Source organism: Qipengyuania sp. (assembly GCF_042095715.1).
Taxonomy (GTDB): Bacteria; Pseudomonadota; Alphaproteobacteria; order Sphingomonadales; family Sphingomonadaceae; genus Qipengyuania.
On sequence record NZ_JBELMO010000004.1, the window covers coordinates 56,882 to 103,619 of the forward strand.

Here is a 46,738-nt window from a genome sequence, read left to right on the forward strand (position 1 = left end):
TTGCCCCATCAGGCATTCGGCATCCCGGGCAACGATGAACCTCACCAACCCCTTCTGCGACGCAGACGGCGACAAGCTGCGCGAAGAGTGCGGCGTCTTCGGCGCCATCAACGCCACCGACGCGGCGGCCGCAACTGCGCTTGGGCTTCACGCCCTGCAACACCGCGGACAGGAAGCGGTGGGTATCGTCAGTTTCGACGGTCAGGAATTCTACAACCGCCGCGGTCTCGGTCATGTTGCGGAGAACTTCTCCGCTGCGGAGGCGATCGCGGAATTGCCCGGTTTCATGGCCGCAGGCCATGTCCGCTATTCCACCACCGGCGGAAGCGGGCTGCGCAATGTGCAGCCGCTTTATGCCGACCTTGCCGGCGGCGGCTTCGCGGTCGCGCACAATGGCAATATTTCCAACGCCCAGACGCTGAAACAGGATCTTGTCGGGCGCGGTGCGATCTTCCAGTCCACCAGCGACACCGAAGTCATCATCCATCTCGTCGCGACAAGTCGCTATCCGACGATAACCGATCGTCTGATCGATGCTCTGCGTCTCCTCGAAGGGGCGTATGCGCTTATCGTGATGACCAAGGAAGGCATGATCGCCTGCCGCGATCCGCTCGGCATTCGCCCCCTGGTGATGGGCCGCATTGGGGAAGCGACCGTTTTCGCCAGCGAAACGGTTGCCTTCGATGTCGTCGGCGCCGAGTTCATTCGCGAGGTCGAGCCCGGCGAACTGCTGCGTATCGACTTCGATGGCAACATCGATTCGCTTCATCCCTTCGGCACCCACCGCGCGCGCCCCTGCATCTTCGAACATGTCTATTTTAGCCGTCCGGACAGCGTCTTTGCCGGGCGCAGCGTGTACGAAGCGCGCAAGGCCATCGGTGAAGAACTGGCGCGCGAAAAGCCTGTCGAGGCCGATCTCGTGGTACCTGTCCCCGACAGCGGCGTGCCCGCGGCGATCGGCTATGCCCATGCCTCGGGTATTCCGTTCGAGCTCGGGATCATTCGCTCCCACTATGTCGGAAGAACCTTCATTCAACCCAGCGACGGCGCCCGCCACGCCGGCGTCAAGCGCAAGCACAATGCGAACCGAAGCCTGGTGGAAGGCAAGCGAATTGTCCTGATCGATGATTCGATCGTGCGCGGTACTACCAGCATGCAGATCGTGGAGATGATGCGCGATGCGGGCGCGACCGAGGTTCATTTTCGCGTCGCCAGCCCGCCCACGGCGCACAGTTGCTTCTACGGGGTGGATACGCCCGAGCGGTCGAAACTTCTGGCGGCGCGGATGGAGCTGGAACCCATGCGCGAATTCATTCGCGCCGATAGCCTCGCCTTCGTAAGCATCGACGGCTTGTACCGTGCGGTCAGCGGCACCGACCGCAATGCGGGTGTTCCGCAATTTTGCGACGCGTGTTTCAGCGGACAGTATCCCACGCCGCTCACCGATCTCAATCGGCGCGAGGCGCAAATCGCACAATTGACCCTTCCGGTCGAAAAGGTCGCCTGAACGCATGAGCGAAGACATGCCGCTTGCGGGGAAGACCGCGCTCGTCACCGGTTCCAGCAAAGGCATCGGCGCAGCCACCGCCGAGGCGCTGGCAAGGGCTGGCGCCCATGTGGTGATCACGGGGCGCGACGTGCGGTCTCTGGAACGCGTGGAGGACGCTATCCATGCCTTCGGCGGTTCGGCAACGATCGCACCGGTCGATCTCACGGAGACCGATGCCGTTCCACGCCTGGCCGTCGCCATCGCCGGGCGGTGGGATACGCTGGACATCCTGGTCATCAACGCGGCCTTCCTTCCGCCCTTGGGCCCGGTCGTTCACATCGACGGCAAGCAGTTCAACCAAGCAATCACGGTCAACCTGCTTGCTACCCAGGCCTTGCTAGCCAGTTTCGATCCCCTCCTGAAGCGCGCCCCCGCCGCCCGGGTGATCGGCCTGACCAGCAGCGTCGGTGCGGAACCGCGTGCCTATTGGGGCGCCTATGGGGCAACCAAGGCGGCCTTCGAAACCCTGCTCGACAGCTATGCGCAGGAAGTCGGGGGCATTTCAAAAGTGCGGACCGCCATCATCGATCCCGGCGCGACGCGCACGCAGATGCGAGCCCGCGCTTATCCAGGCGAAGACCCCAATACGGTCAAGGAACCTTCGGTCGTGGCGGATCGCATAGTGTCCCTGGTGGTAAACGACTTCGAAAACCGCCATCGCGAAAGAGTGTAAGCGGCGCGTTAACCACCAATCTTGGTGCGGTTGTAAGGGTCATCGTGTGAGTTTGCTGCTCGCGGGCGCACGAACCAGCGGCCTGCCAGACCTGGATTTAGGGCCATGACGCAAACCACCAGCGACCATTACTCGTTCGCCGCGCAGGAAGACCGGTGTTCCCCGCGGACCAAACTGACCATTCCGGGTCAGTTGCGCGCCTCGGGCGGAAGGGCTTTCCAGACCGTCGTGCACGATCTGTCTATTTCCGGCTATTCCGCCGCCGCCATCAACCGCATGCATGAGGGGCAGATCTGCTGGCTGACCCTCCCAGGCCTGGAGTCCTTGCAGGGGCAGGTCGTATGGTGGGAAAACTGCCAGGTCGGCTGCGCCTTTACCGAACTCCTGAGCCCGATCGTCCACGACAACATCCTTGCGCGCTACTCGGGCGAAGGGGCCTACCGCAGGAATTACTGAATGGTGCGTTTCGCCGCCGCGCGAACCGCGTTCCATAATCCGCGGCGTGCCTTGGTCAGCGCATCTCCCGTCGCAGTGTCGTTGCTGGAGACGACAGCTACCACGACTCGCTCTTGCGGCATGATCGTTATGTACTGACCGAAAATTCCCTGCGCGCCGAATTCGCCCCCGGGGAAGGTCCACCACTGGTAGCCATAGCCGTAACCGCAACCAAGATCGACCTGGGGAGCGCCCGCGCGGGCGAACCAGCCTTCTGGCACAGACGGCTGACCGCCCTCCATTACCCACTGGCCCATGCGCGCATAATCGGAAAGACGCAGCGATACGCAGCATCCCGCGATCGGCTGGTTCGACAGATCCGTCATCCAGAAAATGCTGCCGGCAAAACCCGCCGGATTCACGATGCGCGATTTCGCGCAACTGGCCAGGTCTTTTCCGACCGCCGCCGAAACGATGTCTCCCAGCAGGTTCGTCTCTAGCGTCTTGTAGACCCACTTCTCCCCGGCCGGTGCCTCCCGCTTCAGCGTTTTGGCATAGGCTACCGATTGCAGTTCGCCTTGTGCCGGCTCAAGAGCCAGCATCTGCGCGACATCACTTTGGGGATCGGTATAATCCTCGTTCCATGCCACGCCGGAGGTCATGGTAGCCACCTGCTCGACGGTAACGCCATCGTACGCGGTGCCGACAAGGCCGGGAAGATATTTCGTCACCGGATCGGAAAGCGTGAGGGAACCGTCATTCACCGCTGCGCCGAGCAGCGTGGAGGTGAAGCTTTTGGCGACCGAAAAGCTGGTCCAGCGCTGGTCCGGCTCAAAGCCAAGGCGATAGCTTTCATATCGGACCTTGCCGTCCTGAAGCACCATCATGCCGGCAGCGTTCATCGTATTCAGGAAGGGTTGGAAGCTCGCGATATCGGCGGTAGAAAACGGAGACCCCTTTGGCAGAGCCCGAACCTTCGCGGCGCTGCCCGTTTCCAGTCCTGCAAAATGCTTCTCCATTGAACGGAAGCGGTCGGTGCGCAGTTGCTGGCTCCAGAACAATGGGCCTGCATCGGTCGGCAACCACTCTGATGGCGTCGAACGAGTCGCCAATTGCGCGTCCATCGCCGCAGTCGAGCAGCCAGCTAACGCCAGCGCCGCAACCATCCCCAGTATCCCTTTCATTCTCATTCTCCCTTCACCAGCGTTACCTGGTGGACGTCGATCCCGCCGCCGCGGAACCCACCCTCGCAATACATCAAGTAATAGCGCCACAGATCTACGAACGTCGCATCGAATCCCAGCGGCAATCGCCCTTCTTCCACTGCGGCATCGAAGTTCACACGCCAGGCCTTCAGCGTGTCGGCATAATCCATCCCGAAATCGACCTGATCGGACCAGGTCAGCCCCCGCTCCTCGGCAAGACGGCGAAATTCGCTGGTCCGGATCAGCAGGCCGCCGGGGAAGACATAGGCCTGGATGAAATCCGCACTTGCGGCATAAGCATCGAAGAGATCATCCCGCATTGAAATGAACTGGATCGCTGCCCTGCCACCTGCTTCCAGGCTACGCGCGATGCAATCCATGAATAGCGGCCAGTTCTCCCGTCCCAGGGCTTCCACCATCTCGACACTCGCAATACCATCGAATTGCCCCGAAACCTGGCGGTAGTCCTGCTTGCGAAAGTCGATGCCGGAGTGGTGCTTTCGCGCCCACGCAAGCTGTTCCTCCGAAAGGCTGATCGCCGTGACCTGCGCGCCGCGCTGGGCAAGGCGTCCCGCAAGGCTGCCCCAGCCGCAGCCGATTTCAAGAACACGCTTGGCTCCCCCGAGCCGGTCTGCAATGCGATCCTGCTTGATTTGCTGCGCAGCAAAAAGCGCAGCATCCGTGATACTCAGCGCGGATGAGTAGCTCATCGTTTCGTCGAGCCAAGCGGCATAGAAATCATTGCCGAGGTCGTAGTGCGCGGCAATGTTCTTCTGCGCACCGGCAGGCGTATTGCGATTGACCCGGTGTGCCAGCCAGAGCGCCGCACGGAAAAGACCCTTGGCTCGAGCGGTGTCACCCAATCGGGAGGCGTGCTGCATGAACAGCGCAAACAAGGGCACCGGGTCGGGGCTCCACCATTCACCGGCCGCCCACGCCTGATACCATCCGACCGAGCCATTGCTCGCGAGCCGGACCAGCGCATTCCAGCTTCTGAGATCCACATGGCATTCGAACCCTGGCGCGCGCGCGCCGAGCACGCGACGCGTCCCGTCCGGCAACGACGCGTGAATAGCGCCGCTTTCGAGGGATGCGTCGATGCGGTCGATGATTTTCGAAAGGCCTGGCGCTACGAAGCGAGCGGCGAGCCCGGGTTTCCTCGCGAAGCGGCGCCCGCCTTCTACCAGCTGTTGCCCGCGCCGTGTGGTAATCGCATCCATGCCCCGCCCTTGCACCTTCAGACGTCGCGGCTCAATCCTTCGCGTCCTTGTACGCTGCCAGGGCCCGTTCGCGCGCTTCCTTGTGGCCGATCATCTTGACCGGATAGTCCCCGCGCTTCTCGTCGGGCGGATTGTGTATCTCGGCGTCAGAAAGCGCAGCCAGTTCCGGCACAAAGGTCCGGATATAATCTGCTGCATCGAACTTTTCGCTTTGTGTCAGCGGGGCCATGATCCTGACGAACATGTTGCTGTCGACGCCCGTGCCGCTGATCCACTGCCAGTTGACGCCGTTATTGCCGTAATCCGCATCGACCAGGCAATCCCAGAACCACTTCTCACCGTGGGTCCACTCTATCAGCAGATGCTTCACCAGGAAGCTCGCTGCGATCATCCGCACCCGATTGTGCATCCACCCGATCTGCCACAGCTGGCGCATCCCTGCGTCGACGATCGGATAACCGGTCATGCCCTTCTGCCAGCGCTCCAGATCCTCCTTGATCAGGTGCCCGCGATTGGGATTGCGCCACAAGTCCGAATAGCCATCGCGATAGGATTGTGTCGGATAGTCCGGAAACTGCGCGATCACGGTTTGCGCATAGTCGCGCCAGATCAGTTCCTTCTCGAAAGTGGCCCAGCCCTCGCCCCTTCGACCGGAAAGGCGGTGCCACACTTGAACCGGCGTGATCTCGCCCCAGTGGAGATGCGGCGACAGGCGGCTCGATCCGTCCTGCGAAGGAAGGTTTCGATTCTCTTCGTAATCCGCGACCGAATTCGAAAAATCATCAAGCCTTCCATGAGCGGCCGCTTCGCCAACTTCCCAGGATTTTGCGATAGCGCCGGCCCAGTCTGGCTTGGTTGGCAGAAGGCCCCAGTCCTTCAGATCGTCGCTTTCGGGCCAGCTCTCGGGAGAATGGATCGTCTCCGGCTCCGGCAGCGCATCGCGCGGAGGAAACTTTTCCAGCATCGCTTTCGAGAACGGCGTGTAGATCTTGTAACAATCTCCAGAGCCGGTGGTCACGGTGCCCGGGGGCATGAGGTAGTTGCCATCGTGCAGAACCAGCTCGCAATCGTCCGGCAATGCCTCCTTCAACGCCTCTTCCGCTTCGCGCCACCAAGGCTCGTAATGGCGATTGGCGTGGACCGCGCTGGCCCCGCTTTGCTGCGCAATGCCAGCGAGCACGGAAATCGCGTCGCCTTGGCGCAATACGATCCGCGAGTGGCGGGATCCAAGCGACTTGCCAAGGCTTTCGAGCGAGTGATGAAGCCACCAGCGGCTGCCCCCCCCATAGGCGTGATCGCCTGCCGCCTCGTCATCGAGGACATAGACGGGGATGACCGGCCCTGCCTGGGCGGCGGCGTAGAGGGCAGGTTGATCGGCAAGGCGCAGATCGCGCCGGAACCATACGATCTGTGGGGAACTCATGGCCATTCAAGCGCCCCGGCCCGCACGCGGTTCCCCGCAGTCGCGTGGCAAAGTCACCGAAAAGCTGCTGCTCACGCGCGGATCGGCAAAGCGCTGATCGATGAGCCGGTCTGGTTCGCCGGCTTGCTCCTCGACGACAGGCATGCGCGACCAGAACAAAAATGGCGCGACGTTAGGATCGGTCCGCAGCCAGCATGTCAGTTCGTCGTTCCTGACCAGGAATGATCGCGCCCGAACGTAACTCCGTGCCCGCGCGGGATCATCGAGTGTTATGCTACGCGTGGTTCCGGCGTCGGGCGGATCCAAAAGCTCGGCGCCGCCCGAAATCGAGAAGCTACCGTCTCCATAAGCGATCGCAGTCCCGCTGCGCGATGGCACCTCCACGCGCCACAGCAGTTCGCGAGACCACCACGCCAATGGGACCGGAGTGGCCACCACGAGATCGGGTTGGACGTCGTATCCATGGCGCACCAGAGCGTCCGCGCGATCTTCCGCATGCGCGGTGATAGCAGCGTTTACGCCGATATAGGCCAGACCCAGAGCCAATGCGCCGCGTGCCGGCCTGCGCCATTTTCCTCCGCGTTTTTCCCGCCGAAGCGAAAGAAACACCGCCCCGCCAAGCAGGAGCCACAACCAGATATCGATGATGAACAGGATATTCCCATAGAACCAGCGGCTGCTGAAAGGCTCCAGCAATCGGATGCCGTAACTGTTGAGCCAGTCCAGAGCGGGATGGGTAAGGCAGGCAAGGAGGGTGAGCGCATAGAGCCAACCAAAATGGACCGGCAGCCGTGCCTGTGGCCGCGTTCCGCGCCGTGTCTGCCAGCGATCCCAGGCCCACAGCAGCCCTGCGACGAGTATCGGCAAGACGATCCAGGCGATGGGCCCATGGGTTATGCCGCGGCGAAAGGCCAACGGCTCCGCCCCGCTGAGCCAAAGATAGCAACTCGCATCCACATCGGGGACGTTTGCGCCGATTATCAACGCTGGCATCGCAAGGCCGGATTTTCGCTTCAACCCGGCTTGCCCGATGGCCGCGCCGACCAGGCTGTGGGTCAGATTATCCATGAATCATCGTCGCCCAACCGAGACATGGACCACTTGGACCACGGTCCAAGGGAACGAAATGCCCGCATGGTCCACCCGCTTTAGGGCAGTCGTCCAAACGGCAAACCAATCCCGATCCATGCCCCGTCCGTAACCACGAATTAAAGAATAGGACAGCGTATTGTCGCGGCTCCGAAGAGTCGGGGACCCTAGCCCATATCGGGGCGTTCAGGCGGTCATGGCATTCAAGCAATCCGATATCGTCACACCGCAGGAACCACCCCTTCCAGCGGAGGACGTCCATCTTCCGGAACGCGGCTTTACGATCAACCGGCGCAAGGCAGCGGCGGTGGCTCTGGTCTGCTGGCTCGGTTGGGGCATCATGGTCTGGTTAGTCCTCAAGAACGGTACAATCGGCATAGACCGGGCGGGTCTCCTGTGGTTCCGTACCGGAGCCGATCTGCAAGCGCGCGGCGGAATTTGGGTTGTCGAAGCAGTGCGCGACATCACGGCGCTGGGTGGCGTTCTTCTCAGCACATTGGTCACGGTAGCGGCAGTGGTCGCCCTGATGTTCCTCAAGCTGCGGCGCGAAGCCGTGCTTTTTGCCCTCACGGTCATCCTTGGCTGGGGCCTCAATACCCTGATGAAGACTGTGATCGGCCGTGATCGCCCCAATCTGGTGCCCCACCTCTCGGATGCGGCCGGCCTGAGCTTCCCCAGTGGACACAGCTTCGCCAGCGCCATGATCTATATCGGCATGGCTCTTGCGTTTGCCTCGCTCAGCCAGCGCCACTCGGTTCGCTACCTCCTCATCGCCAGCGCGATGGTTCTATCCGCGTTTATCGCCTGGAGCAGGGTGTTGCTGGGCGTGCATTATCCCAGCGATGCCATAGCTGGGTGGCTTGGCGGTGCGGCGTGGGCCTTCACTGCCGCGGCCTTGCTATATAAGCCGGCGCGGGCCGCCGCCGAAACAGATACGGTTGCCCATCTCGATCCACGCACGGGATGACGGCGGCGTTCTTGCCCGCTAAGGGCGAGAAAAGAGGGAATTCGAATGACGCTCCGCATCGTCGCCATCGGCGGCACGGTCAATCAAGGCAGCACCACCGAACACGCTTTGCGGCTCGCCACCCGCCCGGCCGAGCAAGCGGGCGCGCAGGTGCAGGTTTTCGGAGGCGATTATCTGGCTGGGCTCGCCCACTATAGAGGTGCCGGTCATGAAGTCGGCAGCGGCGGCGAACTCGTGGAAGCCGTAAGGGGCGCCGATGGCATCCTCATCGCCGCACCCGGATATCACGGTACGATTTCGGGCCTGGTGAAGAACGCGCTTGATTACCTCGAGGATCTGTCTGGAGACAGCAGGCCCTATCTTCATGGCCGCGCGGTCGGCCTCATCGCCACGGCGGCGGGCGTGCAGGCGAGCATGAGTACGCTGGGAACCCTGCGGGCAATCGCGCATGCCTTGCGCGGTTGGCCCACGCCGATGGGGGCCACGATCCGCGCTTACGAAGGTCTGTTCGATGCCGAGGGGCAATGCAGTGACGAACGTGCCTGCGCGCAACTCGCTCTCGTTGGCCAGCAGGTGCTGGAGGGCGCGCGCGCGCTATCCCGGCTGGGCCAGGTCTAGCCCGCCAAAGCCAGAGTGAAATCCTCCGTCCAGCGCTGAACGTTCTCGTCCCTCACATTGGCATGCATGCGTTCCCAGCGTGCCTTTCGCTGATCCAGAGGCATGTCGAGCGCCTGGCGAATACAATCCGCTATTTCGTCGGCACTATGCGGGTTGACGAGCAGCGCACCCTCCCCTTCGAAACCGAGCTGCTGCGCTGCGCCTGCGAACCTACTGAGAATGAGAACGCCCGGATCTTCCGGATCCTGCGCGGCAACATACTCTTTCGCCACCAGGTTCATCCCGTCGCGAAGGGGCGTCACCAGCCCCACCTTGCTAGCGCGATAGATGCCGAACAGTTCCTCTGCGCTGTGGCCCTGGTTTACATAGCGGATCGGAACGAGATCGATACGGCTGCGCGCGCCGTTGATCTGGCCGGTCTTCTGCTCCAGCTCGGCACGAATACGCTTGTAGCTTTCCACATCCTCGCGGCTCACCGGCGCGATTTGAATGAAGACCAGATCCTGAACCGCCTCCGGCCAGCGGTCGAAGAAGCGACCCACCCCATCCATTCGCTCTGGTAGACCCTTCGAATAATCGAGGCGGTCGACCCCGATCATGGTGATGCGCCGGCGCGTGCTGGACATCACGCGTTGCTGGGCCTGCTTCGCTTCTCCGGTGTCACCGAGGCCGGTAAAATGCTCGTAGTCTATCCCGATCGGGTAGGCGCGCGCGATCGTGGTCCGCCCGTTGGAGACGATCCGTCCGCTATCTTCATCGACCTCCGCCTTCAATTCAAAGCGACAATAGTGAAGAAAGCTGCTCAACCATTCGTCGTTCTGGAAACCGACCAGATCATAGGCCAGCATCGTTTCAACCAACCTTTCGTGGTAGGGCAGAGAAACGAACAGCCTGCTGGCCGGCCATGGGGTATGGAGAAAAAAGCCCATGCGGTTCTCGAACCCGCGCCGACGCAGGGCATCCCCCAGCGGAATCAGGTGATAATCGTGGATCCAGATGACATCGTCGGGCTTCAGCAGAGGCGCCAAGGCATCGGCAAAACGCTCGTTCACCCGCTCGTAACCGCGCCCGGTCTCCCTTTCGAAACGGGCCAGATCCACACGGTAATGGAACAGCGGCCAAAGCGTCTGGTTGGCGTAGCCGTTGTAATATTCTTCGACTTCCTGATGCGAAAGATCGATGGTCGCCATGGTCACGCCATCGTATTCACCGACGCTCGGTTCGCCCGGCTCTTCCGCCTCTTCGCCCGACCAGCCGAACCAGAGACCGCCTGTCTTTTTGAGCGCCGCATTTAGCGCCCCGGCCATCCCGCCCTGTGCGCCACTCACACCGCGCGCCTTGGGGACGGCCACACGGTTGGAAACGATGACGAGCCGGCTCACCGCAGCGTCAACGTATCGTGTTCCAGCTCTTGGAAAGCAGACTTGCGCAATTGATCACTCCTACCAGCGAATAGGTTTGCGGGAAGTTGCCCCACAATTCGCCCGTCTCGAAGTCCATGTCCTCCGAAAGCAGGCCTGATGGCGTGGTATGCCCAAGCATGATGTCGAACAAGCCCCTGGCTTCGTCTCCGCGGCCGCACCGCGCGAGCGCCTCGATCAGCCAGAAGGTACAGATATTGAACGCAGTTTCGGGGGCACCAAAGTCGTCTTCCGTGGCGTAACGCAACATATGTTCGCCACGTCGCAGAGCTTTTTCTACCTGCTCGAACGTAGATTTGAAGCGCGGGTCCCCTGGCTCCAGATAGCGTAGCTCAACCATCTGAAGCAGGCTGGCATCGAGATAATCGCTCTCGAAGCTCGCACCATAGTGCCCGCCCTCACCGTCTTCGACCCAGGCCTCGCTGTCGATCTTCGCGCGGATGGCGGCCGCACGCTGTTCCCAGAAATCGGCGCGGTCCTCGCGCCCCAGATGCCGCGCTGCATTGGCCAGCCTGTCGCAGGCGGCCCAACACATGACGGCGGAATAGGTATGGACTTCCTGCCGCGTGCGGAATTCCCACAGGCCCGCGTCCGGCTTGTCATGCTTGGCCCAGGCCGCTTCGCCAACTTCCTCCAGGCTCTCGAAATCTCGCCCGTCCGCCATGCGCAGCAGTCGCTTGTCGAAGAAGCCCTGCACGGTCGGCATTACGATCTGCCCGTAGCAATCGTATTGAACCTGGCGGTAGGCAGCATTGCCCATGCGCACCGGCCCCATCCCGCGATACCCGGCGAGATCCGGAGCGACGCTTTCGACCAGCGCATCTTCGCCCATGACGGAATAGAGGGGCTGGATCTGACCGCCCCGCGCATTGTCCACGATGTTGCGCAGATAGGCGAGATACTTCTCCAGAACGTCGAGCGCGCCCAGACGGTTAAGCGCCTGCACCGTGTAATAGCTGTCGCGAATCCAGCAATATCGGTAGTCCCAGTTGCGCTCACTGTGCGGCGCTTCAGGAATCGACGTGGTCAGGGCCGCAACGATGGCGCCCGTTTCCTCGTGTTGACAAAGTTTCAAGGTGATGGCGCAGCGGATGACTTCGTTTTGCCAATCGAGCGGCGTCGCAAGCCCGCGCACCCACAATTGCCAGTACTTGCGGGTATTCGCTTCCATCCGCCGAGTCTCGGACCGGACATTGCCGCTGAAGGGCTCGTCAGGGCCCAGGAAGAAGTGCTGATCGCTTTCGACCCGGTACCAACGCTGTTCCAAAACGTAGCCGACCGGAGCATCCGTGCTCAGCCGCAGGGCCTGGTCCCCGACCAGATAGCGGATGTGATTGGTCCCGTTCGTGGTCTTGACCTGTTCGCTGCCATAGCCACACATCGGTGACAGGGTGACGCGTATCCGTGGCGATCCCGCCACCGGGCGAACGATGCGCAGGAATGCCACCGGGCGGTACATCCGCCCGACGCGTTCGAAGCGCGGGCACATATCGACGACGTCCACCGCGCTGCCGTCTTCCGCCTCCAACCGCGTAATAAGGATCGGCGTATTACGTTCATATCGGGGAGTAGCGGAAACCTGGCCTTCCAGTTCAATCCGCCAGACACCCTGATCCTGGCGGTCTCCGTTGAGCAACGAACAGAAGACCGGATCGCCATCGACGCGCGGAATGCAGCCCCACACGAGGCCGGCGGCATCGTCGATCAGGCCGGAAACCTGGCAATTGCCGATTGGCCAAAGGTTCAGGGAGGATTGGCGGGCAGGCGATGCTTCCTGGTTCGCTGTCATAGGCCAAGCCAATGGTGCACTGCGGCAACATCTGCAAGACCATAGTCCGCCCCCGCCGAATCGCGCTCGCCCACCGTGATGGCAAGTCCCCCAGCCTCGCGGACTGCGGCGAAGCCATCTTCGTCCGTCACATCGTCCCCTATGAAGATGGGCCGCGCGCCGGCAAAGGGCGCGCTTCGCATGAAGACCTTGACCGCGGTCCCCTTGTCCGTTCCTGCGTGCAGGATTTCCGCCACGAACTTGCCGTGGGAGACGGTCAATTCCGTGCCCTCCGCCAGATCGTCGAGAAAGTCAGCGGCCATTTCTTCCTGATCGGGCCGGCCACGGGAGTGGAGCGCGGCACCATGCGATTTCTCTTCATAACGAAGATGATTGGCATGAGCGAAATCCTCCACCTGTCGGGCTATGCCATCGGGAAGCGATTTGGCCGCATCGCCCAATCTTTTGCCCCCTGCCGCGCGCACGTCCGCGCCGTGAGAGCCCGCGCAGCACAACGCGACCGGCCCCAGGTGCTTTTCGATGTCGACAATCGCGCGACCGCTTATCAGCGCGAGCCGGCCATCCATGCGTTTTGCGAGCGCCTCGATCCGATTCAAAAGGTCCGCGGGTACGACGATCTCATCCGGCGATTCGGCCAGTTCCACCAGCGTCCCGTCGAAATCGAGAAATAGCGCAACATCGCCTTCTGCGGCGAGGGTTGCGAGTGGGGGCGGTTCCGGCAAGGCGTCGGCAGTCGGCATCCCCGCGCCTTAAGCCACACGGCGTGGCGTGCAAGGTGCGGTTTGCGTTGCAACTGCGGACCGAATTCTTCAGGCAAGCGGAAACAGTCCGCAATTTGGGAGAGGCAGATGTCGAAATACGAAACGATCCTTTTGGATCAGGATGGCCCTGTCGCCACCATTACACTCAATCGGCCCGACCGGATGAATGCGGCAACGCCTGCGATGTTCGGCGAGATCCGGATCGCGCTCGATGCCATCGTCAACGAAGGCGCCCGGGCACTCCTGATAACCGGAGCTGGTCGCGGTTTCTGTGCTGGTGCCGACCTGGGGGGGCGCTCTTTCGAGGGCGGTTCGCCCGGTGATGCCTCGCGTCGCGCCTTGCAAGCGCATTACAACCCCACCATCGCGGCGCTCGCCGCGCTCGACATACCGATCGTGACCGCGATCAACGGTGCCGCAGCGGGCATCGGCTGTTCGCTCGCACTGTCCGGGGACATCATCCTCGCGGCCGAGTCCGCCTATCTGCTTCAGGCTTTCGTCAATATCGGGCTGGTACCCGACGGCGGGTCGACATGGCTCCTGAGCAAGTCGGCCGGCGTGCCCCGGGCGATGGAGGCCATGTTGCTGGGCGAACGCATTCCCGCCCAAAAAGCTGCGGAGCTCGGCTTCATTACCCGCAGTGTCGCCGACGAGGAATTGGCCGACGAGGCCAAGGCAATGGCCAAACGCCTTGCCGACGGACCGACCAAGGCGATGGGCCTGATCCGCAAGCTGGTCCGCGGCGCGCAGAATACCACCTTGGGCGAAGCAATGGCGCTGGAAGCCGAAGCGCAGCGCGTGGCTGGGAATACCGAAGATTTTGGGGAAGGCGTCCGCAGTTTTCTGGAAAAGCGCAAGCCCGAATTCAAGGGCCGCTGAACGCGGTTTAGCGGGGCGAAGGCTGCCAATTGGTCGAGCCCCGGATACGATCGAAGAGTTGATCGAGAGCGCAACACCTTACGGCGTTCCCACGATGCGGGAAGGGAACCACGCGTGTGCTGGCGCTTTGAGTTCTCGTGATATCCTCTGCACCTAGTATCTGCCAAACATCCAAACTGACCTACCGGAACCGCCAGGACGAGCACTTGACGTGGCAATGCCGCTCATCCGGCTGTCGACGATGACGCATCGTCAATCGACCGTTTGTCCTTTCGATCTCGGCGGCTCGAGCCCGGTCGCGTCACCTCGCGCATTAGAGGATGCGTCGCTTTGGACCTGTGAGCGGCGCCACATCTAGAGATTTTTGCCAGCGAGCCGGTGAGCCGGCTCTTTCTTCAGCCAAATATAAACTCGGAGACACACTCCCATGACCGATCAAAAAATCGTCACCATCAATCCGCTCACCCAAGAAACGATCGCATCGCGCGACTACATGTCGGATGCCGAAGCGGAAGATGTGGTGAAGGCGAGCCACGAGGCATTTCTGGATTGGCGCCTGCGCAGTCTCGAGGATCGCGCCGAGGTGATCCGCGCGATCGGCAAAGCCCTGCGTGACAGCAAGGATGAGTTCGCCGAACTCATGACCCGTGAAGTCGGCAAGCTACTCAAGGACAGCCGGGACGAAGTGGAACTGTGCGCGGCCATTTGCGATTACACCGCCGACAATGGCCCCACGGTTCTGGCGGATGAGGAACGCGAAGTGGACGAGGGCAGCGCCTTGGTCGTTCACGCCCCGATCGGCGTGGTCTACGGGATCCAACCTTGGAATTTCCCGTGCTATCAGGCCGTGCGCTATTCGATTTCCAGTCTCATGGCGGGAAATGGGGTGCTGCTGAAACATGCCGCCAATTGCACTGGAAGCGGGCTTTTCCTGCGCGATCTGTACGAACGTGCGGGGCTGCCGAAGGGCTTGTTCGGCGTACTCCTCATTTCGCACGACCAATCGGACAAAATTATCGAGCACGACCTCGTAAGGGGCGTTACATTGACCGGCAGCGACAAGGCCGGCCGGGCGGTAGCGGCCAAGGCCGGCGAGCATGTCAAGAAGACGGTCCTCGAACTGGGATCCAACGATGCCTACATCGTCCTTGACGACGCCGACCTCGATCTGGCGGTTAGAACCTGTGTCGCCGGGCGACTCTACAACAATGGCGAAACATGTGTGAACGCCAAGCGTTTCATCGTCACCGCAAAGAACTACGACAAGTTTCTCGATGCGTTTGCTGAAAAGTTCGGCGCGATCACCATGGGTGATCCCAGCGAGAAGGGCACGAAGCTAGGTCCGCTGGTTTCCAAGGATCAGCGCGACAAGCTCCACGAGCAGGTCGAAGAAAGCGTGTCGAAGGGCGCGCGGCTTGTGGTCGGAGGTGAAGTTCCCGACCGCAAGGGATGGTTCTATCCTGCAACCGTGCTCGCCGATGTCGCTCCCGGACAACCCGCCTATGATGATGAGCTTTTCGGGCCCGTGGCCTCCATCATCAAGGCCGAGAACGACGATGACGCGATGCGTATTGCAAACGACAGCCGGTATGGGCTTGGCGGAGGCATCTTCAGCAAGGACGTGGAGAAGGCGAAACGCCTTGCCGCAGACCTCTTCGATACCGGGATGATCTTCATCAATTGCTACGACATTGCGACGCCCAACCTGCCGTTCGGCGGAGTCAAGAATTCCGGATACGGACGCGAGCACGGGCCGGAGGGTTTGAAGGAATTCGTCAACGTGAAGTCGATCAAGATCGCTTGAACCGCGCCCGCTGTTTCGGACATCAAGGCTCGCTGTCGTTTTCGGCAGTGAGCTGGTCCGCGCCCGCAAGCTGTTCTTCGATGCGCGTGAAGGCGGAACGGCTGCCGGCATCGTCGTCCAGAACATCGGTGGCGTAATAGGCTATGCCCGTCCCGGACTGACGATCGATCCACAGGCCGGACTTGAGTCCATAAGCGCTTCCGGCATGGCCAACGCGTTCGCGGCCATCACCGAAGGGATCGTCGTGGCAGCCATCCGCGCTTGTTGCCAGAGTCTGGGTGGCAAGACCGTAGCGGCACAGAAAGCCGGACTGGCTGTCGCCATTCCCTGCACCTTCTTGCGTGTCGCCATTTCGCCCGTCGAAGGTCCACAGGGGTGCGAGCATCGTCTCGACGGATTGGGGGCTGAGCAACTGCGTTCCGTCGACGCTACCCCGGCCGAGCAGAAGCTGACCAATCTTCGCGAGCCCGATCATCGAAATCCGCAAACCGCCCTGTGGCGAGAAGATCGCGCCATTTCTGCCCGGCGCCCAGGTCGCGGCTATATCGCACGAGCCATCGCGGGCCGGAGTTACGGGACAATCGGGCGTGAAGCCGTGGTTATCGTCCTTGACCGGCTCTCTTTCACGATAGAGGACTACTGTCTGTCCCGCGAATGCCGCGTCACAGTCGAGCCAGTTGAAGCAGCCCTCGATTTCGAGCGGATCCAGCACCAAGCGCCTGACCAGGCGATCGAACCGCTCCCCGGTCGCCTTCTCCATCACCGCAGCGACGACCGGGAAATTGAAATTGGTATAGCGGAAATAGCCACCCGGGGCGTGGTCGGCATCCCACGCCTCCGGCTCGGCGAGCACTTGCGCCATATCCGCGTCGAGCGGGAGGACGTAGTCGATCGTATCAGTCAGGCTGGACCGATGCGACAGCAACAGGCGAAGGGTGATCGGGGTATCCGGGAAGGAGGGGTTTCGGAGCTTCCAGCCGAGATCAGCCGACACATCGCGATCCAGATCCAGCTTGCCCGCTTCGACCAGGCGCATCACCGCGATCGCGGTCACCAGCTTGGAGATGGAAGCCACCCGAACCGGGTCTTCTGCCGTCACGGCTCGTCCGCTGCGTAAGTCGGCAAGTCCGGCGACATCGGTTTCTAGGACGCCTGTCTTGTCGAAAGTCACCCGCACCTCGGCCACCGGGTCCTGCGTCTTTATATCGACGTCCTCCTGAGCCGCTGCGCTACCAATCGGCATAGCCACGGAAAGGGTGAGCAGAGCAATGAATCGCCAGCATCGTCGCGACAATTCCATTGCGCTGACACCAGCGGAAGTCGAGCGATCCCGTAAATCTCGACCGAGCCCATTTTGAAGCTGCCAGCCCATCGTTTTCGAGTGCCTCACAATCACCGAAACTCCCCGGAGGTTTTTATCCCGAAGGATAATCGTTCGGTGTGACCCTAAGAACACTGTTTGCGCCAGTGCAAATTACGCCTCTTTGCAAACCAGTTCTAAAAATGCCCTACTTTTCAATCCCTTATAACGGCGCAATACCTGCTGGTTATAGGTGCTTGAAATAGAATTATATCGGCTTGCAACAATGCGGTTTTTAGGTGCAAGCTGCAATTATAGGACACTAAGGGGGCCCACATGCGTACGATTGCTTCATTTCGCACCAAACTTGCAACCACATGCGCTTTCGCGACCATGGCACTGGTCGCGCCAACGGCGGCTCAGGCACAATCTGCCGAGAATGCAGAGGCGCAGGATGGGACACTTATTACCAGTGGTGATGAAGACAGGGATGTTTCACCCAGTCAGTCGATCATCGTGACCGGATCGCGCATCCGACAGGATCCCACCAGAAGCGCCCTGCCTCTTCAGGTCATCACCACCGAAGACCTGACGCGCGAGGGCATCAACAGCCCCGAACAGCTGATTTCCTACCTGTCGACCAATGGCAACGGTGCGGACAATCTTGCCTCCAATTCCGACGTGACCAGCGGCGCCCAACGCGGAACCAACGGACTGTCGTCCGCCAACCTGCGTGGACAAGGTTCGGCCGCCACACTCGTACTGCTGAACGGGCGCCGCGTTGCCGCGCATGGTCTAACCGGCTCGGCAGTGGACGTTAACCAGGTACCGTTTGCGGCCATCGAGCGGGTTGAAGTGCTCAAGGATGGCGCTTCTGCCATCTACGGCACCGACGCGATCGGCGGCGTGATCAACTTCATCACCAAAAAAGATTTCACAGGGTTCGCGCTCACTGGCTATACCGACATTACCGAGCGCGGAGACAGCCCGACCTATCGCATAACCGGCACGGCCGGATATGGCGATCTGGCCGAACAGGGCTTTAACGTCATGGCGTCCGTCAGCAAGAACTGGAGCGGCATACTCCGCGGCGACTCCCGAGATTTCGTCAACGGAAATCAGCCCGAGCGCGGCCTTTCGATCGACACACGCGGCACGCCGATTGCCACCTTGTTTCCAAATGGAGCAAACCCAATCTTCGCACCGAATGGTAGCCTGCTGAGCGGCGTCGCGCTCCCGATACCGGGGCAGACCTTCCAAGCAACCGGCGGCATCAACACGCTCGACCTGCCGGGCGGCGCCGGGTGCGAAAGTTTCGATGGCGGCATGGCATATGATCATGAGCTGTGGGCTAACAACCCGGCGTTTTATGCCTGCGCCTGGGACACAGGGCGTGCGGCGCTTATCCAGCAACCGTTGGAGACCCTCACCTATTACGGACGTGCCACGGTTGCGCTAGGCGAACACCAGATCTCGGCTGAAATCACCGGATCCGATGCTGATTCCTCGAAGCAGTTCTCGTCTAATCAGTACGCCGGCAACACCAGCACCACGCCCTTGTATTATCCGCTCAATTCGAACACTTCGGCGGTCTATAACAGTGTGTATGATCAGCTGGCCGCCGTATTCCCCACGATCGGTGCCGTCGGCGATCGCACAGCAGACGGGGTCGGAAATTATGGCAAGCCGATCGCCTATCGCTGGCGCTGTACCGCTTGCGGACCACGTGAATATGTCACCAACACAAAAACCTTCCGCGCCGGCTTGTTCTTTGAAGGCCCGCTCGGGGGAAGCTGGGATTATCGAGCAGGCGGATCCTACGCCAAGAGCGAGGCGAACTCTCTGCTCGGCACCGGTTATTCGTACCGCGGCATTTTCTCTTCGACCGCACGCGCTCTCGCCTCCGGTACCGGGGCAACCGCTGCGGGCCAGATCGATCCGCGTGCGCCCACGGCCCCTGGCGCGTCAGCACCAGGTATTGTCGGCCTGCTCAATAGCGGCCTGATCAACATCTTCTCGGAAACGAAGACCCCTCAGGAACTGGCCTTGCTCCAGTCGGTATCGGCCGACGGCACGGTTCTCTACGGCGGTGAATACGATGTCCTTCAGTTCGACGCCTCGGTTTCCGGATCGTTGTTCGAACTGCCGGGCGGAATGGTGCAGGTGGCAGTCGGCGTCGATTACCGTCGCGAGGGATATAGCTTTAACGGCTCGCCCGACGCCGAACTCACCCAGCCAGAAATTTTCAACGTCGCTTTCGACAACGCCAACGCGCTCCGGGACAAATCTCGCACGGTCAAGGCCGCCTACGCCGAGGTATTGATCCCGGTGTTTGATGCGCTGGAATTTACCGCCGCTGCCCGGGTGGACGAGTACACCGGTTTCGGCAGCACCTTCAATCCCAAGTTCACGGCCAAGTTCCAGCCGCTCGACTGGGTGATGTTCCGGGCTTCCTATAACACGGGGTTCCGTGTCCCGACATTCAACCAGATTTTCAATGCCGTCAGCCAAAGCCCTAATCCGGGCAACACCCTGGTTGACCCGACGACTTGCCCCAGTGGTGTTGTCAGCAGCGCGCCTGGTTGCCAAGCGATCACGCCTGACACACTCTTCGGTGGAAACCCCAATCTCGGGCCCGAAACATCGGAGCAGTATTCGGTTGGCGTCGTGATCCGTCCCGCTCCTCGCTGGAGTGCCTCGGTCGATTATTGGTCCATCGATGTGGACGACGTGATCGGGTCTCTGACGCTGCGTCAGGCCCTGGAAAATATCCAGTTCCTCGATCAAAGCCGCTTCACTCGCACCAACGGCGTACTGACCCTCGTCGACCTGACAGCGGACAACATCGGTTCGCGTCGTACCAAGGGCCTCGAGGTGTCTTTGGCCGGCAACTTCGATGCGTTTGGCGGTTTCGTCGATGTCGGGCTCAACGGGACCTGGCTGCTCGAAAAGAAGGAAAAGCTGGTTCCGACCGCACCGTTCGACGACCTGATCGGCAAGTTCACCTTTGCCGGCGATCTCGGCCTCGAATGGAAGCACAACGCCTGGGTCAGCTACTCGCGTGACGGTTTCACCGCCACGTTCTCACAGATCTTCCGCAACGGGTATGAAAACCAGGCTCTGCCTGGCATCGCGAACGGGACGGTGAATCGCCCAGGGTACAACGAGCGCGTTGATAACTACATCATCTACAACAGGACCGTTTCCCAGCGGATCGGCGACGCGTTCAAGCTGACCGCGGGTATCAAGAACGTGTTCGATACCGATCCGCCGTTTGCGATCACTTATGACAGCAACACCGGTGCGGGCAGCTCGTGGGAACCGCGCGTAGCCGACCCGCGCGGGCGGTCATTCACGATCCTTGCCGAAGTGAAGTTCTAAGCAATCTGCTGAAGAGGAAATGGCGTCGGGGCTTCGGCTCCGGCGCCTTTCTTATGGCCCCGGTGCGTCGCTCGGATCTTCGCGTTGCAGGCGCGCCACGCTGGCCGTCACGGTCAGGTTGGCGCTGGCACTCGCAACCGTCCGGGTCATGTCCAGAAGACGATCGAAGGGCAGGACGAAGCCGATCACCAGCGCGGTTTGCGCAGGCGAAATGCCAACCGATGCCAGCACCGCTGCAAGCATGAAAAGGGAGGCGGTCGAGAACGCCACGACGAGGGCATCGAGCGCAGCGCGAAAGAAACGGCCCACCGAACGCTTCGCCAACAAAACCAGCATCGGAACGTGGATGAGGACAATCTGCGCGAGCACCCCGAGCACGACACAAAGCGCCAACCAGCCGACATTCGCGAAGACCGCGACTCCATTCTGCGCAACCGCATTGGCGATCAAGGCGAATACGCCATAGGGCGTCAACTCCATAATCAGGCCGACGAGGCGGAACAGGACATTCGCCGTCGACTGGAGAAACCGAGCGACCGGCTCGCCTTCCTCTCCAGCCAGCACCACGCTGAAGCCAAAAGCCATGGCAAAGAAAATGATCGCCAGCATGTCGCCCTGGAGCAGAACCTCGACGATGTTCACCGGGACAATGCTGATGAACTGATCGTACAATGGCTTTGGCTCGCCGAGGATGTGCGGCTGTGCGCTACCGATGTCGGCCCCCGCCCCGGGTTCCAATACGAGACCCAGCGTCATCCCGATCGCGACCGCGCAGGCGGTGGTGAAGGCAAAGATCAGCAGGGTGCGCCCCCCGACCGCACCAAGCTTGCGCGGGTCAGCCAGCGCGGCGACCCCGGCTGCAATGCTCACAAACACCACGGGGACCACCAGCATCCTGATCAGGCGAACGAACAGGTCACCCGCGAATGCAAACCAGGGCGTCGCGTTCGGCCAGAAGATACCTAGCGCTATTCCGCCCGCCAGACCCACCAGCACTCGCCGCCAAAGCGGCCAGCCGCGCCATATCCCGATCAAACCCCTCATGCCCCTCCGGTCGCGTGATTGGCCGCGCTTGGCAAGCGCCGCCGGTTGCTGGCTAGCCCCAGAACTGCGGTGCTGGACCCGTGAGATAGCCTTCAGAACCCGAGATGCCGCCCTCCCGGTCCCTCGACAACCACAGCGGGCCATCCAGATCGACGAAGCTGCATCGCGGCGCCAGCGTCATAGCGGGAGCGATCGACAGAGACGACGAGATCATGCACCCCATCATCAATTGCATGCCCCGCGCCTGCGCCACCTCGGCGAGAGCCAGCGCCGCGGTGAGCCCCCCCGCCTTGTCGAGCTTGATATTCGCGACATTGTAGCCGTCGGGAAGACCAGCAAGATCAGACAGCGTGTGCAGCGCTTCGTCGGCGGCGATCGGTACGCGCGAGACATAGCCGCGCAGCGCACCATCATTGTCCGCAGGCAAGGGCTGTTCGAGCAGATCGACCCTGAGCTCGAGCAACAGGCCCTGCAGATCATCGACCTGCGATATGGACCAGCTTTCGTTGGGATCGACGATCAATCTCGGCAATGGCGCGGCCTCTCGTACTGCGCGCAGTTGTGCGGCCGAATCGGTTGCGTCGACCTTCACCTTGATCAGCGGCGAAGTGGCGAGTTCTCGCGCCGCTTTGGCCATGACCTCGGGCGTATCCAGCCCCACGGTCATCGCCGTCTCTACGCGAACCGGGCGATCGGTCCCGACCAATTCGAAAACGCTTTGTCCGGTTAGCTTCGCCTCCAGATCCCAGAGCGCGCAATCAAGTGCGTTGCGGGCCGCGCCGGGCGACATCGTTTCAAGCAAATCGCGCCGCCCTGCCCCGGCTTCAATGGACGCACGTTGATTTTCGATTGTCGCCACCGTCTCTTCGATTGTTTCCCCGTATCGGGGATAGGGGACGCATTCCCCCCTCCCTTCCACGCCATCTTGGCTGATCGTCGCGACCACGACGTCCGCAACGGTTTTCATCCCGCGGGATATGCGAAAGGGACGCGCCAGTGGCAGGGATTCGCTGGTAACGGTGAGGGAGAGGCGCATACGAGCAGTCTACGCAGCGGCGTCGACAGGGGTACGGTCCCCCGTGAGCAGATAGTCGAGGATGGGTTCGACGCCCATGCGATAGGGGTCTGTGCACGGCAGCCCGACTGAAACTCCGATCGTCTCGCACGCGCGCTGCGCCATATCCTCATTCATCGCGGAGGTGTTGAGGGCCACACCGACCGCTCGAATTGTCGGACTGGTGAGGCGCGCGGCCTCCAGATTGGCGGCGAGGCAGTCGGCGATCGCAGGCAGCCCACGCCCGGGGATTCCACGCAAATGCTCGCGCGAAGGGTCGTGGCACATGACAAGCGCCGAAGGCTGCGCACCATGCAGCAGACCTAGCGAAACGCCGGCGAACGAAGGATGGAAAAGAGACCCCTGCCCCTCGATCACATCCCAGCCATCGTCGGCTCGCGCAGGCGCCAGCTGTTCGATCGCACCGGAGATGAAATCCGCAACCACCGCGTCGAGCGGCACGCCGCTTCCCCCAACCAGGATACCGGTCTGCCCCGTCGCGCGGAAATCAGCTGCGATGTTGCGTGCTTTGAAAGCCGACACCAGGCACAGCGAGGTATACATCTTGCCGACCGAACAATCGGTACCGACCGTCAGCAGGCGATTGCCCGCTCTTACGTTCCCCGTTCCGACCGGAATGTTCGCCGGGGGGACGCGGACATCGTGCAACGCTCGTCCAAGTCGGCGAGCGGTTTCGCGAAGGCGCGGCTCATCGCACAGCCGGTGGTGCAGCCCGGCCGCGAGATCCAGTCCGGCCTCGAGCGCGGCAACTCCGTCTTCGACAAGCGCATCGTTCAAAGTACCGCCCGCATTCGCGATGCCGAGTACCAAAGTTCGCGCCCCTGCCGCGACCGCCTGATCGAAACTCATGCGGGGCAAGCCCAGCGAAAGCGGGCAGGCATCCTGGCGAAATTCGCCCACGCAAAGGTCCGGGCGAAAGGCGGCTATCCCGCGCGAGGTTTTCACATCGGCAGGATCGACCGAGCGGCCCAGATAAAGCAGGTACGGTGTGGCTATCGTCATGGCATGTCATCCCCAGGAGCCCGGTGGCTATCCCGATAGGACGGCAGCGCCCATAGAATGCGCAAGGGCAACCCTATAGCTTGACCTTATGGCACCCGCCTAGAGCTCCTCCATCACCTCCGCCAGCAGCGCAAGGAAGTCCGACGCTGCCCGTGGCGGAGGGCGGTTTTCCAGATGAACCGCGTTGACGTTGAAGGTCAGTGCGGGTTGCAACGGCCTGTTGACCAGTCCCTTCGCGAGCGAAGCTTCGGCGGTGAAATTGTCGACGATCGCCATCCCCATGCCAGCGTGGACCAGGGCCGCGGCGATGTAATAGGTGCGGGCCGAGATCGTCTCTGTCAGCCGGACGTCGAGCCGCTCCAGTTCGGCCGCGAGCAGGTCCCCGATCGGACCGCTCTGGGCTGGGCTGATGACGTTGCGACCGGCCAGATCCTGAAGGTGAAGACGCGGGGGGGCATCGGGATAATCCTCTTCGCGAAAGAGCACGACCAGTTCTCCCTCGCCGATCACCTGATGCATGACTGGCGCCGACGCGGGCACGGCGAAGCTGATCGTTATATCGGTTTCGCGTTCGTACAGGCGGCGCAGGATCTCGTCGTGATGCGATGTCTGCAGGTCGAACATGATATGTTCGTGGCCGGCCATGTACCGCGCCACCGCTTCGGGAATTGCGCCCAATCCCAGCGACGGCAGCGCCGAAATCCGTAAGACGCTGCCCTTCCCCTGCCTGAGGTTGTGGCACGCGCGGCGAAAGCTGCGCACCCGCTCCTGAATATCGGACACTTCCCCAAACAGCGTGCGGGCGTCCTCGGTCGGAACGAGGCGGCCCTTGGCCCGCTCGAACAGCGGCAAACCAATGGAGGCCTCCGCATGCCGCAGGACCTTCGTCACCGACGGCTGCGACACGTTGAGTGCGCGCGCCGCCGCACTGACAGTGCCATGCAGATAGACGGCGTGAAAAATCTCGATTTGCCGTAAATTCATCGACTACGGACCTTGTTACCTCAGTTTCGACCACGATACCGCAATCATTCGGACAGGCTATGGCCGCGCTCGAGCCGTGGTATGGACAAGCGCCTGTGTTTGCCGGAGCCTTGTGATGCGGGATCATAGGGTTCTGCGCCGCGCTGCCAAGCTGGAGTTTACGACTTGCCCCCCATCACCCCCTCTAAGCGCAAAACCAGGTCCAAATTGCTAGCGGCGGGGCTGGTCGCCCTGCTTTCTGGCTGCGCCACTCAACCGCTGGCCCAAACCCGCTCCGCAGCTTCGGTCGCACCGGCCGCCGTCCTGATCGAGGGCGGCACAATCTACGACGGAGGAGAGGGCCCGCCCTTCGTGGGCGATGTCGCCCTGCGCGGCGACCGCATCGTCTATGTCGGCCCGCCACGCAGCATCGAGGCGAGGCAGACGGTCAATGCGCGCGGAATGATCGTCACCCCCGGCTTTATCGATCCGCACACTCACGCCGACGTGTTTCTTCGCTCCGCGTCCCGGTCGCAGCGCGTCAATGCCGCCTGGCTCAACCAGGGTGTGAGCACCGTCGTCATCGGAGTTGACGGGGGCGGCACACCCGAGGTGGCGGATGACGCCGCGAAGCTGACGGAGGCTGGCGTCGGCACGAATGTCATCCCTTTCGTCGGGTTCGGCGCAATCCGTGGGCGCGTGCTGGGGTCTCAGTCCCGCGCGCCCGACAGGCAGGAGCTGGCCGAGATGAAGCGCCTCGTCGCCAAGGCCATGTGCGAAGGCGCGAGAGGGCTCTCGACCGGGCTGTTCTACACCCCGCAAAGCTTTGCGACGACCGAGGAGGTCATAGCGGTCGCAAAAGAAGCGGCCCGGCGGGGCGGCATCTACGATACGCACCAGCGCGACGAATCCAGCTATTCCATAGGCTTGCTGGGTTCGGTCGAAGAGGCGCTCCGCATCGGCCGGGAAGCCGGAATGCCGGTCCATTTCGCCCATATCAAAGCTCTGGGCGTGGATGTTCAGGGCTATGCGCCTCAGCTCATTGCGATGATCGAAGCGGCTCGCCGCAACGGAAGCGAGGTTACCGCCGACCAATATCCCTGGCTCGCGTCCGGTACCAGCGTGGAAGCTTCGCTCCTGCCCGGATGGGCGCTTGCGGGTGGCAGGGAGGCCCTTGCGAAGCGGCTTGCAGATCCCGCGCAACGCCGCCGGATAGAGGAGGCGATGACGGAAAGCCTGAGACGGCGCGGCGGGGCATCATCCATGTTGCTGACCGCGCTGAACCAGCCATGGACGGGAAAAACGCTCGCGCAGATGGCGGACGTCTGGGAAGTTTCCCCGATCGACGCCGCCGTCCGGATCATTCAAGCCGGCCTTGATAAGGGCGGGAGCGGAGGAGACGTCGCATCCTTCAACATGGCGGAAAGGGATGTCGAACTTCTGATGCAGCAACCCTGGGTCATCACCTCTTCGGACGGCTCCAACGGGCACCCGCGGATGTTCGCGACCTATCCGGAGAAATATCGCAAATATGTGCGGGAGAAGCACACCATCGACCTTGGCCGTTTCGTGCGCCAGTCGACCGGGCAGGTCGCCGACATCTACAAGATCGACGGTCGGGGATACCTGAAGCCGGGTAACTACGCCGACGTGCTCGTCTTCGATCCGGATGAATTCGCCCCGAGGGCCGACTATCTCAAGCCGCGCGAACTGAGCGTCGGGGTGAAGGCGCTGTTCGTGAACGGCACGATGGCGGTGAAGGACAGTTCCGCGACTGGCGCAGCGGCGGGAAAAGTCCTTTTGCGCACGACCGTCCCTGATTGTCGCTGACGTGCGATTGGCGCTTGTGCAAGCGAAATAACCCCCGGCTATGGAGCACCCCTGCCTATCTATTCGCCTGCATTGCAGTGCAGACCCTAGCATTCGGGAAATCGGCTGATTTCGGGCCATCATGAAGAGTACGGTGATGGCGGCGAGCACGGCGTTGGTGGCAGGGGAACGCATGGCCAGCAATAAACCGCGCTTGCCGGGCAAGCTCACTCTCGATGGCCTAGATGGAACTGTCCGCGTTTCATACGACAGATTGGGCATCCCGCATGTCCGGGCTCAGTCGAAGCGGGATGCGTTTTTCGCGCAGGGCTATCTCGTGGCGCGCGACCGGTTGTTCCAGATCGACCTCGATCACCGGCAGCAGCTTGGCCGCATGGCGGAAGTTTTTGGGCCCAGCTTCAAGGCCGGGGATCGGGCGGCGCGCCTGTTCCATTTCCGTGGCGACATAGACGCTGAGCTTGATGCCATCCCCGAAGAGGTGCGGGCCTGCGTTGCCGCCTATGCCGCGGGCGTAAATGCGCGCATCGAGGAGACGCAGGCCGACCCGGGCTTGCTTACGCCGGAATACCGCATCCTCGGCATCGCTCCGCTGCCATGGGATCTGCGCGAGCTCGTGGCCATGCGCGGCCTCGCCAGCAGCAATGTGGACGACGAGATCCGCCGCGCCATGCTGGCGGCGCGTGGTCTTCTTGAATACGATCGCTACCGCGAGCCATTGCGGCCCCATCATGTGGCGAAGGTCCCGGATGGACTGGACGTCGGCGCGGTCAGCCTCGATGATCTCGGCATTCTCGGCGATCTTCAAACGCCCTTTTCGGAGCGACCGACGCAAGGCGGGCTGGACCGGGCGGACATGCTCTCCGACCATGCCAACCAGGGCAGCAACGCGTGGACGGTCTCCGGATCACGCACCGCCACCGGCCGGCCGATCCTGGCCAACGATCCCCATCTTGCCATCGGTGGTTTCGGTCCCCGCCATATCGTCCATCTGACCGCACCCGGTCTGGATGTTTTCGGTGCCGGATACCCCGGACTCCCAGGCATCATGCAGGGCCACACCGATCGATACGCCTTCGGTCGCACCAATTTCCATATCGACCAGACCGACCTCTTCATTCTCGAAACCGATCCCGAGAATGGCGATCTCTATCGCCGCGAACATGGATGGTCGGAACTGGACATGTACGAGGAAGTCATCGAGGTCAAAGGCGCGCAGCCCGAAACCGTTGCCTTTCGCTATGCTGACGGACGGCCGGTGATCTCCTGCGATAGCGACCGGAGTCGTGCGGTTGCCGCCGCCACGGTCAGCATGCTGCCGGGCTCGAACATGCGCTTCGCCCTTGTCGCCATCAACCTTGCACGCGATTGGGATGGCTTGCGCGAAGCGTTCAAGCTGCATGTTTCGCCGACCAATTTTCACTACGCCGATATCGAAGGAAACATCGGCTGGCACGCCATCGGCTATGCACCGCGCCGCAGCGGCCACGAGGGTCTGTTTCCGGTGCCGGGGGACGGGCGCTACGACTGGCAAGGCATGCTTGGCGTCGATGAGATGCCGAGCCTGTACAATCCCGAGCAGGGCTGGATCGCTTCGGCCAACGCCTACAACATTCCCGGCGATTACGCTTTCGCCGAAAAGCCGCTGAGCTTTACCTGGAACGACCCCTATCGGCACGACCGCATTGCGGAGGTGCTGAGCGAGCAGCCACAGCACTCGATAGCCGACAGCATCGCGCTGATGCACGATGTTCAGTCCCTACCCGCGCGCGCTCTCAAGACGTTACTGCCGCAGCAACCGACGCCCGGGGCCGAAGACGCGGCGGCGATGCTGGGGGCGTGGGATTGCGAGATCGGCAGGGAAAGTGCGGCAGCGCTGCTGTATGAAATGGTCCTGCCCGAACTGCGCTCGCTGGTCCATTACGCCATCGTGCCGGATGAGGCGCGCGACCTGGTTTCCAGTATCAATCTTTCCGTTTTGTTGGACGAACTCACAACCCTCGATCCGTGTCTCGGCACCGATCCGGCGCTCGAGCGCGACCGGCTGATGAATGAGGCCTTGGAAGCCGGTTGGAACCACGCGATCAAGCTGGCCGGCGATGATCCGGCGAAATGGCGCTGGGGCGATCTGCACCGCGTCACCATCGCGCATCCGCTGGCGCATATGCCGGCGATCGCGCGGGCATTTCCCACGATCGAAGGTGGCCGGTCGGGCGGCGATGCCACCACTGTCATGGCGCGCGGCGTCCCGTCTTCAGGGGGGTGGGACGTGCGGCATGGCGCAAGCTTCCTGTTCGCTGTCGATGTCGGAGAATGGGAGGAGAGCCGCTGGCTTTTGTTGCCCGGTCAATCGATCGATCCGTCCTCACCCCACTATCAGGATTTCTATAAGCTGTGGCTGGATGCCGACATGCAAAACCTTAGCTTCGGCAGCGAACACGACTGAGGGGATCGTTCCCCCGGCGTTTAGTTCGCGGCGGCAATCGCCAGCAAGGCCGTATCCATCGCCGCCACCGCAGCCGCCTCCCCGCCCGGCGGGATATCATTGGCAAACACCGATAATACGAGCATCTGTCCGCTCGCCCCCGGCATATACCCGGACAAGGCGCGCGACGCGTTGATTGACCCCGTCTTCGCGGTAATCGTACCCTCCAGCGCCGTTCCCTTGAAACGCCGCCCCAGAGTGCCGTCTTTTCCGCCAATCGGCAGGCTTTCGCGCCATTCGGCACCCCATGGCTGCCCGGCGACCCAGCGCAGGAGAGTGACCGTGGCGCGCGGGGTGACGCGATTATAGGTCGACATGCCCGAACCGTCGGCAAAGTAATGGGCGCCTTCGGGAACGCCCGCGTCGGTGAGGACGGCGGTCAGCACCGCTTCGCCATCCGCGATCGAGCCGCCCCCCGACAGCCTGCCGAGCCGCCGCATCAACAGCTCGGCATGCAAATTCTGGCTAACCTTATTGGTGCGATGGACATCCTTGGCCAGAGCTGGCGGCGGGAGCTGGGCGAGGAAGGGAAGTTCGGCAGTGGCAGGCGCGGGCGCATCGCCGCGCGTCTCTGGATCGTCGAGCGGCGAAAGCGGGCGATGCCTCGCCTCGACCTCACCCGTCACTTTCACGCCGCGTTCGGCCAGCATCTGTTTGAGCCGAAACGCGGCGTAATGCGCCGGATCGTCTATGCCCAGGGTAATCTTGTCCGCCTCTGTGTTCACGCCAACCGTCCCGAACACGCGCAATTCCCGGCTGCCGGGCATCCGCCACAGGCCGAGGTCCGACTTATCGCCGGCGATCGTCAGCGCATCGTTGCGAAGGCTGAAATAGCCGTTCCCCGACAGCCGGGGCGGTTTGCCGACTTCGGCAGGCTCGACCGTCAAGGTGAACTCATTGTCGTCCACGCTGAGCGCGGAAATGCCGGTCCCCCATGTGAAGGGGATGTTGTTCCAGCTCATGCCGGGGCTCCAACGATCGTCGGGATAGAAACGATCGTCGCCGATCACGTCGCGCACGTGCCGGGTGCGCGCGGCGATTGCATCGGCCAGCGTTGCCAGACAGTCCGCCACGCAATCCGGCGCGGATGACAGGTTTGGATCGCCCCGCCCCTCGATCACTACGTCGCCGTTCTTTTCCAGCCGCACCCCCGTCCCGCGTGCACGCTCTTGCAGCTCCGGCAGGCGCGCGTAGGTGGCCACGGTGGTGAAGATCTTGGTATTGGACGCAGGCATGAACCGCTGATCCGGCGCGATAGCCAGCAATGGTCTGCCGTCGATCGTTTCGACCATCATGCCGTATCGCGTGCCTGCAGGCGCAGAAGAAAGAATCGCCTGCACCTGTTCCAGCAAAAGCGGATCGCCCGCCTCCGCCGGGAGCGACGGGGCAGTCGGCGCGCTGGGAGCAGGCAGCCGAACCACCGGCGACTGGGCGAACGAGGGCACGGTGGCGAGCCATGCCACCGCAGCAATCAGGGACAGATTTCGCATCATCGGCACACTAACTTCACCTCGCCACCCCGCGACAGTCGACTATTGCGCCACACTCCATAACCGCAAGCGATGGTCGCGCATCCAACCGCACCGGTTGCGATTGCGCGGAGGGCCAACCACGGATATCCCATCGATCAATCAGGCAAAACATGGGCATCCAACTGTGCGCTATTATCTGGGCTTCGATGCCGGTGGCAGTAAATGCCGAGCACGGTTGATCACTTCCGACGGTGAGGTTGTCGGACAGGGCGAAGGCGGCCCGTCGAATACGCGGCTGGGTCTCGAGGCCGTCCACGAACGGCTGCTGGAAGTCGGCGCGATGGCGACGGGGATGGCTGGGCTGGGCGACGAGGATTTGAAACACATCGTCATGGGTGCCGGCGTTGCCGGGCTGTCGCGCCCCGGCATGCGCGAGGCCTTTGCCGCCCTTCCCTTCCCATATGCCTCCAGCGCCTTCGAAAGCGACGGGATGATCGCCAACCTGGGCGCGCACGGCGGCGCGGACGGCGCAATCCTGGTCATTGGCACGGGCAGCATCGCTCATGTTCGCCAGGAGGGAAAAAGCTTCTCCATCGGCGGATACGGTTTTCCGATCTCGGACGAGGGCAGCGGAGCGGCACTGGGGCTCAGCGCCATGCGCCACGCGCTGCGTGCGCTCGACGGACGGACCAAACCGACCCCCCTCAGCAGCGCCATTACCGCACGCTTCGGTCACGAAGTCGTGCGGGCCATTGCCTGGATGGATGGCGCCGCCCCCGCCGATTATGCGGCCATGGCGCCTTTGGTCATGGATTTTGCCGAAGCGCATGACGAGATCGCACGATCCATCGTCGAAGACGCGGTTCTGCATATCGAACGCTTCATCGAGACGATATTCCAGCGCGGCGCCCAGCGCTGCTCTCTGGCCGGGGGCCTGTCGCAGCGGATGCGCCCCTGGTTACGCGAGCGTACGGTGGCGCGGCTGGTACCGGCAATGGGCGATCCGCTGGATGGCGCCCTATACCTTGCCGGTTATCGGGCAAGACCCGCCTAAACGCCCAATTGCGGCTGACCGCCGATCCACACCTGCCGGACACGATAGCGTTCATCGAGGTGAACCAGATCCGCGCGTTGCCCCGGCGCAATGCCGCCGCTCTCCCGGTCGAGTTTCAGGAATGCGGCCGGATTTCCGCTTGCCAAACGTGATGCCTGCGCCAAACTCAAGCCCAGCATGTCCATCGAATTGCGCAGCGCAAGGTCCATGGTGAGGGCAGATCCCGCCAACGTCCCATCCTCCCCACGCAGCGAACCATCGGCGACAGTGATCGTGCGGCCTTGAAGATCGAAGCGCGGCATGTCCGCTCCTGCCGGCGGCATGGCATCGGTCACCAGCATTCCCCCCTCCAGCCCGCGGGCAGCCAGAGCGACGCGGAGCGCGGCGGGATGCACGTGTTCCCCATCCACGATCAGCCCGAACCGGCTTCGACGGTCTTCGAGCGCCGCACCGACCATGCCCGGCGCCCGGCTGTGGAACTGTGTCATGGCGTTGAACAGGTGCGTGAATCCGTCGAGACCCTCGTCGAGGGCAGCGCGGGTCTCGTCATATGTCGCCATGCTGTGTCCGGCGGCCACGATCAGCCCTGCTTCGCGAAGCCGGCGGATCGTGCCGGGGGCCACGCATTCCGGCGCGAGGGTTACGAGCCTTACGCCGCGGGTTGGCCGGGTCAGCAGTGTCAGCGCCTCTTCATCGAGGGCGCGCATGAATCGTTGCGCGTGGATGCCGCGCCGCTCGCTGCTGATGAAGGGGCCTTCGATATGCAGGCCGATCACGCCCGGTATCCCTTCCGCGATGGCCTGATCGATCGCGCCGATTGCCTGCTCGATCACCGCGAGATCGTCGCTGATCAGCGTGGGCAGAATAGACGTCGTGCCGAACCTGCGATGGGCCGCCGCGATAGTGGCGATCCCGGCGACGCTCGGATCATCGTTTAACAACACTCCGCCACCGCCGTTCACCTGGGTGTCGATGAACCCCGGCAGCAGGTAACCCCCGCCCAGATCGATACGCTTCGCGCCTTCGTATCCGCCCCCCAGAGCGGCAATACGGCCCGCCTCGATGACGACCGCGGCTTCGCTTAGACCCTCGGGAATTACGATGGTCGCGTTTTCGAGAACGAGATTGGTCATCGCGTGCGGGTGACCTTGGACAGAAAGGGCGGATCGTCCGGATCGCGACCGAGCCTGCGGGCCAGCGCTTCGGCCAGGCGATAAAAACTCGCGATCATGCCGATGCTGGTCACGGCCGGATCCTTCGATCCGGCGATCGGTAGACGGATGGCGGCGGGCGCGGTCGTATCCTCCGACCCTGCCGCAATGACCTTTGCACCGCGTTCCGCGAATGCAGCCAAACGCTCCGCAAACCCTTGTGCCGCTTCGTCCGCAGGCGCGAACGCCAGGATAGGATCGCCCTCACCCACCAGCGCCATCGGACCGTGAGCGACTTCGGCGCTTGAGAAACTTTCGGCGTGGATCTGGGCCGTTTCCTTGAACTTTAGCGCCGCTTCCGCCGCGATCGGCCAGGTCAGCCCCCGGCCAAGAACCAGAACTTGGCGAACCGCGGCAAGCGGCTCGATCGCTTCGCTCCAGTCCATGGCCCAGGCATTGTCGAGCAAGGCGCCGGCATCGCCGAGCGCTCGCGCCAATCCTCGATCCTCTCCCCAGTGCGCAGCCAAATCGGAAATCGCGGTGAGTGACGCGATGAAGCTTTTCGTGGCTGCAACACTACGCTCCGAACCTGCGTGGAGCGGAATCACGATATCCGCCTCCTCTGCCAGCGGTGAAGCGGGATCGTTGACCATCGCCACCAGGAACGCGCCCTGCCCCCGCACGGCTTTTGCCGTTTCGATCAAATCTGGGCTTTTCCCGGATTGCGAGATGGCCAGTGCGAATGCCCCGGCCACTTTTGGGGAAACCTTGCCATACAGCGTAGCAAGAGATGGTGACTGGCTGACCACCGGAATGCCAAGGCGCGTTTCGAACAGCAGCTTGGCGAAATTCGCCGCATGATCGGAAGAACCCCTGGCGATCGTGAGGGCAAAGGGCGGGTCCAGACGCCGCAAGCGGGCTGCCGCATCTACCATCAGGCTACGGTTTCGGGCGATCTGGCCTTCGACGACAGTGCCCGCGCTCTCCGCCTCCTGAAGCATTAGGCTCTGGGGCTCAGACATAACGATCACCTATATGCATGTTTGATAGAGAAGGATTGGATTGCGCGCCCGGCTGGACGATAGGCTTGCATCTATGAGCACCGAGACCGCGAATCCCAACCTTGCCGAAATAGACCGATGGCCCATCGAGCGCGCAGTTGGCGCCATGCTCGAAGGCCAACAAGAGGCGATCGTGGCTCTGGAGTCCCAGACGGGCGTGATCGCCCGCGCTGCGGAGGCCGCTGCCGAGCGGTTGGCGGGCAATGGGCGTCTGGCTTATGCGGGCGCGGGCACCTCGGGTCGTATCGGGGTTCAGGACGGTGTCGAACTCACACCCACTTTCGGCTGGCCCGAGCAGCGGCTGGCTTTCCTTCTCGCTGGCGGCGATGCCGCCATGATGCGCGCCGTGGAAGGCGCCGAAGACGATGCCGATGCGGGTCAAGCAGCGGTAGGCGATGCGGCGCTGGGGCCGGGCGACGTGCTGATTGGCATCGCCGCCAGTGGACGCACGCCGTATACGCTGGGCGCACTGCAAGAAGCGCGAGCGCGCGGCTGCCTGACCATTTCGCTGGCCTGCAACGCCGACACGCCATTGCTTGCCGCCGCCGAACACCCCATCCTGCTCGACACCGGAAGCGAAGCCATTGCCGGATCCACGCGCATGAAAGCCGGCACCGCGCAAAAGGCGGCGCTCAACGTGCTTTCGACGGCGATCATGCTCCGCCAGGGATTTGTCTTTCGCGGGCTGATGGTGAGCATGCGCATTTCCAACGCCAAGCTGCTGACGCGCGGAATAGCGATGGTGAGCGAAATCGCTGGCGTAGGCGAGGCGGAAGCCCGTGCAGCTCTGGAGCGCGCCGGGAAAGACATCCGTACAGCGGTTCTCGTCGCACTCGGCATGGGTCTCGAGGATGCACGCGCACGAATCGCGAAGGCGCCCCGCGACTTTGCAGGATTGGTGGAAGGGATGCGGGGCCGCTGAGGGCGGTTTAGTAGAAGCGCACATCGCTCAGTTCCAGCCACGCAGTGCCGCCGGGCGAGCCCCTGAGTTCGAAACGCAAGGCCCGCAGCTTCGCGAGATCGAGCGCGATGTCCTCGTTCCCACTCTCGAACTGCGCGAACGGAATGAATATCTCACGGCTGTCTCCGGTGGCCTTGAAACCCGCACCGAACCAGTCGCTTCCGTCGATGCCATAGCTTTCGATCCGCAGCCGATAATCGCCCGCGCCCCGGGCCTTGAAGGCGATCCCCGTGAACCCGCTCGCATCCGCCAGCTGTATGCCACCGCGGGTGAGAGGCAGCACCCATTGCGCGAACGGCCTTGCGCTGGCCCCGAACCGGGCAAGTGCAAAGGCCGGGGAAGCACTGTCTTCGCTTGTGCCGGGATGCGCGACATCGAGGTGGCTGTGATCGGCCCCTCTGTCAGATGCGTCGACGGGTAGCGTATCAAGATCGCTCCTCCCGTCGGGCCGCGCGCCGGAATAGATCGGCCCTTCCATCCTATGGAAGGGTAGCGGCGTCATCGCCCTATTCTCCAGACGCTTGCGTAGCTCGCGCAAAGGCGCTTCGCGGCCTGAGACCCAGACCCTTTCCACGTTCCACAAATCTTCGATGGTCTGATCCGGCTTGCCGTCGACCAGGATCATGTCCGCGCGCATGCCCGGGGCGATGGTCCCCACCTTGTCGTCCACGTGCATGATGCGTGCGCTTGTCCTCGTCGCGGCGACGATCGCCTGCGCAGGCGTGAAGCCCAGCGTCGTCAGCAGACCGATTTCCCGAATGGCCGCCGGGCCATGGTACACGCCCCCGATCCCGGAGTCCGTGCCGATGCCGATATCTATTCCGGCGGCATGGATACGGCGCACATTGGTCTGAAGGATGGACCATCGCTCCGCGTCATATTCGGCAACCGGCTCGCTCGGCCGGGCAAGCCGCGCACGCTCGCGAGCCTGCTCGGGCGGACTGAGGCTTGCCCATTCGCCAGCGCTGAACTTGCGGGTTTGCTGGGGTTCGTACACCACCATGGTCGCGACATAGGCGGTGCCGTTCCGCTTCATCAGCGCGATCAGTTCATCGTCGACAAGCGCATCGCCGACGCCATGGACGAGCGAATCTACTCCCGCCGCCGCGGCGATTTTCGCCCCCTCCAGAGTCACAGTGTGAGTCACCACGGGGATACCGGCGGCATGGGCATCGAAAACGATAGCCGCCAGCGTTGCGCGGTTCATACTGTTGAGGTCGGGATCGCGATCGTACCGCCACCCATCGGCGAAAACCTTGATCACGTCCGGCTTGTACGGCAGCGCACGCGCCATCACCAGATGGGCGGCGCGCGGCGTAGCTGCCTTCATCGTGAAGAAATCGCCCCACCCGTATTCGGTCCCATGACCACCCGGTACGCCGGTGCGGATCGCGAGATTGAGATGAGGTGCCGGGATCGTACCCGCCGTTCCGGTCATTTCCCGGATCGGGGCGAGCATCTCCGCGGAAACCGAATAATCGTTTACCGTCGTGATCCCGCGCAGCAATTGCCCGGCATATGCCTTACCGAGATCTTCGGGCGCATCGTAGCCGGGCGAGCGCAGATGCGTATGCAAATCGTGCAATCCGGGCAGCAATGTCATGCCCCTGGCATCGATCACCTCCGCACCGCGCGGCCGCTCGACGCGCCGGGCGATGGCCACGATGGTATCACCGCGGACGAGAACTTCGCCGGGGAAAGCCGGTGCTCCCGTCCCATCGAAAATGCGGGCGTTGCGAATTACGAATGCGTCCGCGTCATCCGGTCGGGCTACGGAAACGGTCGCGCCGAACATCAGCGCGCACAGCGCGAGCATGGCCGCAATCAAAGCTCTCGATCGCATCACGCCCTGGCCCCGCGACCTGCCGTATACTCAGTCCCCACCATCATCACTGCGATCGACCTTGCAGGCGATCCCATGCGGCAATTATCGCCTCGCCCGTGTCCCGCCGCAGGGGTTTGATATGCATTGCGTCATGCCGGGTCGGGTGGACCCTATTGGTGAGCAGCGTCCAGGCAAGCCCCCGTTCGAAGTCGATCCACAAGCCGGTCCCGGTAAAGCCAGTGTGTCCGATGGTGGATCTCGAGCAGGTCAAGCCGCCCGGCCAGCCTCCATAGGCGGATTCCCAGCCGCAGGTACGGCTATGGTCCAATGGCGTTCGGATAGCTTCCATCATCGGTGGAGACAGTACCTTGCCCTGTATCAGGTCACGCGCAAAACCGAGCACCCCGTCGACCGTCCCGAACAGTCCGGCATGGCCTGGGGCGCCTCCGAGCGCGGCGGCGTTTTCGTCATGCACCTCCCCTTTCAGAACCCGCCCGCGCCAGGAACAGCGCTCGGTCGCGACTGCGGGTCCGGGCGGGGGACCGTAACTCAGCCCGTCACCAAGCGGCCACGCGCTCAGCGGCTCTCCCGTAATGCGTTCTATGGCTATGCCCAGTAGGATGAAATTGATGTCCGAGTAGACCGGAGGGCCGAGCGGCCAGGCACGCTGCAGGACGAAGGCGCGCATGCGCGCAGGATCGTCGCCATAGGTGTAGATCGGGAACACCGCCGGCAGAAAGGTGCGGTGGGCCAGGCAATCGCGGAACGTCAGCTGGCGCTCGGGGGCCCAGGCAAGATCATATTGGCGAAGGTCCGGAATGGCATCGGTCAGAGGGCGATCGAGATCGAGCTTCCCCTGCTCGGCGAGCTTCAGGATCATGGTGGTGGTCGCGATGACCTTGGAAACGGACGCAAGATCGAACCAATGCTCGCGGGTCAGCTCCTCGCGTTCCGGCTCGACTGCAGCATCGCCGGCATAGCGCACCGCCAGATTGCCCTCGACATCGACCACGCCGAGGGTCGCGCACGGCACCTTGCCTTCTTCCAGATATTTCGCGGCCGGGCCGAACCCGCCCTCGCATAACTCTTCGATCATACAGGTCTCTCCGGCCCGGCAGACATTCCGCGCGGGACGACTCTAGCCAAAAACGGCAACAACAGGATCGCTGCCAAACTCAGCGCGCCCGAAAGCAGGAAAAAACCGTCATAGCCCATTTCCTGCTGCATCGTGCCCGACGCACCGGCCAGCAGGCGGGCGAGCAGGAAAGCAAATCCCGACAGGAATGCGTATTGCGCCGATGGGAAACGGGGGTTCACCAGCATGGACAGATAAACCACGAACACCGCCCCGGCCAAGCCGTTGCCGAACTGATCCGCGGCCACGCTGGCATAGAGTATCCATCCTTCCGGTCGCGCCTGCCAGAGCCAGACATAGACCCAATTGCCAAGCGCGGCGAAAAGAGCGCCCACGGCCAGCGCCCAGCCGAGCCGCCAACGCGCGGCGATCCACCCTCCTATGGCGACGCCGACGATGCTGGCCGGCAGCGCCACGGCACCATCAGCAATGCCGATCTGATTCAGCGAATAGCCGCGCGCATCCCACATCGGGTGGGAAAGGGTCAGCGCCAGCACATCGCCGACCCTGTAAAGAGACACGAACCCCAGCACCAGCAAGGTGGCAAAGCCATAGCGCCAGAAGATATCGACGTATGGCCCGAGGGCAGGAGAGCGGCGCCACGGTGCATCCTCTCCCATCTTGCGGATGCGGGGCAGCGCCACTGCCAGGGCGAGGAACGGCAGCATGCAGATGACCAGGACATAAGGGGTGACATTGCTGTCGGACGTGATGCCCAACGCACTGAAACCGCGAAGTGCGAGCCATCCGACGAGCGCCGTGGCGAGGGAGGAAAGCACGAGGATCGGGACACTTACCCCCAGCCCCCGGAGAAGCGCGCCGGTACGCTTCGCCACGGCTAGCGGTTCAGGGCGCATCGCCGCAAGCACGGGAAAGGGGAGAAACGCGAGCAGGGCAATCGCAAGATAAGCCCACATCCAGTCCGCGCGTGCCGCAACCAGCGCCGCGCCGCTCCCCGCCGCAACCATCGCGCTTCGATAGCCCCAGAGGTTCGCCGCCACGATCGGACCCTGCGCTTCCTGCGTCGGGGCCAGCTCGATACGCCAACCATCTGCCGCCACCTCCAGCGTCGTGGTCCAGAACGCCAAGAGGATCGCGAACAGCGCGACAAGCGGGAGGTTGGTATCGTCCGCAGTGAACGCCATTGCCACCATCGCGGCGAAAATTCCCAGTTGCGACAGCATGATCCAGCCGCGCCGCTGGCCCCAGAAGCTGGAAAACCCCGGTACGCTGAGCCGGTCGACGATCGGTGCCCAGAGAAACTTGAAAGTCGGTAACAACGCCACCCAGGCGAAAAAACCGATCAATGCGATATCTACGCCGTGCCGGGATAGGCGCAGCGTCAGCACCGCGTTGAACATGTAGAAGGGCAGTCCGGCGGAAAACCCCAACAGCAGATAAAGCAGCATCAGACGGCGCCGATCCGGATCGACCTGCCGCAGCTTTCCTCGTTTGCCGGCAATCATCCGCCGGTGCCTACAGCCAAGTCAATCATGCTTGGCTGCGTCGGCTTGCGGTGCGATGGCAAATATCTTGCCGGGGTTGAGCCGCGCATCGGGATCGATGGCACGCTTCAACGTTCGCATGAGATCCACCGCCCCCTCCCCATGCTCACGCAGCAGCGCCTCCCGCTTACCAAGCCCGATCCCGTGTTCCCCCGTGCACGTCCCGCCGACCGATAGCGCATGGTCGACGAGTGCCTCGTTCACGCGTTCCGCCCGCTGGCGTTCTTCCTGATCATCGGGATCTAGCGCGAAAAGTACGTGGAAATTTCCGTCACCCACGTGCCCCACGATAGGTGCGGTCAGACCGGCATCGGCGATGGCAGCATGCGCGCTGGCTATCGCATCGGAGAGGTGCGAGATCGGGACGCAGACGTCGGTCGACCATACAACCGCGCCTGGCCGCGTCGCACGCGCCGCCGGCAGGGCATCATGCCGCGCGCGAAAAAGGCGATTGCGCTCATCGGCATCGCTCGACATCTGGAAATCGCGTCCGCCGTTGTCCTTCCCGATAGCTTCGATCGTCATACGCTGGTCTTCGATGATCGCTTCACCTCCATGCAGCTCGATGAACAACGTCGGCAACTCTGGCAGATCGAGATGAGAAAAGGCGTTGCATGCGCGGATTGCAGCCGGATCGAGCAGCTCCATACGCGCCACGCCGACACCAAGCTGAATGGTGTTGATGACGGTAGAAACCGCGCCCTCGATCGTGTCGAAGGTGAAGCTTCCGGCTAATATCTTCTCGGGGATGCCGTGCAGGCGCAATGTCGCCTCGACGACCAAGCCGAGCGTCCCCTCCGATCCGGTGAAGAGATGGGTGAGATCGTATCCTGCGGCGGATTTGCGCGCGCGGGAACCGGTTTTGATCAGGGTCCCATCGGGCAGGACCACTTTGAGCGCCAGAACCGTTTCGCGCATGGTGCCGTATCGCACCGCGTTGGTGCCGGACGCACGCGTCGCGATCATGCCGCCGATGGTGGCATTGGCCCCCGGATCGAGCGGAAAGAAGAGGCCGGTGGTACGCAGTTCGGTGTTGAGATCGATCCGGGTGACGCCCGGTTGAACGACGCACAGCATATCGGGCGCACTCACTTCGAGGATCCGGTCCATCTTGCCGAAGTCGATCGTGATCCCTCGCTCCACGGGGCTGGCATTGCCCTCGAGTGAAGTGCCCGCTCCCAGCGCCACCACCGGGATGCCGCGCCGGTGAGTGGCGGCCATGATCGTGCACACCTCTTCGGTCGTTTCGGGTTGCACGACGATTGAAGGCGTCACTTTTGCGTGATGCCCTTCGGAAAGAGCGAAGGTCGCGAGCCGCGAGGGGCTGGTGATCCAGCGCTCCCCGAACAGCGGCGACATCTCTTCCGTCAGGGCATCGAGCAAATCATTCATCGCGCGCTCCGTATGCACGGCCGCAGAGCACCAAGGTGAAAAAACACATTGGAAGCCCGCATGCCGGCGGCGCCGGCCGGCTTCGTTTCGAAAACTTTGATCATACGACCCTGCGCCTCCTCGGATGCCTCGGCGAATATTGCGTAGATTAGCCGCATCGGCTTGGCCACCATATCGGCTGCCGGTTCTCAGCCTCATGCCAAATGGCTATGTGCAGTCGAGGCGGCACCCCGGGTTCGAGAAATTTACTGCCTGCTGGGTGAGGCCATGGTTTCGGCGTCGCCGGCTCTTGCACTCGCGGTTTACCGAAGAGGCTGGTCGCTTTGCGCAAGCTGGCAAATCTGCGCGTCTGACAACAAACGGGATTTGGTAGCGGAGGAGGGATTCGAACCCCCGACACATGGATTATGATTCCACCGCTCTAACCGACTGAGCTACTCCGCCCCACAGGGCCAATTCGAGGCTTCAGCCCCGGGCAGGCGGCGCGTTTAGGGCGCGATGTGCGTCTGGTCAATGCGGCTTTTTGATAGAATTGCGCTCATGCCTCGCCGCCGGCGCCGTGCGCCTTGAGGGTTTCGTTCATTCGCACGACCTTTGCGGCCAGGCTGCGATTGAGGGCACTGTCGAGCGCGCGCCCGATTTCCGGCGCAGTGCGGGACAATTGCGCCAGCGCATCTCGATCGAGTGTGGCGACCCGCATCGGATCGGCCGCGCACACCGTGGCGCTGGCCCTATGACCCGATATGAGGCTCATCTCGCCCAGGAAATCTCCGGGACCGCATTCCCCAACCCGTTTCGCGTCGACCTCAATATCGGCCCGACCTCTGGCAACGTATACCAGGGGGGGCGCAGCCTGGCCCTGCTTCATCAGGCATTCGCCCGGTGAGATATCCTGCCACTTCATGAGGTCGCGCAGATGCCGTTGTTGCCCAGGCTCCGTGATTTTCATGACTTCGTCGAAAAGTTCGCGCTCTTCCTCGAGCAGCTTGCCGCTGCGAGCCCGCATTTCGAGCGCCGCAAAGTGCACCAGGTTCACCGCCGCGAACAAGCCCGACCACAATATCCAGACCACGGACGAACCAGCCAGAACGAAGTTGACCAATGCGACAAGGCCCGCCAGCGTCATCATCAGCCGCATCGTGCGCACCCGTGTCATCACCGCAGCGACAACCAGCAGGAGTGCGGCGATATGTGCGATCAGATAGGCTGTTTCCATTGCTATCCCCCCGTCGGCACCTAGCTTCGCCGCCGCCCGGGCGGCCGGAAGGCGAAGCGCCGAACCGCCTCCCAAGGGCCACCACGATAGCGGAACAGGGCCATCCCGGGGAAGGCGAAATCGCGTGGCGCAAACTCTTCGGCCAATTCCGACCGAAGCGCGCGTGCCTCGGCAGGCGGCACCTTGTTCTGGACGGTAATATGGAGCCGGGGGCGATGCTGGTCCTGAGCGGTCAGCATGCCGTGAAAATGTTCGGCGATCCGATCGCGCAGCGCCAGCAGGTCATTGCTGCTGACCTTCAGAGCCGTTCCGCGCCCGAGATTCATAACACTGTCGAGCCTTGCGGGAATCGGAGCATTCTCGCTGGCGAGACGTGCAAGGAGGGTTTGCAGCTCGTCGCCCAACAGGGAAGGCAGCGCATGGAACAGAGTGACGTGCGCTTCGAGAAAATTTCGCTCCGGCGGAAAATGGCGGTCCCGCAGGCGCGTGGCCCAGCGATGCAGGTCTGCCGGTAATTCGGCGGTCAGGATGAATGGCGCGTCGTCGCTCACATTTCGCCGCGGGCGCGCCTGATCGCGCGCCATTTGGCGACATTGGCATTGTGCTCGGCCAGCGTATTGGCAAACACATGGCCACCGGTGCCGTCTGCTACATAATACAGAGCCTCGGTCTTGGCGGGATCGAGGACTGCAGCGATGGATTCGCGGCCGGGATTGGTGATCGGCCCCACCGGCAACCCGGCGATTGCGCGCGTGTTGTATGGATTGGGATCGCGCAGTTCGGATCGGCGAATGAGCCTGCCTAACGGCTTGCCCTTGGTAATCGGATAGATCGCGGTGGCATCGGCACCCAGCATCATCCCGATACGAACCCGGTTCGACATCACGCCCGCCACCATCGGGCGCTCGCTCGCCTTGGCAGTTTCCTTCTCCACCACCGAAGCGAGAATTACCGCCTCGCGCGGGGTTTTGGCCACCGTCGTCGGCTTGCGGTTCTTCCATGCCTGGGCAAGATATTCGGTCATCGCAGCCTGCATGCGCTTAAGGACCGCGGCGCGCGTTTCGCCGCGCTGGAAATCATAGCTGTCCGGCAGCACGCTGCCCTCCGCGGGCACCGGTATGTCGCCGGTCAGCAGCTTTTCCGCCTTCAGTCTCTCCCACACCAGGATCGAAGGCATGCCTTCGGGGATCGTCACCATCCGCCGGATCGGCTGGCCATGCTGAAGGGTGTCAAGAATCTTGGCTTCGCTCGCCGCCGCAGGCAAGGCGAACTCGCCCGCCTGAATTCCATCGCCGGAGCCCAGGATCTTTGCGCGCAGAAGGAAAGAACTGGCGCTTGAAATGGCCCCCTCTTCCTCCAGCTTTTCCGCAGCGGAGGTCAATGTGGCGCCTGCCGGCACAGTGAAGGCGGCCTCTTCATTGAGGGTTCCGCCAAGCCACCATCCGCCTGCAAACCACGCCAGGAAGGCCGCGGCCACGAGCCCGATCAACAAGCAGCCGAGGCGCCGCATCGTTAATCCACCTTCGTGAAGATGACGCTCGCATTGGTCCCGCCGAAGCCGAAGCTGTTGCTGAGCGCGGCCTTCACTTCACGCTTCTTCGCTGTGTGCGGCACGAGATCGACGCCCTCGGTTCCTTCGTCGGGGTCATCCAGATTGAGCGTCGGCGGCACGATCTGGTCGCGGATCGCGAGGATGCAGAACACCGCTTCCACAGCGCCTGCTCCCCCAAGAAGGTGGCCGATGGCGGATTTGGTGCTCGACATGCTGGCGCCGCACAGATCATCGCCCAGCACGCGCTTGACCGCTGCCAGTTCGATCGTGTCCGCCATGGTGCTGGTGCCGTGCGCGTTGACATAATCGATGTCGCAGGGCTCCAAGCCGGATTTCTTGAGCGCCATCTTCATGGCCAGTTCCGCGCCGCGCCCCTCAGGATGCGGAGCGGTCACATGATAGGCGTCGCCCGAAAGGCCGTATCCGACTACCTCGGCGTAGATCTTCGCGCCGCGCGCCTTGGCGTGTTCGTATTCCTCCAGCACGACCACGCCGGCGCCCTCGCCCATCACGAAGCCCTGGCGATTCTTGTCGTAGGGGCGGCTCGCCTTTTCGGGCGTGTCGTTCATGCTTGTGTTGAGCGCACGGGCCTGGGCGAACCCGGCCACACCCAGCGGGTTGATCGTGGATTCCGCACCGCCGGCCAGCATGATGTCGGCATCGTCATCCTTGATCATACGCGCCGCGTCGCCGATCGAGTGCGCGCCGGTGGAACAGGCTGTCACGACGGCGTGGTTGGGGCCCATGAGGCCGTATTTGATCGAAACCTGCCCACCCACGAGGTTGATGAGACGCCCGTGAACGAAGTGGGGGCTGACCCTGCTGGGGCCACGCTCATGCAGGTTGATCGATTCGCTTTCGATTCCCGGCAAGCCGCCGATACCCGCGCCGATGGATACACCGGCGCGCTCCTTGGTCGCCTCGTCCATGTCGGTGAGGCCCGCGTCCTCGAGCGCCTGGCCGGCTGCATCGATGCCGAAGACGATGAAGGGATCGACCTGGCGCTGGATCTTGGGATCGACCCGCTTGTCCGGATCGAAACCGAATTCGTGGTCCTTCGCCTTCACCTCGCAGGCGATGGTGCACTTCTGATCCGACGCGTCGAAATGGGTGATCTGCGCGGCCCCGCTGCGGCCGGCGATCAGGTTTTTCCAACTCGTTTCCACGTCAGCGCCCAGCGGCGTCACGAGACCCAGACCGGTTACGACAACACGGCGCATTCAAACTCTCCACATTCCAGTAGGCTGCCAGATAGGTACGGCACATCCCATACGCCAACAGGCCCGAACCCCCTGGGGGCCGAGCCTGCCGAAAAAGCTTCGATCACGACGGAGCGACAAGCCTTGGCCGGCCGATCGGGCGCGACGGGCTCAGCCCTTGTGTTCGTCGATGTACTTGGTCGCGTCGCCGACGGTGGCGATCTTCTCGGCCGCGTCGTCGTCAGGGATTTCGACGCCGAATTCTTCCTCGAAAGCCATCACGAGTTCGACGATGTCCAGGCTGTCAGCACCCAGATCGTCGATGAAATTGGCTTCCGGCGTGACTTTCTCTGCTTCGACGCCGAGATGCTCGACGACGATCTTCTGCACGCGTTCGGCAGTATCGCTCATTTTATTCCCTCTCGAACTTGGGGGTTGGGTTGCCTGTCGCCCTAGTGAACGACGCAAGGGCTGGCAAGTGCCCTGCCCGCCAACATTCGCAGATCGAGGCGCTGTTCGCGCCGACTGTCGAAAAATGCTGAGCGAGTCGATGGCTGTGGATCGGGGCAAGGCCCGCAGTGATCGCGCTACGCCTAACTTGCGAGCGACACGCCTACGGGATTGGTCGAAGCTGACTCCAGATGTTATGAGGCATCACGGGATCGCGAATGCACAGACGCCAGCAAACCGGGCGCGCCTTATGCACATTCCTATGAGGGGGCTTAATGCAATGAAATTCGCGAAAGTTTTGGCAATTGCAGCTGGCATGGCTGGACTGGTGGCCAGTTCGCCAGCCATGGCGAAAGACGAATCATCCGGTCGCAAGGCGCAATCCCAGGGGACGGCGGAGATCCCCATCTGCACGAGAAATCTCGGCACCATCGCCATCGTTGAACCGGACACACAGTGGTGGCGCGAACTGAGCCTGGGTAGCCCGGAGGCGATCCTGCGGGTATTCGTACAGCGATCCGGCTGTTTCACGCTGGTCAACCGCGGCCGAAGCCTGCAAAACCGCGCCATGGAGCGCGCCCTTGCCGAGCAGGGCGAATTGCAGGAAGGTTCGAATATCGGCGGGGGCCAGGTGAAGGCAGCCGATTATTTCCTTCAGCCCGACATCGTCAGCAGCAATTCCAACAGTGGCGGCGGTGGCCTAGGTACCATAGCGGGCGGTCTCCTGGGACGCAGTTTTCTGGGCGGGATAGCTGGCGGCATCAATATCAGGAAGAAGGAAGCCAACGTCACGCTGAGCGTGGTCAATGCGCGCACCACCGTCGAGGAGGCGCTGGTTGAAGGCTATTCGCGCAAGTCCGACCTGTCGTTTCGCGGCGGTGCCGGCGGCGGCTGGTGGAGCGGTTTCGGCGCGGCCGGAGCCAGCGGATACCAGAACACCGAGATCGGCCAGGTCATCGTGCTGGCCTATCTCGATGCCTATACCAAGCTTGTGACCCAGCTGGGTGGACTGCCGGAAAACGCGTCGGCAGCCGCGCCGCAGGCCCGCTGACAGAAGACCCCTGGTCTGCGCATCCGGCGTGAAGCCGGGCGCAGATCAGGCGTTCTCGCCCGGATCCTCGTCCCGATCCGTAGCGCCGCCGTTCATGTCCTTCGATTGGGCCGTATCGCCCTTCGGCTGTTCCATCAGGCGCACATGCACATCGCGCAGCTGGCGCGCACTGACCATGCTCGGCGCGCCCATCATCAGATCCTGCGCCCGCTGGTTGAGCGGGAAAGCGATGACCTCGCGGATGTTGGGCTCGTCGGCCAGCAGCATCACGATGCGATCGATCCCGGGCGCGGAACCGCCATGCGGCGGTGCGCCCAGCTTGAAGGCCTCGATCATGCCGCTGAAGTTGGCGTCCACATCGGCCTTCGAATAGCCGGCAATCTCGAACGCCTTGTACATGATCTCGGGCTTGTGGTTCCGGATGGCGCCGCTCGAAAGTTCGTAGCCGTTGCAGACGATGTCGTACTGCCAAGCCTTGATCTCCAGAGGGTCCTGGGTCTCCAGCGCCTCCATCTCGCCCTGCGGCATCGAGAAGGGATTGTGGCTGAAATCGATCTTCTTCGCGTCCTCGTCATATTCGAACATCGGGAAGTCTACGATCCAGCAAAACTTGAAGCAGCCCTGCTCGATCAGCCCCAGCTCTTCGGCCACGCGCGTGCGCGCCGCGCCGGCGAGCTTGGCCGCATCCTTTTCCTTGCCTGCGGCGAAGAAAAGCCCGTCGTTCTCCCCCAGACCCAACTCGGCATAGAGCTTTTCCATGCCCTCGGTGCCATGGTTCTTGGCGATCGGGCCGCCGAATTCCCC

Annotated in this window: 38 protein-coding genes and 1 tRNA gene; 13 read left to right on the forward strand and 26 right to left on the reverse strand. The window is 62.5% G+C overall.

The genetic code is table 11. From position 1 onward, the window contains the following. Window positions 1–34: 34 nt before the first annotated feature. The 3 genes from purF (at window position 35) to ACFDTG_RS02395 (ending at window position 2,678) form a co-directional block, all read left to right on the forward strand. Window positions 35–1,507, forward strand: coding sequence for an amidophosphoribosyltransferase (purF, locus tag ACFDTG_RS02385; protein WP_375289483.1), 1,473 nt, complete (start codon window positions 35–37; stop codon window positions 1,505–1,507). A gap of 4 nt (window positions 1,508–1,511) precedes the next feature. Further along, window positions 1,512–2,222 (forward strand): SDR family NAD(P)-dependent oxidoreductase, encoded by a 711-nt coding sequence (locus ACFDTG_RS02390; protein WP_375289484.1) that lies wholly within the window; start codon window positions 1,512–1,514, stop codon window positions 2,220–2,222. 105 nt (window positions 2,223–2,327) lie between these two features. After that, window positions 2,328–2,678: a PilZ domain-containing protein gene (locus tag ACFDTG_RS02395; RefSeq protein WP_375289485.1), complete on the forward strand. Its 351-nt coding sequence runs from the start codon at window positions 2,328–2,330 to the stop codon at window positions 2,676–2,678. On the opposite strand, the gene ACFDTG_RS02400 is transcribed toward ACFDTG_RS02395, so the two are convergent. From ACFDTG_RS02400 to ACFDTG_RS02415, 4 genes are read right to left on the reverse strand one after another with little or no spacing between them, the layout of a single operon-like run. Continuing rightward, window positions 2,672–3,841 carry a serine hydrolase domain-containing protein gene (locus ACFDTG_RS02400; RefSeq protein WP_375289486.1) on the reverse strand — a complete coding sequence of 390 codons (1,170 nt, stop codon included), beginning with the start codon at window positions 3,839–3,841 and terminating at the stop codon, window positions 2,672–2,674. The two genes, ACFDTG_RS02395 and ACFDTG_RS02400, sit on opposite strands and share 7 nt — an antisense overlap. A gap of 2 nt (window positions 3,842–3,843) precedes the next feature. Then, window positions 3,844–5,082 carry a class I SAM-dependent methyltransferase gene (locus tag ACFDTG_RS02405; protein WP_375289487.1) on the reverse strand — a complete coding sequence of 413 codons (1,239 nt, stop codon included), beginning with the start codon at window positions 5,080–5,082 and terminating at the stop codon, window positions 3,844–3,846. Between the two features lie 31 nt (window positions 5,083–5,113). Further along, window positions 5,114–6,505, reverse strand: coding sequence for a cryptochrome/photolyase family protein (locus ACFDTG_RS02410; protein WP_375289488.1), 1,392 nt, complete (start codon window positions 6,503–6,505; stop codon window positions 5,114–5,116). A 6-nt stretch (window positions 6,506–6,511) separates the two neighbouring features. Beyond that, window positions 6,512–7,573, reverse strand: coding sequence for a metal-dependent hydrolase (locus ACFDTG_RS02415; RefSeq protein WP_375289489.1), 1,062 nt, complete (start codon window positions 7,571–7,573; stop codon window positions 6,512–6,514). Window positions 7,574–7,790: 217 nt separating this feature from the next. On the opposite strand from ACFDTG_RS02415, the gene ACFDTG_RS02420 reads away from it, so the two are divergent. Beyond that, window positions 7,791–8,561 carry a phosphatase PAP2 family protein gene (locus ACFDTG_RS02420; protein ID WP_375289490.1) on the forward strand — a complete coding sequence of 257 codons (771 nt, stop codon included), beginning with the start codon at window positions 7,791–7,793 and terminating at the stop codon, window positions 8,559–8,561. A 45-nt stretch (window positions 8,562–8,606) separates the two neighbouring features. Next, window positions 8,607–9,179 (forward strand): NADPH-dependent FMN reductase, encoded by a 573-nt coding sequence (locus ACFDTG_RS02425; protein ID WP_375289491.1) that lies wholly within the window; start codon window positions 8,607–8,609, stop codon window positions 9,177–9,179. Here the strand turns inward: ACFDTG_RS02425 and ACFDTG_RS02430 are convergent. The 3 genes from ACFDTG_RS02430 to otsB are packed head-to-tail and all read right to left on the reverse strand — an operon-like array spanning window position 9,176 to window position 13,129. After that, the gene (locus tag ACFDTG_RS02430) at window positions 9,176–10,561 is read right to left on the reverse strand and encodes a trehalose-6-phosphate synthase (RefSeq protein WP_375289492.1); all 1,386 of its coding nucleotides are present in this window, start codon (window positions 10,559–10,561) and stop codon (window positions 9,176–9,178) included. The genes ACFDTG_RS02425 and ACFDTG_RS02430 overlap by 4 nt on opposite strands. A 7-nt stretch (window positions 10,562–10,568) precedes the next feature. Continuing rightward, entirely contained in the window at window positions 10,569–12,389 is a 1,821-nt protein-coding gene (locus tag ACFDTG_RS02435; RefSeq protein WP_375289493.1) for a glycoside hydrolase family 15 protein, read from the reverse strand. Continuing rightward, window positions 12,386–13,129, reverse strand: a complete 744-nt coding sequence (gene otsB, locus ACFDTG_RS02440) for a trehalose-phosphatase (protein ID WP_375289494.1) — start codon at window positions 13,127–13,129, stop codon at window positions 12,386–12,388. Before otsB ends, ACFDTG_RS02435 begins: the two co-directional genes overlap by 4 nt. Window positions 13,130–13,237: 108 nt before the next feature. Here otsB and ACFDTG_RS02445 point away from each other — a divergent pair, with 108 nt between their 5' ends. Next, entirely contained in the window at window positions 13,238–14,029 is a 792-nt protein-coding gene (locus ACFDTG_RS02445; protein ID WP_375289495.1) for an enoyl-CoA hydratase-related protein, read from the forward strand. Between the two features lie 427 nt (window positions 14,030–14,456). Then, the gene (locus ACFDTG_RS02450; RefSeq protein WP_375289496.1) at window positions 14,457–15,833 is read left to right on the forward strand and encodes an NAD-dependent succinate-semialdehyde dehydrogenase; all 1,377 of its coding nucleotides are present in this window, start codon (window positions 14,457–14,459) and stop codon (window positions 15,831–15,833) included. 22 nt (window positions 15,834–15,855) lie between these two features. Here the strand turns inward: ACFDTG_RS02450 and ACFDTG_RS02455 are convergent, their stop codons facing one another. After that, window positions 15,856–17,076 (reverse strand): serine hydrolase domain-containing protein, encoded by a 1,221-nt coding sequence (locus tag ACFDTG_RS02455; RefSeq protein ID WP_375289523.1) that lies wholly within the window; start codon window positions 17,074–17,076, stop codon window positions 15,856–15,858. 393 nt (window positions 17,077–17,469) lie between these two features. Between ACFDTG_RS02455 and ACFDTG_RS02460 the strand changes: the two genes are divergently transcribed. Next, a complete protein-coding gene (locus ACFDTG_RS02460) occupies window positions 17,470–20,514 on the forward strand; it encodes a TonB-dependent receptor domain-containing protein (protein ID WP_375289497.1) in 3,045 nt (1,014 codons plus the stop codon). A 51-nt stretch (window positions 20,515–20,565) separates the two neighbouring features. On the opposite strand, the gene ACFDTG_RS02465 is transcribed toward ACFDTG_RS02460, so the two are convergent. The 4 genes from ACFDTG_RS02465 to ACFDTG_RS02480 form a co-directional block, all read right to left on the reverse strand. After that, entirely contained in the window at window positions 20,566–21,558 is a 993-nt protein-coding gene (locus ACFDTG_RS02465) for a dicarboxylate/amino acid:cation symporter (protein ID WP_375289498.1), read from the reverse strand. Window positions 21,559–21,610: 52 nt separating this feature from the next. Then, window positions 21,611–22,594: an N-acetyl-D-Glu racemase DgcA gene (gene dgcA, locus ACFDTG_RS02470; RefSeq protein WP_375289499.1), complete on the reverse strand. Its 984-nt coding sequence runs from the start codon at window positions 22,592–22,594 to the stop codon at window positions 21,611–21,613. Between the two features lie 9 nt (window positions 22,595–22,603). Next, complete coding sequence (gene dgcN, locus ACFDTG_RS02475; RefSeq protein WP_375289500.1) at window positions 22,604–23,635, reverse strand: N-acetyltransferase DgcN; 1,032 nt, start codon at window positions 23,633–23,635, stop codon at window positions 22,604–22,606. Window positions 23,636–23,734: 99 nt separating this feature from the next. Continuing rightward, complete coding sequence (locus tag ACFDTG_RS02480; RefSeq protein WP_375289501.1) at window positions 23,735–24,619, reverse strand: LysR family transcriptional regulator; 885 nt, start codon at window positions 24,617–24,619, stop codon at window positions 23,735–23,737. Between the two features lie 165 nt (window positions 24,620–24,784). Here ACFDTG_RS02480 and ACFDTG_RS02485 point away from each other — a divergent pair, with 165 nt between their 5' ends. Further along, entirely contained in the window at window positions 24,785–26,428 is a 1,644-nt protein-coding gene (locus tag ACFDTG_RS02485) for an amidohydrolase family protein (RefSeq protein ID WP_375289502.1), read from the forward strand. A 121-nt stretch (window positions 26,429–26,549) separates the two neighbouring features. Then, window positions 26,550–28,871, forward strand: a complete 2,322-nt coding sequence (locus tag ACFDTG_RS02490) for a penicillin acylase family protein (protein ID WP_375289503.1) — start codon at window positions 26,550–26,552, stop codon at window positions 28,869–28,871. Window positions 28,872–28,891: 20 nt separating this feature from the next. On the opposite strand, the gene dacB is transcribed toward ACFDTG_RS02490, so the two are convergent. Further along, entirely contained in the window at window positions 28,892–30,403 is a 1,512-nt protein-coding gene (gene dacB / locus ACFDTG_RS02495; protein ID WP_375289504.1) for a D-alanyl-D-alanine carboxypeptidase/D-alanyl-D-alanine-endopeptidase, read from the reverse strand. A gap of 163 nt (window positions 30,404–30,566) precedes the next feature. Between dacB and ACFDTG_RS02500 the strand changes: the two genes are divergently transcribed. After that, complete coding sequence (locus ACFDTG_RS02500) at window positions 30,567–31,436, forward strand: BadF/BadG/BcrA/BcrD ATPase family protein (RefSeq protein ID WP_375289505.1); 870 nt, start codon at window positions 30,567–30,569, stop codon at window positions 31,434–31,436. Here the strand turns inward: ACFDTG_RS02500 and nagA are convergent. Together nagA and ACFDTG_RS02510 are read right to left on the reverse strand one after the other, a co-directional pair. Next, window positions 31,433–32,569: an N-acetylglucosamine-6-phosphate deacetylase gene (nagA, locus tag ACFDTG_RS02505; protein WP_375289506.1), complete on the reverse strand. Its 1,137-nt coding sequence runs from the start codon at window positions 32,567–32,569 to the stop codon at window positions 31,433–31,435. The two genes, ACFDTG_RS02500 and nagA, sit on opposite strands and share 4 nt — an antisense overlap. Further along, entirely contained in the window at window positions 32,566–33,609 is a 1,044-nt protein-coding gene (locus ACFDTG_RS02510; RefSeq protein WP_375289507.1) for an SIS domain-containing protein, read from the reverse strand. The genes nagA and ACFDTG_RS02510 overlap by 4 nt, the downstream gene beginning before the upstream one ends. A 40-nt stretch (window positions 33,610–33,649) precedes the next feature. Here ACFDTG_RS02510 and ACFDTG_RS02515 point away from each other — a divergent pair, with 40 nt between their 5' ends. After that, window positions 33,650–34,570, forward strand: a complete 921-nt coding sequence (locus tag ACFDTG_RS02515) for an N-acetylmuramic acid 6-phosphate etherase (RefSeq protein WP_375289508.1) — start codon at window positions 33,650–33,652, stop codon at window positions 34,568–34,570. A gap of 7 nt (window positions 34,571–34,577) precedes the next feature. On the opposite strand, the gene ACFDTG_RS02520 is transcribed toward ACFDTG_RS02515, so the two are convergent. From ACFDTG_RS02520 to ACFDTG_RS02565, 10 genes are all read right to left on the reverse strand, one after another. Then, on the reverse strand, window positions 34,578–36,425 hold the full coding sequence (locus tag ACFDTG_RS02520) for an amidohydrolase family protein (RefSeq protein ID WP_375289509.1): 1,848 nt from the start codon (window positions 36,423–36,425) through the stop codon (window positions 34,578–34,580). A gap of 73 nt (window positions 36,426–36,498) precedes the next feature. Beyond that, the gene (locus ACFDTG_RS02525; protein WP_375289510.1) at window positions 36,499–37,530 is read right to left on the reverse strand and encodes a serine hydrolase domain-containing protein; all 1,032 of its coding nucleotides are present in this window, start codon (window positions 37,528–37,530) and stop codon (window positions 36,499–36,501) included. After that, window positions 37,527–39,035, reverse strand: coding sequence for a permease (locus ACFDTG_RS02530; protein ID WP_375289511.1), 1,509 nt, complete (start codon window positions 39,033–39,035; stop codon window positions 37,527–37,529). The genes ACFDTG_RS02525 and ACFDTG_RS02530 overlap by 4 nt, the downstream gene beginning before the upstream one ends. Before the next feature lie 21 nt (window positions 39,036–39,056). After that, window positions 39,057–40,466, reverse strand: a complete 1,410-nt coding sequence (locus tag ACFDTG_RS02535) for an FAD-binding oxidoreductase (protein ID WP_375289512.1) — start codon at window positions 40,464–40,466, stop codon at window positions 39,057–39,059. 367 nt (window positions 40,467–40,833) lie between these two features. After that, window positions 40,834–40,910, reverse strand: a tRNA-Met gene (locus ACFDTG_RS02540). 94 nt (window positions 40,911–41,004) lie between these two features. After that, window positions 41,005–41,682, reverse strand: a complete 678-nt coding sequence (locus ACFDTG_RS02545) for a cyclic nucleotide-binding domain-containing protein (protein ID WP_375289513.1) — start codon at window positions 41,680–41,682, stop codon at window positions 41,005–41,007. A 20-nt stretch (window positions 41,683–41,702) separates the two neighbouring features. Then, on the reverse strand, window positions 41,703–42,233 hold the full coding sequence (locus ACFDTG_RS02550) for a 2'-5' RNA ligase family protein (RefSeq protein ID WP_375289514.1): 531 nt from the start codon (window positions 42,231–42,233) through the stop codon (window positions 41,703–41,705). After that, entirely contained in the window at window positions 42,230–43,192 is a 963-nt protein-coding gene (gene mltG / locus ACFDTG_RS02555; RefSeq protein ID WP_375289515.1) for an endolytic transglycosylase MltG, read from the reverse strand. The genes ACFDTG_RS02550 and mltG overlap by 4 nt, the downstream gene beginning before the upstream one ends. A gap of 2 nt (window positions 43,193–43,194) precedes the next feature. Further along, on the reverse strand, window positions 43,195–44,454 hold the full coding sequence (gene fabF / locus ACFDTG_RS02560) for a beta-ketoacyl-ACP synthase II (protein WP_375289516.1): 1,260 nt from the start codon (window positions 44,452–44,454) through the stop codon (window positions 43,195–43,197). A 150-nt stretch (window positions 44,455–44,604) separates the two neighbouring features. Then, window positions 44,605–44,844, reverse strand: a complete 240-nt coding sequence (locus tag ACFDTG_RS02565; RefSeq protein ID WP_375289517.1) for an acyl carrier protein — start codon at window positions 44,842–44,844, stop codon at window positions 44,605–44,607. Between the two features lie 319 nt (window positions 44,845–45,163). Here ACFDTG_RS02565 and ACFDTG_RS02570 point away from each other — a divergent pair, with 319 nt between their 5' ends. Continuing rightward, window positions 45,164–45,934: a CsgG/HfaB family protein gene (locus ACFDTG_RS02570; RefSeq protein ID WP_375289518.1), complete on the forward strand. Its 771-nt coding sequence runs from the start codon at window positions 45,164–45,166 to the stop codon at window positions 45,932–45,934. 45 nt (window positions 45,935–45,979) lie between these two features. On the opposite strand, the gene ACFDTG_RS02575 is transcribed toward ACFDTG_RS02570, so the two are convergent. Next, the coding region (locus tag ACFDTG_RS02575) for an amino acid--tRNA ligase-related protein (RefSeq protein ID WP_375289519.1) at window positions 45,980–46,738 on the reverse strand (759 nt) is incomplete at its 5' end.

Excerpts from the sequence above, each read along its gene's own strand:
- purF (WP_375289483.1), top strand. The coding sequence starts at position 35 with ATGAACCTCACCAACCCCTTCTGCGACGCAGACGGCGACAAGCTGCGC.
- ACFDTG_RS02390 (WP_375289484.1), top strand. The coding sequence starts at position 1,512 with ATGAGCGAAGACATGCCGCTTGCGGGGAAGACCGCGCTCGTCACCGGT.
- ACFDTG_RS02395 (WP_375289485.1), top strand. The coding sequence starts at position 2,328 with ATGACGCAAACCACCAGCGACCATTACTCGTTCGCCGCGCAGGAAGAC.
- ACFDTG_RS02400 (WP_375289486.1), bottom strand. The coding sequence starts at position 3,841 with ATGAAAGGGATACTGGGGATGGTTGCGGCGCTGGCGTTAGCTGGCTGC.
- ACFDTG_RS02405 (WP_375289487.1), bottom strand. The coding sequence starts at position 5,082 with ATGGATGCGATTACCACACGGCGCGGGCAACAGCTGGTAGAAGGCGGG.
- ACFDTG_RS02410 (WP_375289488.1), bottom strand. The coding sequence starts at position 6,505 with ATGAGTTCCCCACAGATCGTATGGTTCCGGCGCGATCTGCGCCTTGCC.
- ACFDTG_RS02415 (WP_375289489.1), bottom strand. The coding sequence starts at position 7,573 with ATGGATAATCTGACCCACAGCCTGGTCGGCGCGGCCATCGGGCAAGCC.
- ACFDTG_RS02420 (WP_375289490.1), top strand. The coding sequence starts at position 7,791 with ATGGCATTCAAGCAATCCGATATCGTCACACCGCAGGAACCACCCCTT.
- ACFDTG_RS02425 (WP_375289491.1), top strand. The coding sequence starts at position 8,607 with ATGACGCTCCGCATCGTCGCCATCGGCGGCACGGTCAATCAAGGCAGC.
- ACFDTG_RS02435 (WP_375289493.1), bottom strand. The coding sequence starts at position 12,389 with ATGACAGCGAACCAGGAAGCATCGCCTGCCCGCCAATCCTCCCTGAAC.
- otsB (WP_375289494.1), bottom strand. The coding sequence starts at position 13,129 with ATGCCGACTGCCGACGCCTTGCCGGAACCGCCCCCACTCGCAACCCTC.
- ACFDTG_RS02445 (WP_375289495.1), top strand. The coding sequence starts at position 13,238 with ATGTCGAAATACGAAACGATCCTTTTGGATCAGGATGGCCCTGTCGCC.
- ACFDTG_RS02450 (WP_375289496.1), top strand. The coding sequence starts at position 14,457 with ATGACCGATCAAAAAATCGTCACCATCAATCCGCTCACCCAAGAAACG.
- ACFDTG_RS02455 (WP_375289523.1), bottom strand. The coding sequence starts at position 17,076 with ATGCCGATTGGTAGCGCAGCGGCTCAGGAGGACGTCGATATAAAGACG.
- ACFDTG_RS02460 (WP_375289497.1), top strand. The coding sequence starts at position 17,470 with ATGCGTACGATTGCTTCATTTCGCACCAAACTTGCAACCACATGCGCT.
- ACFDTG_RS02465 (WP_375289498.1), bottom strand. The coding sequence starts at position 21,558 with ATGAGGGGTTTGATCGGGATATGGCGCGGCTGGCCGCTTTGGCGGCGA.
- dgcA (WP_375289499.1), bottom strand. The coding sequence starts at position 22,594 with ATGCGCCTCTCCCTCACCGTTACCAGCGAATCCCTGCCACTGGCGCGT.
- dgcN (WP_375289500.1), bottom strand. The coding sequence starts at position 23,635 with ATGACGATAGCCACACCGTACCTGCTTTATCTGGGCCGCTCGGTCGAT.
- ACFDTG_RS02480 (WP_375289501.1), bottom strand. The coding sequence starts at position 24,619 with ATGAATTTACGGCAAATCGAGATTTTTCACGCCGTCTATCTGCATGGC.
- ACFDTG_RS02490 (WP_375289503.1), top strand. The coding sequence starts at position 26,550 with ATGAAGAGTACGGTGATGGCGGCGAGCACGGCGTTGGTGGCAGGGGAA.
- dacB (WP_375289504.1), bottom strand. The coding sequence starts at position 30,403 with ATGATGCGAAATCTGTCCCTGATTGCTGCGGTGGCATGGCTCGCCACC.
- nagA (WP_375289506.1), bottom strand. The coding sequence starts at position 32,569 with ATGACCAATCTCGTTCTCGAAAACGCGACCATCGTAATTCCCGAGGGT.
- ACFDTG_RS02510 (WP_375289507.1), bottom strand. The coding sequence starts at position 33,609 with ATGTCTGAGCCCCAGAGCCTAATGCTTCAGGAGGCGGAGAGCGCGGGC.
- ACFDTG_RS02520 (WP_375289509.1), bottom strand. The coding sequence starts at position 36,425 with ATGCTCGCGCTGTGCGCGCTGATGTTCGGCGCGACCGTTTCCGTAGCC.
- ACFDTG_RS02525 (WP_375289510.1), bottom strand. The coding sequence starts at position 37,530 with ATGATCGAAGAGTTATGCGAGGGCGGGTTCGGCCCGGCCGCGAAATAT.
- ACFDTG_RS02530 (WP_375289511.1), bottom strand. The coding sequence starts at position 39,035 with ATGATTGCCGGCAAACGAGGAAAGCTGCGGCAGGTCGATCCGGATCGG.
- ACFDTG_RS02535 (WP_375289512.1), bottom strand. The coding sequence starts at position 40,466 with ATGAATGATTTGCTCGATGCCCTGACGGAAGAGATGTCGCCGCTGTTC.
- ACFDTG_RS02545 (WP_375289513.1), bottom strand. The coding sequence starts at position 41,682 with ATGGAAACAGCCTATCTGATCGCACATATCGCCGCACTCCTGCTGGTT.
- mltG (WP_375289515.1), bottom strand. The coding sequence starts at position 43,192 with ATGCGGCGCCTCGGCTGCTTGTTGATCGGGCTCGTGGCCGCGGCCTTC.
- fabF (WP_375289516.1), bottom strand. The coding sequence starts at position 44,454 with ATGCGCCGTGTTGTCGTAACCGGTCTGGGTCTCGTGACGCCGCTGGGC.
- ACFDTG_RS02565 (WP_375289517.1), bottom strand. The coding sequence starts at position 44,844 with ATGAGCGATACTGCCGAACGCGTGCAGAAGATCGTCGTCGAGCATCTC.
- ACFDTG_RS02570 (WP_375289518.1), top strand. The coding sequence starts at position 45,164 with ATGAAATTCGCGAAAGTTTTGGCAATTGCAGCTGGCATGGCTGGACTG.